Below are 57,671 nucleotides of genomic sequence, written 5' to 3'. Positions count from 1 at the left end.
CTTCTTTCAGCTTCAGTTTTTCCCAGTTCTGCTTTACTTCTTCTTCATCTTTTACTTCTGTATCCCCATAAATGTGGGGATGACGGAAGATCAGCTTTTCATTTAAAGAATTAATGACATCGGCAATATCAAAGCTTTCTTTTTCGGATCCTATTTTGGCGTAAAAAACAAGATGAAGCAAAACATCTCCCAATTCTTTTTTGATTTCCTGTAAGTCTTCCTGCAGAATGGCATCCGAAAGTTCATATGTTTCTTCAAGGGTCAGATGCCGAAGCGATTGCAAGGTCTGCTTCTGATCCCACGGACATTTTTCACGCAGATCATCCATAATATCCAATAATCTTCCGAAAGCCTCTAGTTTTTCTTGTCTGGTATTCATAAATTGAGAATTCAAAGTATTGCAAATTTAGGGTAAATCTTTAAGTTCTTTTGTTCTGAAGAATATTTGTGCAAAATAAAAGCCCTGTCAGAATTTACTGACAGGGCTTTATATTTTAAATCCGGGATAAATTATCCTTTTTTAGTATGTGTGCTTTTCGGAGCTGCTTTAGCTGCAGAAGTAGCTTTTACTTTTGGAGTTGCTGGCTTTTCCGCTTTTGGAGCTGCTTTTTTAGGGGCATCTTTCTCAATGCTTACTTCTTCCTGTGCAGGATCTAATGTCTCAGGTTCTGCTTTTACGAAGCTTTCAGGAGTAACATACCCTGCTTTCTGAAGGATATTATACCACTGAGCCAGTTTCTTGATATCTGAAGCATATACTCTATCGGTATCATAGTTAGGAAGAGAAGCCGTCATGAAATCTTTCAGAACGTCATCAGAAGATTTGTGGGAGATAGCTTCTTTGTAATCGTGATTCTTGGCAATATTTTCAAAAACTTCGAACAAAGGAACTTCTTTATCTAATGTGAACATTGCAATATTATCCAACAAACTTACCTGGCTTGAGTTTCCAATGCTTACTTTTTTCTTGGTAGTAACATCTTCAATGATAAAACCGTTTCTTAGTTGAGAAACTAATTTGAAAAGTCCCGGCTTTCCGGAAATTGAAATTATTTTTTCTAACAGCATAATTTTATTTTTTGTAAATTCTGCAATAGGCACTGGGCTTTTTGCTTTGTATTATTTTTGTTTTTAATCGTTGTTCAAATTACTTTGGAAATCTCATTTTGTAACCGATACTTACATCGCCCTGGGAGATTTTCGTCAGTTTGCCTTTTACCAGTTTTTTCTTCAAAGCACTTAAATGGTCGGTAAACAGCACTCCTTCAATATGATCATACTCATGCTGAATTACGCGGGCTCTAATATCGGAAAAAGTTTCTGTATGTTTCACAAAATTTTCGTCATAATATTCAATAAGGATAGTTCCCTTTCTCTTTACATCTTCTCTTACATCAGGAATTGAAAGGCATCCTTCATTGAATTTCCATTCTTCACCGGATTCTTCAAGGATTCTGGCATTAATGAAAACTTTTTTAAATTCAGCCAGTTCATCTTTGATGTCTTCATAATCTTCATCCTCTGCAAGCGGAGTTACATCAATTACGAACAGGCGAAGGTCCAGCCCGATCTGCGGTGCAGCCAGCCCTATACCGTTTGCACTGTACATCGTTTCGAACATATTATCTATAAGTTCCTGTAAACCTGGATAATCTTTTTCTATATCTTTTCCTACTTTTCTCAAAACAGGATCACCAAAAGCTCTTATCGGTAAAATCATCTTATTCTTTGTTCTAAAAAATTCTGCAATATAATTGTTGCGCTTACTTTATCTATTAATCCTTTTTCCTGTCTCTTTTTCTTGCTTTTCCCGCTCTGGGAAATAAAAAAAGAAGCCATTTTAGAGGTAAATCTTTCATCTAAACGGTGGACTGTGATACCGGGAAATTCTTTGTGAAATTCTTCAATGAATTTTAAGATATCCGTCTCCACTTCGGAAACATTTCCTTTCAAATCTGTCGGAAGGCCTACTACCACATCATCCACTTTATTTTCGGTGAAATATTTTTTTAAAAACTCCATCAAAAAACGTGTTTCAACGGTATCCAGGCTGCTTGCAATAATCTGCATATCATCAGTTACAGCAATACCACAGCGTGCCTTTCCATAGTCTATTGCAAGGATCTGTCCCATAAGTGTGCAAATTTAGTAAAATTTAATGATTTTATTCATCACGCAGCTTTTTTATAAAAATCATGTTTTATTCCATTATTTTTTTTATAATTTTAATCTTCCAAAAAACGAAAATATGAAGAAACTCATCCTCGTAAGACATGCGAAAAGCGACTGGCCGGAAGAAACGGAGGATTTTGACAGACCTTTGGCAGACAAAGGTTTGAAGGATGCTATGAACATGTCCAGATTCATGAAAAGCAATAATATTTCTATTGACCGGTTTGTTTCCAGCCCGGCAGTGCGTGCGCTGAATACGTGTAAAATTTTTAACCAGGCCTATCAGCTTAATGTCTCTACTGAAGATAAACTTTATAATCCCTCGGAAAGAAATTTTGAATCTGTAATCTACGATCTGGATGACAGCGTGAGCTCGGTGGCTCTTTTTTCCCACAACAACGGAATTTCCAATTTTGCCAATTCTATTTCTGAAGATATTTTCCACTTCCCGACATGTGGCGTTGCCGGTTTCGAGATAGACTGTAATTCATGGTCTGAATTTGACGGTGCCAAAAAGAAACTGCTGTTTTTTTATGAGCCGGGGAAAATATAATTCTATCTTTTTTTACCTCTTCCCTCTCTTATTCTTTTTTTCATGTCAAAAAAAGGAGAAAACTTATATTGAAACCATTGCTTCAAATGATGTTAAGCTCCCTAAAGCCCAGCCTGGCAGCTGGAGATATTCCCATGATGAAAAATTTCAAACCTTTGAGGACTTTCAGAGATTGAAGAAAATAAAACCTGTACCGGGAAAAAATGTAATTTATCTTCAGCCTGTCGGAGAATTTGACGAGCTTCAAGAAAAAGAGATTGAACTTACCAAGGAATATTTAAGTAAATATTTCCAGCTGGAAACGAAAGTACTTCCCGTTTTATCCAATACTATTTTCCCAAAAACAGTGAAAAGATTATCCACGGAAGGTCAGGAACAAATTCTGGCAGGCTATGTACTGAACAGCATTCTGATCAAAAGAAAACCAAAAGACGCTGTAGTTTTCATGGGAATCACTGAAAAAGATCTTTTTCCCAAACCTGAATGGAATTATGTTTTTGGTCTGGCCTCTTACGAAGACGGTGTAGGAGTAACTTCCATGTACAGATTCTCAGATGGTTATCTTTCTGATGCTAATTTCAATGAAAGCCTGGAAAGATTAATGAAGATAAGTTCCCATGAGATCGGGCATATGTTCGGGGTCAGCCATTGTCTGAATGCCAACTGTGTGATGAACGGAACAAACAGTCTTTCCGAAACTGATTATCATTTTGCAAGAGCATGTTCACTTTGCCAGCAGAAATTGAATTCAAGCCTGCAGTATAATCCCAAGAAACGGCTTCTGGACCTGAAAAATTTCTTTGAAAAACAACATTTGAACTCTGAATTTGTACGTGCTGAACAGGATTTCAGTCTCCTGAAATAATTTTTTTATAAATTTCGGCTAAAGCCAATTTTAAGGATAAATAATAAAAAAACGGGCTAAAGCCCGTTCCTATTGAATATTTTAAGTCTTACGAATGACAATTCATTTATAACGTCATAAACTGATGTATATCGATTGATTATAAAAACCTTCTCTTAGCAATTTTGATTTTTCCGGGTCTATTTTCTTTTCAAATCCAGATCGTCAAAATCAAAGCTGAAATCTGTAACATCTGAAACAGGCTTCAACTTTGCAGATTCTGCTTTTCCATTTTCATCGTAAGTGAAAATAATAAAGGCATCGGCATCATAGCTTCTATCGTCCCATTTTACAATAAATGAGTTATTGGAATACGGAAGCAGTTCCCCTTTCAGTTTTGGTGAATTCTGGCAGGAAATTCTGTAGGTATTTACCTGCTGAGAAATTTCAACATCTCCAAACCACTGATCGTTATATTTTCCAATAAACTGTTCGGCCTTTGGCTGTAGATTTTTTTCTTTTTTAAAGGTATCAGATTTGGCAAAAGCATCTTTTTTCTGCTTATCAAAATCTGCATTTACTTTGGTCATTCTTTCACCGTATGTTTTCAGCCAGTTTCTGTCCGCTACTCCCAGGTAAGAATCTTTTACCGTATTGGTAATTGTATTGAAAGCTGCTCCGGACTGTTGATTGGTCAATACTACAATTCCTAATTTCATATCCGGAATCAAAGTAAATTGTGTAACGGTTCCAATAAGACCTCCTGTATGCTGGATCTGCCTGTGCCCCTTAACATCGCTTAAGAACCATCCTAATCCGTAGCCGTAAAAACTTGTATCATAAGGATTTTTTAAAGCTACTCTATCCGGAATCTGTAAGCTCCACAGCTGTTGTACATTTTTATCTGAGACCAGTTTTTTACCGTCTTTGGTGGTGAAATTATTTAAAAGAAAGTCTGCCCATGTGGTCATATCTTTAATATTACTCATGATTCCTCCTGCTGCATTACCCGTTTCATTCCAGTCATGAGGTACAGCAATGGCTTTTCCGTCTACAGGGGCGTGAGCATCAATTTTATTTGATACGGCCTTAGCTCTGTTGTAGCTTCCGAAACTGGATGTCATCCCGACAGGTTTCATAATTCTCTGCTCGATAAATTCTGCCCAGCTCAGGCCGGAAATCCTGTGAATAACTTCTCCGGCTACGATAAACATGATGTTATTGTAATCTAATTTGGTTCTGAAAGGGTTTTCGGGCTTCAGATACCTCACATTGTGAACAATATCGTTAACGGTCAGGTTACCTCCTTCCGGGAAAAACATCAGATCACCCTGGCCCAGACCTAATCCGGCTCTGTGGGTTACAAGATCTTTTATGGTTACATTCTGGGATACATACGGATCGTACATCTGAAATTCAGGAATATATTTTGAAACCTTATCATCCCAGTTCAGTTTTCCTTCATCTGCCAGAATAGCGAGTGCAGTACAGGTAAACCCTTTTGAATTGGATGCAATTCCTACCAATGTATTATCGTCCATCGGCTGTTTGGTTGTTAAGGAGCGCTGCCCGAAACCTTTGGAATAAATTACTTTTCCGTCTTTTATAATTCCTACCGACATTCCCGGAACATCAAAGGTCTTTAAAGTATTCTGGATCAGTTCATCCAATTTTTTTTCTTCAACCTGGGCATTAAAAAGCCCAACTGCTGCAAGAAAAAGTAAAAGAGAAAATTTCTGCTTCATTTTTTTAATTTTCTCAAATTTAGCAAATATTAGGAGATACGGCCTTCCTCTATACAACTTTGTGTATTTAGAACGATCTGACGTTTAATAGAAAATAAATCTTTCCTAACTTTGCAGCAAAACCAGATCTTAATGACAAAAATTCTCCTTCTCTCCGACTCTCATTCCTATATAGATGACCGAATTTTAGAATATGCCCGCCAGGCTGATGAAATATGGCATTGCGGAGATTTCGGAAGCATGGAAGTAATTGAAGAACTGGAAAAAATAAGACCTTTAAAAGGGGTTTACGGAAATATAGACAATGCGAAGATCCGGGCTGAATTTCCTGAAATAAACCGTTTTTTCTGTGAAGATCTTGAAGTTTTAATGATTCATATTGGCGGATATCCCGGAAAATATACTCCGCTTACCAATAAAGAAATTTCTAATAAGGCTCCCAAGCTTTTTATTTCAGGGCATTCCCATATTTTAAAGGCTATGTTTGATCAAAAGAACAATCTTCTCCACCTGAATCCCGGGGCCTGTGGAAAACAGGGATGGCACAAGACGAGAACCATGATGCGTTTTGTAGTGGAAGGTGAAGAGGTAAAGGATCTTGAGATCATTGAGCTGGGACCAAAAAATTAATTTTCAACAATAACAAAAGAAGGCGCACAGTACATGAAAATCGGGGACAAAGTTTCTGTAGTAGATGAGGATTTAAGCGGAATTATTACTTCCGTGAACGGTAATATTGTTTTTTTTAAAGATGAATATGGATTTACACATCAATATCCGAAAGAAAAACTGGTTCCGAAAAATGCGGATCTTTACGAAAATATCCGGGTAATAAGAAAAGCGGAACCTAAGAAAGTTATTTCCAAAAAGCATCAGAAAAACCATATGGTTCTGGATCTTCATTTTGATCATTTGGTTAAAAACCCCAGTGATTATGACAGTTTTGAGAGACTTTTCATTCAAAAAGCAAAACTGATTGAGGTTTTGGAATTCTGCCGGAAGCATCATCTGAAAAGATTGGAGATTGTTCACGGAATAGGTGACGGTACGCTGCAGAAAATGGTCATGGATGTTTTAGAAAGCCAGGCAGATATCGATTTTTACAATAAAGAAATACTTCATCACCAATCGGGTGCTGTTATGATAGAATTTCACTAAATTTGCAGCAATTGAAATATGAACGTACTTAATTTACTTTTTACCAAAGACGGATTAATCTACCAGATTGCAAGAAACAAAAGCATTCAGGAGGAAAAGTCTTATTTTGTTACTGAAGAAACTCCGGAAAATCTTATTGAAGAAAAACTGGAAGAAGTTCTTCTGAAACAAAGGTTTGACGAGATCCACGTAATCTCTGCACTGAATCATTTCACCCTGATGCCTGAAGGATTTTCAGAACATGAGGCAGGCTTTGAACTGATTGCATTCAACGCACCGGCGGACAAGGAAAAGGAGGAATTAATGCTTTCTGTTAATAAAAAATTCGGGGTACAGTTTTATTATACGTTCCCTAAAAACTTTTACAGGAAAATAAAAGAACTGGCGGTTCCTGCCCATTTTAATTTTTCGGGAGAGAAGTTTTTGAACTCAATCAACAATAAAAATAATAAGGAGATTCACATCAATCTGTACCACAATCAGTGTGAGTTTTTCGCTATTGATAATAAAAAGGTTATTTTATACAATAACCTGGATGTGAATTCTGAAGTAGATTTCCTTTATTTCGTTATGTTTACACTTAGTAAAATAGGTTTTGGAATCAATGAAACCAATTTCTATGCTTATGGTGAGACCACAGAAAACGAAACCTTTATTTCCGAACTTCAGAAATTTGTTAAAAATATGAGAATTGTTTTTGACAATGTCCCGAATAAGAATTTTATACTTAATTAGGTTGCAGGCAGTAGGTTATAGGAATTAATTCCCTATGCAACAGCCTGCTATCTGCAATCTGCGACCTAACAACTAAAAATATGTTCAGAATAATCTCAGGCAAGTGGAAAGCAAAAAAAATAGCTGCCCCTAAAAACTTTGAAGTAAGACCCACTACGGATTTTGCCAAAGAAGCGCTTTTCAGTATCCTGGAAAATAAATATGATATGCAGTCGATTTCCGTGCTTGATCTTTTTGCAGGTATCGGTTCAATCACTTTTGAATTTGCTTCCAGAGGCTGCCAGGATGTGACTTCTGTTGAGCTGAATCCAAAACATACAAGTTTTATCAATTCCACGGCTTCAGAACTTGATATGTCTCTTCAGATCAATGTTCAGAGAGGTGATGTTTTTGACTGGCTTAAAAAATTCAGGAACAAAAAAAGTTTTGAAATCGTATTTTCCGATGCGCCTTTCGAAATGGAAGAGAAAAAATATTACGAACTCCTGTCTCTTGTTTTGAATAATAAATTCGTTAAACCCAATGGAGTTCTTATTGTAGAGCATCAGAGCAGGATGAAGCTGGAACATCCCAACTTAATAGATACACGAAAATACGGAAATGTGAGTTTCAGTTTTTTCGAAGCCAATAAAGAAGATAATCAGGAAATTTAATTTCTGATTATTTTTTTTACGGAATGTTCCGGTGCAGCAATTCCCCAGTTTGTAATAGCCTCGATTACAGGCAGTAATGTCTTGCCAAAATCCGTCAGCGTATACTCTACCATTAACGGAGGTTTTTCAGTATATACTTTTCTGCTGACAATATGGTCATCTTCAAGCTGCTTCAGCTGCAGGCTTAATGTCCTTTCTGTGATGGTGGGAATTAGTTTTCTCAGCTCGTTATATCTTTTTGCCCCTTTTGTAAGGTGAACCAAAATCACGGCTTTCCATTTTCCTCCAATGAATTTCATAGTAAGACTTGTGCAGCACGGGTATTCTTTGTTATCTATTGTATACATTTTATACTATCCTTTTTTACCGTTATTGCAAATGTATTAAACTTAAATTAGTTTTGCAACTATAAAAAATATAGTATAAATATTATGAGCTTTTTAGAAAAAATGAAATCGAGATATACTGTTAAAAAGTATAATCCTCAAGGAATCATCGGTGAAGAACAAATTCAGCAGTTAAAAGAAATTTTACAGCTCAGCCCATCTTCAATTAACAGCCAGCCCTGGAATTTTGTTTTTGCAAATAACAATTCTGAAGTAAAGGGGCAATTGGCAGAAGCATCCTACTGGAACAAGGAAAAGATTTCAGACAGCAATTGTTTAATTGTATTTCAGGTCTTAAAAAATCCTGATGACTTTGAAAAACAGATTGAAGGTTATCTTCCCGAAGGTAATGTGAATTATTACAAAAATTTCGTAAAACCTAAAGGTAATGGTGAAATAAAATCCTGGCTCGCCCATCAGGTTTATCTTTCATTGGGGGTTTTGCTTTCCGCATGTGCAGAAATGGGAATAGATTCAACTCCTATGGAAGGAATTGAGCCGGAAAAATACGATGCCATTCTAAAAAATGAAAAATATGAAACCTTATTTGCAGTAGCAATTGGTGTAAGGGCTGAAAACGACAGCAATCATCCGAAAATAACTCCAAAGACAAGGTATGAAAGGAAGGATGTAATTTTAGAAGCATAAAAAAAGACTCAGGGATGAGTCTTTTTGTTTATAATACTTTCAATTCTAAATCAATTGTTTTTCCAAAGAATTTTTTAGAGATTTTCTCAAAGTTTTTCGTGAGATCCGAAAGATAGAAATGATAGTTCGGTTTAGGATTATTATCATTCAGAAGGTGGTATTTATCCAGGATAATTTTCAGATGATTGGCTACAATATTCGGGGAATCAATCACACGAACCCTGTTTCCGTAGTACTGCTTGATCTCATCAATGAGTAAAGGATAATGTGTACAGCCCAAAATAAGTGTTTCAATGTTTTTCAGCTTATTATTGCTCAGATAGTTGTAGATGATGGCATGCGTAATCGGATGGTTTTTAAATCCTTCTTCAATGGCAGGAACCAGCAACGGAGTGGCCAGTTCATCAACCTTGATCCATTTATTCTGTTTCCTGATGCTTTTCTTGTACAATCCGGAATTGACGGTTGCTTTTGTGGCAATAACTCCAACATTATTATGGATTTCATACGCTACTTTTTCAGCAACGGGATTAATAACGTCTATTACGGGAACTTTTCCGCCAACAGACTGCATTACTTCGTTCAAAGCATTTGCCGTAGCTGTATTACAGGCTATAACAATGGCTTTACAGTTCTGCTCAAGCAGAAAATTGGTGATCTTGGTAGAATATTCGATAATCGCATCTTTCGACTTTTCGCCATACGGAAGGTGTTTGGTATCTCCAAAATAGATCAGGTCTTCATGGGGAAGAAGCCTTTTTATCTCTTTAGCTACGGTAAGTCCTCCCACCCCGCTATCGAAAATGCCGATAGGCTGGCTTGATGAAAGATGTGAATAATCTTGCTTTTTAGTTTTCAAGTGAACTGAAATTTTATACAAAAATAATGAATAATCGGATACTTAATTAAGATTACCGATTGAAAAATCCTTCGGGTACCTTACTTTATAACTTACCCTGATTTTTTTGGTTTCGGATGGGGAAATTTTAACATTCCAGGTCAGGAATCCTTTTTCCTTATTCAGATCTGCATTATCACTCTGGAGAAGCTCAATCTTTACAGATTCATCCTTACTTAGGGGAATCTGGTCTTTTATATCAATATTGATTGCTTCTTTTTTATTGTTACGGACTACAAGATCATAAGTAATTACTTTTTCCTGATAAGAAGAAAATAATTTCTCACTTGATTTATCGTTGACAATTTCCTTGCGTATGCTGATTTTCTTGTCATCACCCAGCGTAATGCTCATTTTATCTTCTGTCTGGTTAGAATTAATCCTCGTTTCCCCTACATACATGTTTTCAAAAATAACACTGGCAGAACCTGAAATAAGGTTATACTTATTAAAATCTTTAACATCTGCAACCAAATAAGCAGTTGTACTGTATTTCGGGACTGTATAATATTTATAATCAGCAGGAATTTTTATCTGTTTCAGATTAATAAAATGATCTTCATCGTTTGATAGAACATCATAAGGAATATCTGCATCAAAACTTACATTCAATTGGTTTTCAGTAATTTTAATTCCATACGCTCCCGTTACTACAACTTCTTCAATCTCCTGAGTTCGCATTGTATCTTTTTTACCAGAATAATGTGAACTTACTCTTTCTTCATTTTTATAAGAATTCAGGAACCAGGGGTTCATCACCGGAGCTTCATTATTTCTGGAAGATCTGGCATTAATCAGTGAAAGTTTCACTCCCTTCCAGTCAAGTCCCGTATCCTGTCTTACTTTTGCTTTAAAAGTAACATCCAGCGGTTCTGTAAGTTTGCTTCCTTTCACCTCATAGAATGGCTCCCAGGAGACGTTTTCCGTCAGGTAGCCCAAATTCATTTTAGCATTTCCTCCCGCGCTGCTTACTACTTTCAGAACAAGAACACCATCGGAAAATGTTTCTTCTGCTTCTGTATTTGCTTTCAGACGGTTTCTTAGCCTTTCAAGTTTCAGAACAGTGTCAGTATATTTTTTATTAATATCAAGCTGTGCTATACTTATTTCGTTTCTTTTGGTTTTGTAATATTCCGTAAGCTGCATCAGTTGAGCCACGCTGGAAGTATTGCTGCCAACTAAAAGTCCTTGGTTTTTATCTAAAAGTTCCAGTGTTTTTTCATTGGTCTGCCTTTCAATATTAATTTTTGTACTGAGATTCTCTAAAATAACAATACTGTCTTTAATTCTTTTACCGTTTGGATTATTATTCTCAAAATAATTTGAATTGTAACTGTCTCTATATTGTGCAGAAAGAACCGAAATATCTTTATTGTTGGTATTGATCTGTACTGATTTCTCTACAATCTCATCTGAGATATTTGTTACTACAATCTCAGAAGTTCCTGCCGGAACTGCAACATTAACCGAATTCTGAAGTTCTGCAGACGTCCTGTAAACATTTACAGCATACACTTTTGCTTTTGTAAAAATTGGTTTCTGAGAGAAATGTAAAATGCTTAAAAAAAGAAAAATTAATAATAAGCTTTTTTTCATAGTTGTAGTTTTTTTTAAAGTATAATCTCAAATATACATTAATAAACGTTATACTAAAAATAAATCTGAGGCAATTCCATCTGCCATAAACCAATGTTTTTCGGGGATTTTTAAGTGATTGTCTTCAATAATTAAAATACCTTCTTCTATTTTGGGTTTTATTTCATTCCGAAAATGCTCAAGGATTCTATCACTGAACTTATTTTTCAGGCTTTCAAGATCTACTCCCCAAATCGTTCTCAGGCCGATCATAATCATTTCATTGAATTGGTCTTCCCGGGAGAGCAGTTCTTCTTCCTTGGCAAGAATTCCGGTATGAAGCTTTTTGAGATACTGCTGGTTGTTGGCAATATTCCAGCTTCGGACGTCCAATCCGTTATAAGAATGTGCGGAAGGGCCTATTCCCAGATATTCTTTATACTTCCAATAGGCTGAATTATGTCTAGAATAAAAGCCAGGTTTTGCAAAATTGGAAACTTCATAATGTTCAAAACCGTTATCTTTTAGAAAATCTGAAAGATAATAGAATTCTTTGTTTTGCTCTTCTTCTTTCGGACTGCTAATTTTGCCTTTCGCAATCCAGTTTTCCAAAGCTGTCTTGGGTTCAACTGTCAGAGCATAGGAAGAAATATGAGGTACTTCAAGAGCAATTGTTTTATTTAAATTTTCCTTCCAGATTTCCAGACTGGAGGTGGGGGACCCATAAATGAGATCTATACTTAGGTTTTCGAAGCCAAAATCCTGTGCTCTTTTGATGGAGCTTTCTGCTTCTGATGCATTATGGGCACGGTTCATCAGTTTCAGGTCTTCTTCGAAGAAACTTTGTGTCCCGATGGAAAGTCTGTTGACCGGAGATTGTGCCAACTGCTTTAAAAAATTTTTATCCAGATCATCCGGATTGGCTTCCAAAGTAACTTCAATATCATTATCAAAGCTGAAATATTTCAGTATTTCATCAATTATTGAACTGATCTCATCTGCTGAGAGAATAGACGGAGTGCCACCTCCGAAATACAGTGACTGCAGATTTTTGTTCTGCAATTCATTTTTTCTAAGCCGGATTTCAGTTTTCATTGCGCTAATCATCTCATCTTTGAAGTTCAGAGATGTAGAAAAGTGAAAATTGCAGTAGCTGCATTTCTGTTTGCAGAAGGGGATGTGAATATATATCATAAAAAAGAGCCCTGAAAATTTCAGAGCTCAAATTTATTTAAATTAAATCAGATTAATATCTATATCCTCTATGATTAATAAAGTTATCGAAGTTATAACCTAAACTGATCATGAAGCTGTTTCCTCCATACGTCTGGATATCAGACATTCCGATATTATAAGTAGCTCCGATCATGAATTTATTGAATCTTACTTTAATAACCGGTGCAACCTGAAGCTGCTGGCTGTCGAACCTGTTCTGTACCGTTCTGTAGCTTACTCCGGCAGAGAATGAATTGATGTCGTTAAAGAAAGTTGCCATTAAGTTATAGTCGATCATTCTTGTTGAATTGGTATTCAGGTTGATCAATGCTGATGGCGTTATGAAGATATTGTCAGCAAAATGCCAGTCATATCCTAAGTTTAAGAAAAATTTGATTGGTGAAGGCTCAATTCCGTTTACGATAGCCTTATCGTTGCTTAGTGCGATATCGTTTACAGATACTCCTGCAAAGATGTTTCTATAGGTTGCAGCCGCACCGAAGTTGGCATAAGCCATGAAAATATTCCCTTCTTTCCCGATCAATAGTGGATCGTAACCATCTTCAACATTCACTGAAGTATAGTCGAAGTTCATATTGTAAAATGAAACACTGGTACCGAAAGAGAACTGGTCTTTTCTGTCTCCCTCACTACTTAGTGGAATAAAGTATGAAGCTCCCGCTGTAATACCGCCTGCAGAAATAGGTCCATTACTGTCTCTGAAAATAGAGAGCCCTGCTCCTACTCTGTCGAAAATGTTCCCGTTGATTCCTATAGACTGCGTATTTGGAGAATCGCTAAACTTGTCAAATTGTTTGTGGTAATTAGCATTAAGCTGCACGTAATCGGTCTTTCCGTACTGAGCTGGGTTGAACAGGAATTCACCATCCAGAAGATATTGCTGATAATATGGTAGTGATTCTTGTGCTTTGTATGCATTTGACAAAAGAGCTAAACATACGATAGCATATAGTTTTCTCATAACAAATCTTGATTTCAATTCAACAAATATAAAAAAATTCTCAATATATTTTTAGTTTTCTAAATAATTTCTCCATTTTTTTACAGCATCCGCCATATCTTTCGGCATTGGGCTCTCAAAATATAATTCCTTTTTAGTGGTTGGGTGTATAAACCCCAAAGTATGCGCATGGAGCGCATGTCTTGGAAGGATTTCAAACACATTTTTTATAAACTGCTTATACTTAGGCAGATTCACTCCTCTGAGCGGAGTATGGCCTTCATATCTTTCATCATTAAACAGCGTATGACCGATATGCTTAAAGTGGGCCCTTATCTGATGGGTTCTTCCTGTCTCAAGTTTGCACTCTACCCAGGTCATATATTTAAACCGTTCCAAAACTTTATAATGCGTTACTGCATGTTTTCCGTGGCTTCCGTCCTCATAAACGGACATCTGCATCCTGTTTTTGGGATGCCTCCCGATATGCCCTCTGATTGTTCCTTCATCTTCCTTAGGATTTCCCCATACAAAAGCCCAATACAGTCTTTTTGTAGTTCTGTTGAAAAACTGCTTTGCCAAAAAGCTCAGTGCATATTCATTTTTTGCAATCACCAGAAGTCCGGAAGTATCCTTATCGATCCTGTGGACAAGTCCTACCCTGTCCAGATCAGATTTTTGTCCGTTCTTTTCAAAATGGAAAGCCAGCGCATTCACTAAAGTTTTGTCCCAGTTTCCGTGTCCCGGATGAACTACCATTCCCGCTTCTTTATCTACAACGATCAAATCTTCATCTTCGTATATAATATTCACAGGAATATCCTGGGGAATAATCACATTTTCTCTCGGCGGATGGGTAAGAAGCACTGAAATCTGGTCGCCCGGCTTTACACGATAGTTCTGTTTTACAGGCGCTCCGTTTACAATAACATTCCCCGCTCTGCAGGTCTGGGAAATTTTATTCCGGGAAGAGTTTTGCCTGTAGATTAATAAGAATTTATCAATCCTTAACGGCTCCTGTTTTTTATCCACTGTGATATTAAGGTGCTCATACAGTCCTTTATTCTCTTCATCAATATCGATATTTTCGAGACTGTCGGATTCTAATAATTCTTCATCAAAAAAATCTTCGTTATCTTCTGCCATATTTTATCTTTTTACGCAAAAGGCCCCAACATTTTGCAGTTGAAGCCTATATTTTATATCATAAACCGTTATTATTCTACTACTACTTTTTTAGCTTTTGGCTTTTGAGCTGGCTGCTGTGTTGTACTCGCAGGTGTTGCAGGCTTATTTCCTGAACTCTGATTATTTGTTGTTGCAGTTTTAGGTTTTTCTGTTACAGTTCCGGCAGGTTTAGTTCCAGTAGCTGCGTTAGTTGTCTTGGCAGGTTCTGTTTTAGCTGGTTCATGTTTAGGAACTTCTTTTTTTGGTACAGGTGCTGCTGCAGGCGGATCATAGCTTGGTTCCGGGCGGCTGGTAGGAACTTCATCATAATGCACCGGAGGAAGTGAAGTATCTACTTTCATACGGTAAATTGAGTTCAGCTGTTCTACTTTAGCTCTAAGCTCAGCAGGTGTTCTTTTACTTGCCCAAAGGTCAATCTGCATTCCCTGATCTCTTACGTCTCCTGAAGCCGGATCCTGATAATAAATGATATCAGATTCATCTTTGCTTCCATCTTCATGTTCTATAAGACCTACTTCAAACAGGTTTTTTGCGATAACAGCTCTGGCTTCTTTCACCGAAAGCCCTACCACGTTAGGAATTGAAATATTTCTCATAGGTCCGGATCCCACCACAACATCAATTATAGAGAATCTCGGAAGGCGTGATCCCGGATTAACAGCATTACCTTTATACAATACTCTTAAAAGAGCATCTTTCTGAATACTCGGTTCATAGATGGTATCACCAATTTTAAGCCCCACCTGATCCAGTCTCTGGAATGCCAGCCCCGAATATTTATTGATTACGTCAGGAACGGTAATAGGCGCCCATGTTCTTGGATTCACCACAATTCTTACCAATGATCCCGGTTTCACCCGTGAACTGGATAAAGGGTGCATCTTTAAAACCTGGAAAGGCTTATATTTAGGATTATACTCGGCACTGTCTACTTCATATTCCAGCCCGGTATCCTCTAATATTTTTACGGCATCATAGACCGATTTATTAATAACATTGGGTACAGGAATTTCCTGACCATGATTGGTATGATATTCCAACCAACGGAAAGTAACCCACACCAACCCCACAAAAATACCGATGGCGACTACTAAATTCAGTAAAACTTTCCAATTGAAAAGTGATTTAAGCATACTTAAAAATACTTTAATTATAACGGCAAATATAGCTAATAATTTTAAATGTGCTTTTATTTAACACAATTCATTTTCAATTTTAAAATTTCTGAATTTCCCTTATTGCATTACATAAAATGATTAAATTTGCCTTAATTGATACTATAATGGTTATGAGCAAAAAAAGTGTTGCCGTTGTTATGGGAGGCTATTCGGACGAATATGTGGTTTCCTTAAAAAGCGGCCAGTTGATCTACGATTCTCTGGACAGAAATCTATATGATGTATACAAGGTGGTTATCCTTAAAGATGAGTGGTATTTTTTAGGTGAAAACGATAAAAAACATGAAATCAACCGCGGTGATTTTTCAGTGACATTAGATAATAATGAAAAGCTGAAATTTGATGCCTGTTTCAACATTATCCACGGAACTCCGGGTGAAAACGGAATTCTTCAGGCTTACTGGGATGCTATCGGACAGAAATATACAGGCTGTGATTTCTATCAGAGCGCTCTTACTTTCAATAAAAAAGATACACTCGCAGTATTGTCAAAATACGGAATTCCTTCTGCCAAAAGCATTTATTTAAGAAAAGGAGAAGCTATCAATACAGACGAAATCGTTGAAAGCCTGGGTCTTCCGGTTTTCGTTAAGCCCAACCAATCCGGATCATCTCTGGGAATTTCAAAAGTGAAGGATAAATCCGGGTTAATTGCCGCTACAGAAATAGCCTTCAAAGAAGATGATGAAATCCTGATCGAAAGTTTCCTGGACGGAATGGAAGTTTCCGTAGGTGTAATAGATTTCAAAGGAGAAACCATCGTTTTGGGAATCACAGAAATTGTTCCTACCAATGAATTTTTTGATTATGAGGCCAAATATGAAGGAGCTTCAGAAGAAATTACCCCGGCAAGAATTGATGATGCTACCAGAATCAGGGTGGAAGAAATTTCAAAAAGAGCTTACAACTCACTGGGTATGAGTGGTTTTTCAAGAAGTGAATTCATCCTTATGGACGGCATTCCTTATATGCTTGAAATGAATACCAACCCGGGATTCTCCCCTGCCAGCATTCTTCCTCAACAGGCAAGACATTATGGAATATCCATCACGGATCTTTGCGGAAACGAAGTAGAAAAAGCACTTAATAAGTAAGGAATGGCAAAATTATTTTCTGTTTTATTATTAATTCCTTTTTTTGCATTGCCCCAGAACTATACAAAAATGATTGATTTAGGCGTTTCCAAAAGTGGTATGGAACCGAAAAGTATTAATTTTTCAACGGATGCCATTTATCTGAATGAAAAAAAATGCTTTAACTATGTCAAAAAAAACGATGTAGTCATTAATAATGAAACGGCTCCAAACTATTTTGAGATTATTTCTCTGGACAATACAACATTATTTTCCGGAATTATTAAAAAAAATGAAAATGGAAATTTTGAAAGCACCATCACGTTCCATCCCATTAAAAAGCTTTATAAAAATTCAAAAATAATAGGAAGAAATGATTTGATTCTGAATCTTTCTTCCAATCAGGTTCTAAATAATAACTGCAGCCTAAATATCAAAAATTTAGAGCTGTTTTACGAAAAATCAAACGAAAACAACTAGAATATGAAAATTGCTGTTTTCCCCGGATCTTTTGATCCTATTACCTTGGGACATTATGATATTATAGAAAGAGCGGCACCGCTTTTCGACAAACTGATTATCGCAATTGGGCAGAATTCCCAGAAAAAGTACATGTTTCCTCTGGAAAAAAGAATGGAATTCATTCAAAACTCCGTCGCCGAATTCCCCAATGTGGAAGTTGACTATTTTGAAGGATTAACGGTAGATTACTGCTTTGAAAAAAATGCACAGTACATCATCAGAGGATTAAGAAATCCTGCCGATTTTGAATTCGAAAAAGCCATTGCCCATACCAACCGGACTCTGGCCCATAAGAAGCTGGAAACAGTATTCCTGTTAACCTCATCCGGAAAGTCTTTCATCAGCAGCAGCATTGTAAGAGAGATCATCAATCACGGAGGAGAATATGAACTGCTGGTACCAGACTCCGTAAGAGTAGAACGATAAGCAATGAGTAATCGGTAATGAGTAATTTGGGCAATATGGATTACAACCAGGTTTTTCGGGAAAGAACTAAGAACTTTTCCATCCTTATAATTAGGTCATTATCTTCATTACCTTATTCTGATGATATTTCCATCATCAGAAAACAAATCATAAGATCCGCTACATCAGTTGCAGCCAATTACAGAGCTGTTTCAAGAGCAAGATCAGAAAAAGAAAAATTTGCAAAAATCTGTATTGTTGTAGAAGAAATTGATGAAACTCAACTTTGGCTCGAAATCATTGAAGAACTAAATTACCTAAGTTCTGAAAAAATGGTATTTTTAAAATCAGAATGTGAAGAGCTCGTAAAGGTTATGACCAAATATAAATTTAGATTATCCCAACTTTAAATGGCATAATTTTTATTACTCATTGCCCATCACCTATTACTCATAAATTATGCACGAACAGTTCAATTTTGCTATAGAAGTACTCGGAACCGTTTCCTTTGCGATGTCGGGGAGTTTTGCAGCAATGCAGAAACGTCTTGATCCGTTCGGGGTACTTATTATTGCTTTCGTTACTTCTGTAGGCGGAGGAACTGTAAGGGATCTTCTATTGGACATTCCTGTATTCTGGATGCACGATCTGCTAACCTGTGCATTAATTCTGGGAACAAGCATATTTGCGATGATTTTTAAATCTATCGAAAAGAATTTCAAGGTAACCCTGTTTATTTTTGACAGCTTCGGGCTTGGATTATTTACCATTATCGGAGTTCAGAAAGGCCTGAATGCCAATATCCATCCACTGATCTGTGTAGCACTGGGTACGATCACCGGATGTTTCGGAGGAATCATACGGGATATTCTCCTGAACCGGATTCCCCTGATTTTCAGGAAAGAAATTTATGCTACGGCATGTATTGTCGGAGGTTCTGCATTTCTTCTGATGACGAAATTCATTCCGCTTTCCTATACATTTATACAGATCTTTACCATTTTACTGATTGTTGCTATCAGAACCCTGGCTGTAAAATATCAATGGCAGATGCCTAAATTCTACGGCTATGATCAAAATTCCGAGATGTAATAATTTACTTTAATAAAATAAAAAAGCACCTGAATCAGGTGCTTTTTTCGTATCGTATATTTTCTTAGAAGAATTTTCCTCTCTGTCTCATATTCGGATTGTGCATGTGTTTCTGCATGGAAGGCATTTTCAGCTGATCTTTCATCATTTTGATCTGGTCTGTCATCATTCCTGCACTGTCCAGTCTTTTTGCCTCTTCAAGAAGTTTCTGCCCTTCCTGTTTTCTTCCTTTGGAAATGGCTGCTGCTGCAAGGTTCAGTGTGGCCATTGCTCTGTCGTGCTTCATATTCAATCCGTATTCCAAAGCTTTTTTCATTAAAGGCTCCACTTTTGCAGGATGTTCCTGAGCCTGTGTTAACCCCAGCAGATAATGGAAATATCCATACTGGGATTTATGCAGCTGCGACTGGTAATTCGTAATTCCTTTCAGCCATTCCGCTGCTTTTTCCATATTCTGCTTTCTCAACTGCCAGAAGGCAAGAAGGATATATTCATTTTTGAAGAACAGTAAAATAGGCAGTGCCGCAAGAAGGAAAACCACGACTCCCCAGCCCAGGCTTCTTGTGAAAATCATCATATAAAGCCCTGAAAGGATAAGAACTGCTGCAATTACAATTTTTATGTACTTATTCATTGTTCAATTTTAAGAGTGCAAAGATAGAAAATTTAGAGGTCAGAAGCTAGAAATTAGAAGTTAGAATTTCACAACTATTTATTCTCAATCCTCTCAAATGTCTGAAAACAAAAATCGTATTGATTTTTTTCATCTTTTTCATGGCAGGTTTCTTCCGTTTTTTTCCAGATTTTCAAATCAATCTTCGGAAAGAATGTATCTGCCTCAAGATCAGCTTTCACCAGAGTAACTTCAAGTTTATCAACAATTTCCATGGTCTGTTCATAAATATTTCCACCCCCGATAATGAATACATTTTCATCAATTTTTTTAGCAAACTTCACCGCTTCCTTAATGCTTCCTACAATCAGAATTCCTTCTTCAAACCAGTCTTTTTTCCTGGAAATAACAATATTGGTACGGTTAGGCAGTGGTTTTCCTATACTTTCATAGGTTTTTCTTCCCATAATTACCGGATGTCCGGAAGTAATATCTTTAAAGTGTTTCAGGTCTTTAGGAAGATGCCACAGCAGTTTATTTTCAAAACCAATCCCGTTCTTCTCTCCCATTGCCACCACTATTGTTGTCATTCTAATAATTTTTTACAAAATTAGCACATAATTTGTATATTTGGTTAGCACAAAAAAATTTAAAAAAATAAACTATGAAAAATAAAGGCTGCCTAAGTGCAGGAACTATCGGTATTGCTCTGCTTATTATTGTAGGTGTAATATTCTTCTGGGGGAAAAACGGGTATAACAATTTTGTTTCGAAAGAACAGAACGTCAACTCCAAATGGTCTAATATAGAAACTGTTTATCAGAAAAGGGCCAATCTTATTCCTAATCTTGAAAATACGGTTAAATCGTATTCAAAGTTTGAACAGGAAACATTGACAAAAGTTGTTGAAGCACGCTCTAAAGCTACTTCTATCAACATTGACCCAACGAATATGACGGAAGCTGATCTGGCTAAATTCCAGGCTGCACAGGGTGAATTATCCGGAGCGTTAAGCAGGTTAATGGCTGTAGTGGAATCTTATCCGAACCTGAAAGCTGACCAGCAGTATATCAACTTCCAGAGAGAGTATACAGCAATTGAAAACAGCATCAGAACCGAAACGGTTTATTATAACGATGCTGCCAAAGATTATAATACAACGATCAAGACCTTCCCGAATAATATTCTGGCCAATTTTACCAACTTTAAAGAAAAACCTTTCTTCAAAGCTGAAGCCGGTGCTGAAAAAGCTCCAGAAGTATTTAAATAATGAACCGTTTTCTGACAAATCAGCAAATTGATTCCCTTGTGGAAACCATACAGTCGGCAGAACAACATTCTACAGGCGAGATCCGGGTACATATTGACTCGAACACAGAAGCTGAAAACGCACAAACTGCATTTGAAGTTTTCAAGGAACTCTGCATGAATAAAACTGCCGACAGGAATGCTGTGCTTTTCCATGTGAATTTCGAACAGAAATATCTCACCATTATCGGCGATATCGGGATTCACGAGAAAGTACACCAGTCGTATTGGGATCACCTGCACGACTACATCGCTGCTGAATTTGCCAAAGGAAACTATTATAAAGCCTTAAAAAGCGGCATTCTGGAAACCGGCCTTGAATTAAAAAAATATTTTCCTGTTGAAGGAGAAAATCCCAACCAGCTCTCCAATGAAATTACGTTCTCTTAAAATAGTATTTTCATTTATACTTCTCTGCTTTTACACTTTTGTATCTGCACAGTACACTATTCCGCAAAAACCGGCGGTCCTGTACCCTGTGTTTGATCAGGCAGGGCTGCTCACCCAACAGGAAAAAGATGAACTGAACAATAAGCTCATCAAATTTGCGGACTCTACTTCCACAGAAATTGAGGTAATTATTATTCCTTCTACAAAAGGGGAAGACGTTAATTTCCTGGCAACCATGTTCGGTGAACAATGGAAAATCGGAAAAAAAGGAGTTGACAATGGTGTTGTTTTCCTGATTGCTACAGAAGACCATACAATGTCTATCCAACAGGGAAGAGCTGTTGAACAGTATCTCACGGCTTCTGTTTCAGGACAGATTCTTGATTATATTGTTACTCCCAATTTCAGGCAGGGGCAATGGTATGAAGGGATCAATCGTGGTACCTCAGCAATTATGGAGGCTGTTCAGGGAAAATTCAAACCTGTAGAAGATACAGCACCTTCCGGTAATGGAAGTGCGTTTAAAATCCTGATCATTGCTTTTGTTATCTTCATTCTGCTGGCCATTATTTTTGGTAACAGAGGCGGAGGACGTGGCGGCGGCAATAATGATGACGATGATGTGATCATCACCAGAAGAGGACGCAGAAATTATCCCGGTGGATTCTTTCCATTCCCGGGCAGCTTCGGAGGAGGCGGTTTTGGTGGCGGAAGTTCCGGTGGTGGCGGAGGATTTGGCGGTTTCGGTGGTGGAGGCAGCTTTGGAGGCGGTGGTGCTTCCGGAGGATGGTAATAGAATATAACGAACATTCAATATAATCGGGCTGATTGCCCGATTTTTTTATGTAATACATTAAAATTAAGTCGCTTCTTTGCTTTATTTCAATGTTATATTAATTTTATATATTAAAAAATTAATAAAACCTCATAAAATCCGTTTTTTATTCATTATTTTTTCATTATATTTACTGAAAACAGGCTTATGAAGAAGACGCTGGTAGTTTTTGCACATCCTTATTTAGAGCACTCAAACTCAAATGTGGAGCTCATGAATTTCTATGTCCGCCACCAGCATTATACCCTCAGGGATCTTTACGAAGAATATCCCGATTTTCACATTGCCGCCTTCAGGGAAAGAAAAAGATTAAAAAACTACGACCGTTTTATTTTCCAGTTCCCATTAATATGGTTTGGAATACCACCATTGCTAAGATTATGGATTGACGAAGTCTTCGATAGAGACTGGCTGAAGGAAGGGGAAAGCAACCCATTAGAAGGAAAGGAGGTCTATATCCTCATAACAACAGGTGGAAAAGAAAGATCATTTAATAAAAACGGAACTTATCAATATACTGTAGAGGAACTGATCAGTGGACTTATTGTTTCTTTACAGGTTTTTAAAGCTAATATCAAACACATTAAAATCGTTTACGAAGCCAATAAACTAAGCAAAAAAGACATTATTTTACATAAGAAAGAATTTACAGAACTACTCAATCAATAATATATGGAGTCCAGTTTAGCGATGAATACGTTAATTTTCTTAGGTGTGGCCATTATTATGGTTCCGCTGGCCAGAAAATTGGGACTAAGTTCTGTAATCGGGTATATTCTGGGAGGCATCATTATTGGCCCATATGTTCTGAGGCTTACCGGAAAAGATGTTAACGACATTATGCATGCCAGTGAATTTGGGGTGATTATGCTTCTTTTCTTAGTAGGGCTGGAACTTGAACCCAGAAAATTCTGGGAAATGCGGAAGAAGATCGTGGGTCTTGGTCTTACACAGATGCTCCTTTCTATTTCACTTCTCTTCCTGGTTTTCATCATTGCCGGGTGGAGAATTGATAAAGCCATTGCTATTGCGATGTGCTTTGCACTTTCTTCTACTGCCATTGTGCTCCAAACGCTTCAGGAAAAAAATAATTTTAAAACTATGGCCGGAGAAGCTTCCTTCTCTACTCTTCTGTTTCAGGATATTGCCGTGATTCCTATTCTGGCCATTCTTCCGGTCATTGCCAACTATAAAGCAAGCCATCATAATAATGATATACAGATACTGATCCAGAAACTTCCACAATGGCTGCAGGCGGGTACGGTGATTTTAGGGGTAGCCATCCTGATTCTTTTGGGAAGATATGTGTTTGTTCCTTTTTTAAGATACGTTTCAAAGTCAGGCATGACGGAATTGCTTACAGCTTCCTCATTATTTTTAGTGATTGGAGTTTCTGAACTGATGGTAGCTATAGGACTTTCGCCCGCGCTGGGAGCTTTCCTTGCGGGGGTAATGCTTGCTAACAGTGAATTCCGGCATGAGCTGGAAGCGCAGATCAATCCGTTTAAAGGATTATTATTAGCGGTATTTTTTGTAAGCGTAGGCTCTACAATCAATTTTAATATTATTCAGCAGGATCCTCTGTTTATTTTTTCTACTGTTTTTGCAGTATTAGCTGTTAAATTTGTTGTTCTGTATGCTATCGGAAAGTTCTTCAGGATTGATACTCCGCAGAGTTTGTTTTATGCATTTGCCCTTTCCCAGGTTGGAGAGTTTGCATTTGTTTTGATCAACTATGCATCGGATCTTTATCTTCTGAGTCCGGAACTCAACGCGCAGATGATGGCTGTTACGGCAATTACAATGTGTATTACACCTATTCTTCTGATCATCAATGACAAGTTCATTACGCCCAAGTTTATTCAAGAAATCCCTGATTCAGATAATGATTTCAGTATTCTAGACAATACTATAAGCCAGAAAAAGATCATTATTGTTGGTTTCGGACATTTTGGGAGTACGGTAGGACGTCTTTTAAAGGCAAACAAAATTTCGGCAACGGTTCTGGACCGGGATTCTGATCGTGTAAAACTGTTGAGAAGCTATGGTTTTAAAGTATATTACGGAGATGCTACAAGAATTCCCATTTTAAGGGCTGCAGGAATTGAAGACGCAGAAATTCTGGTGCTCTGTCTTGATGATTCAGACGATAATAAATTTATTGCCGACCTGGTAAGAGAGCATTATCCGAAAGTACGGATTTTCGTAAGAGCTAAAAACAGGATTGATGCTTACAATTACCTCAACAACGGTATTGAAAATATTTACCGCGAAACATTAGGAACTGCCGTAGATATGGCTGTAGATGTCCTTCATGAAACCGGAATGAGAAAATATGCGGCAAGGCGCCTGGGACAAAGGTTTATGGCTATAGATAAAGCATCGATCAGAAGGCTGGCTAAGGCGAAAGAAGATGATGAGATACTTCTGTTTACTACAAAAGAAATCCTCCAGCGAGAGGAGGAATTGTTAGCCTATGACAATCTTAATTTTGATAACAGGAATTGGGAAGGATCCTCATCAGTGGATGAAGAAAATGATGAGGAAACTTCACATTAGTTTATTGAATACTTACACTTCCACCGCTGCTTTCCTGCTTGGTTACATTTTTAAGCTCTCCTCTTTTAGAAATATCTACACTTCCTCCGGACGAAGCTTCTGCATTAACTGACCATGCAGCACTGATCTGAACACTTGCACCACTGGAAGCTTCAGCCTTTACGTTATCTGCAACAACTTCTTTTGCAGAAATACTGGCAGCAGATGAAGAAGTGATGTCTGCATTCTTCGTTTTTCCGGAAATATCAATACTGGCTGCAGAAGAAGCATCAACATCAAGATCTACGGCCCATACTTTTCCGCTGAAACTGCTGCTGCTGTCCGCCGAAATATCAAAATCGTTCGCTTCCAGATCCCCGGAAACACTTGAAGCACTCGATATTTCAATACCCATCTTATCCTGTGTAAATTTATCTTTGATACTGATGCTCGCCGCAGAATTGGCAATAAGTTTTGTGAAATCTTTGGTATAGATCCGGGCCTTCACATGATGATTATTCATAACCCTGATCCCACTTTTATAATGGATATGAAGTTTTCCTCCGCTATTGTCCACAAGAATTTCATTGATAATGTTTTCCGGTGCAGAAATGACCACTTTTTCAGTTTCAGATTTAATTATTTCAGCACTTATAGCCTGGGAAACTTCAATTTCATCAAAATCTCCATTAAAGGTTTTCTCTTTTACCGGGCCGCTTTCTTTGTCAATTACTTTATCTGCCCAGTCGCTATGACTGTTATTATTCTCGTTGTTTCTTCTATTATGATTTTCATTGCATGAGGTTATCAGTGCGAAGGCTGAAAATATAAAAAGGGTTGTTGATTTCATGTTTACTGCTTTTATAAATTAAGTTTTAATTATCTTTATACTTTAATAACAACTAATTTATGAAAAATATTTCATCGGTATTGTTAATTTCTGCGCTGGCACTTAACCAATCTTGTACTACAATGAAGAAAACCGATATTCAACAGGAGGCTCCTGTTACCGATCCATCCTTATCTTCGAACCCTTTTATGAAGAAAAGCAAGCTTCAGTATGAGGCTCCGGAATTTGATAAAATTAAAAATGAACATTTCAAACCTGCTTTCGATTTCGGACTTAAACAGCACGATGCTGAGATTTTAAAAATCGCCAACAATCCGGAAGCTCCTACTTTTGAAAACACAATTGTTGCTTTGGAAAAAAGCGGCGAAGTTCTAAAAAGAGCCACTATTGTATTTTCCAATCTTACAAGTGCAAATACAAATCCTACCCTTCAGGCTTTGGATGAGGAATATGCTCCTGTTTTCGCAGCACATTCTGATAAAATGTACCTGAATGAAAATTTATACAAAAGAATCAAGGCCATCAAAGAAGACGGTTTAGATGCTGAAAGTAAAAAACTTGTACAATATTACAAACAGAATTTTGAAATTGCAGGGGCTAATCTTTCTGCTGCAGACAAAGAAAAACTTAAGCAGATCAACCAGGAACTTGCCTCACTTTCTACACAGTATGCCAACAAATTGCTTGAAGCGAGAAAACAGGGAGGTGTATTTTTCTCTGATGCAAAGGAACTGGACGGACTTTCCGCCGATGAAATCGAAGCTGCAGCAACTGATGCTAAAACCGCAGGACAACCGGGAAAATATCTTCTCGCCCTTCAAAATACAACTCAGCAACCTCTTCTTCAGAATTTGAAGAACAGGGCAACAAGAGAAAAACTGTTCAAAGCATCATGGCTGAGAGCTGAAAAAGGTGATGGAAACGATACCCGTGAAACGATTGAAAAATTAGCCAAATTAAGACTTAAAAAAGCTCAGATTCTTGGCAAGAAAAGCTTTGCCGAATGGAAACTTCAGGACCAGATGGCTAAAACGCCTGAAGCAGCAACCAAATTAATGAACCAGATTGCCACTCCTGCTGTAGAAACGGCAAGACGTGAAGCCAAAGATATCCAGGACCTCATCGACCAGCAGAAAGGAGGCTTCAAGGTAGAACCGTGGGACTGGAACTTCTATGCAGAACAGGTAAGAAAAGCCAAATATGACCTTGATGAAAACCAGATCAAACCATATTTTGAGGTGACTACTGTTCTGGAAAAAGGAGTTTTCTATGCCGCTGAAAAATTCTATGGGCTCACTTTCAAAAAGAGAACTGATCTTCCGGTTTATCACCCTGACGTGGTAACTTACGAGGTTTTTGACCACGACGGAAAATCTATTGCCATTTATTATCTGGATTTCTACACAAGAGATTCTAAAAACGGGGGTGCATGGATGAGCAACTTTGTAGAGCAGTCTTATCTTTTAGGAACAAAACCGGTAATCGTAAACTGCTATAATTACCAGAAACCGGCTCCGGGAAAACCTTCTCTGATCAGTTATGATGATGTTTCTACCATGTTCCATGAATTCGGGCATTCTATCCACGGAATGTTTGCAAGCCAAAAGTATCCTTCACTTTCAGGAACAAGCGTTCCGAGAGACTTTGTAGAATTCCCTTCTCAAATCAATGAACACTGGGCATTAGATCCTGTGGTTCTGAAAAATTATGCCATCCACTATGAAACAAAGCAGCCTATCCCTCAAACTTTAGTGGAAAAAATTAAAAAAGCAGCTACTTTCAATCAGGGATATATGACTACAGAACTTGTTTCTGCCGCCGCTCTCGATATGGACTGGCATACAGTGACGAATGAAAGCCAGCTGATCCCTGTCCTGGACTTCGAAAAACAATCATTATCCAATCATGGATTTACTTTAGCAACAGTACCGCCAAGATACCACACCCCTTATTTTGCCCACATCTGGGGCGGAGGATATTCTGCAGGGTATTATGCTTATTTATGGTCTGAAACCCTTGACAATGATGCATGGGAGTGGATCAAAAATAATGGAGGGCTTACAAGAGAAAATGGAGACCGTTTCAGAAAATATATTCTTTCTGTAGGAAATTCCGTAGATCTTAATCAGGCATTCAGAGATTTTACAGGACATGATCCGGATATCAAGCCTTTATTGAGAAACAGAGGTTTTATAAAATAAATTTTACAGGAAGCATTCGAAAGGGTGCTTCTTTTTTATAAGTTTTGGCTAAAGCCGATGAAATGGTTTTGTTTGATCAAATGGGCTAAAGCCCATTTCTATTAAATAAAAACGTAGAAGTTCTAACATAGCCTTTTATGTGTCGGACTAAGATTTCATGGATAAAAATCTTTATTTTTGTGTTCAATAAAAATTTAAAATATGAACTGTCCATGCTGTTCGGGAAAATCTTATGAAGAATGCTGCAAGCCTTACCACACCGGAGAAAAACATGCTCCTTCCGCTGAAGCTTTAATGCGTTCCCGGTTTTCTGCATTTGCGATTCCGAATGGAGAGTATTTAATGGAAACCACATCTCCGGCTAAAAGACAGTTTCATAATAGAAAAGATCTTCAGGAATGGGGTGAAATTAATAGGTGGACAAAACTGGAAATTATAGATAAGCCTTCTGTGAGCAAGATTGAATTTAAAGCCTTCTATACTGATGAGGAAGGTCATCAACACATTCATCATGAATTATCAAAATTCAAAATGATTCAAAACCGCTGGTTTTATGTAAGCGGGGAATTTTTGGAATAAATAAAAAATGTCCGAGAAAATCGGACATTTATATTTTAGTGAGCATCTGTTCCATCAATTCCATGAGCATGGCCATGGGATAATTCCTCTTCCGTTGCCGGACGTGTATTTAAAATTTCCACCTGGAAATCCAAAACTTTTCCAGCCATTGGATGGTTAAGGTCTACGATTACAGCTTCTGCCGTTACCTCTATTACAAATGCCTGGAAATTATTCCCCTGATTATCAGACAAAGGCAAAATGGCTCCAATAGGCGGAGTTCCGGATTCTTTGAACATATCAATTGGTAATTGAGCAATGGCATCAGGCTGTTTTTCACCATAAGCTTCTTCAGGCTGAATTACAAAAGCTGCTTTATCACCTGCTTTCAAACCAAGGATATTTTGTTCAAATTTTGGAATCATCATTCCCACACCATACAAAAATGTAAGTGGATTTTCTGCTGTTGTTTCTTCTACAAGAACTTTACTTCCATCTTCTTCGATGGTATGCAGTATGTACTTTACAGCTACAACATGGTTGTTTTCAATTGTCATATTTTTTATTTTTTTCGTGATTTTCTTCACGATTAACAGCACAAATATACTCTTTTTGATTGTTTAAGAAAGTTCAAAAAGAATAATCTTAAAGCAATATCCTACTTTCCAGGCTTTTTTTCGTCCCGTTTTTTCTGTCTCAGAACAAACAGATACAGGCTTTCCACTTTTGTTCTTGCCCACGGGGTTTTTCGCAGAAATTTCAGGGAGGAACTGATGCTTGGGTTATCTGTAAAACACTTTATATTAATCTGCTCCCCGAGCTTCTCAAAACCTTCATAGTATTCTACCAGCTCTTCAAGAATAGCATCGAGTCTTTTACCGTGTAATGGATCTTTGGACGGTTCCTGCATTGTTATTTTTTTTGTAAAATTAGAATATTATAAGTTGATATGAAAATTTCCTTTTTCAGCTACAATTAGTTCTTTACCGGAAAACAGCACATTCAATTGGCATTATTTTAAAAGATTATTTGTTTGCTTTTAATTACATTTGAACAGCAAAATATTTCTCATTTGAAAAAACTCTGGCCACATATCATTCTTATTCCTTTGTTGCTTACTATTCCTGTAGTTTCTTCACCGGATTTTGACGGGACGCTTTCTGTTTTCAGGGTTTCGCCCTTTCAGCGGGAATTTATCCGTTTTGTTCTGGTCATTATTTTCTTTTATATCAATCTCAATATTTTTCTTCCGAAATTGTATGGCAGAAAAAAATATGGAATCTTTGCTTTCTGCATCATACTGAGTTTTGGAATTATGGTTTTCCTTCCTTATTATTTAACTTCCCAGAATATTTTTATTTCAGAACCTTCTTCAATGAGAATGGGGCCTCCTGAAATGGGAGCTTTGCCGGATAGCAATATGCCTTCTCCGAGAGGTGATATGCCTCCAAATAGAAATCCGGTTCCCCGAAATGACGGTTCCTATTACCAGATGATATTTGCCTCGGCACTTCCCTTTTTGTTTTCTTTTTTGTCTTCGCTTTTCATTTACCGGAATATGGAGAAAAAAGAACTGGAAAGGTCAAAAGCCAGGGCTGAATTATTAAATTTAAAATATCAGCTTCAGCCTCATTTTTTATTCAATATTCTCAATTCTGTGTATTCATTGGCGCTGATGAAATCAGATGATACCCCGAATGGGATTTTAAAGCTTTCCAATGTGATGCGGTATGTAGTTCAGGAAAGCAGTAAAGATTTCGTTGAGCTGAACAGGGAAATAGAATATTTAAAAGATTATATAGCCCTGCAGTTGATCAGAACAGACAACAGTCTTGATTTTACTTATGCGGAAGAAGGAAATACGGAAAATCTTCAGATTGCTCCTTTTATTTTGGTTAATTTTATTGAAAATGCCTTTAAATATGGTTTTAATGCAGAAGAAAATTCGAAAATATCTATTAAAATTACAGTAAAGGAAAAGACTTTAGATTTTCATATCTTTAATCATATTGTCAGCCGGAATACTGCCGGAGACAACAGCTTGAAGATTGGAATGAAGAATACGGTTGAGCATCTTAAACAGGTATATCCTGAAAAACATAGCCTGGATATCCGTAATGACGGGAAAAGTTTTGATGTTAATTTAAAAATTGATTTAAGCTGAATATGATAAGAGCCATTGCTTTGGACGACGAAATTCTTGCCCTGAAGATCATCGAGAATTATGCAGAAAAAATTGAAAATCTTTCTCTGGAAAAGATCTTCAATATACAGAGTGATGCCCAAAAGTACCTTAATAAGTTCCCTGTTGACCTCATCTTTCTGGATATTGAAATGCCGGCAAAAAACGGAATGGACTTTTATAAAAACATTTCCCAGCATACCAAAGTTATTTTTACAACCGCCTATTCAGAATATGCCGTAGATGCCTTCAGCATTAATGCTGTAGATTATCTGTTGAAACCTTTTTCTTTTGAAAGATTTAAAACGGCTGTTGAAAAAGTAAAAGTAAACGCAGCAACTGATGATGTAGCCTATCTTTCTATCCGTGCGGATTACAAACTCCACAAAATCAATTTCAATGATATTGTTCTGATTGAAGGTCTGGATGACTATATCCAGATTCATTTGAAAGATCTTCCCAAAATCACAGCCCGCTCTTCAATGAAAAATATTATGGAGAAACTTTCCGAGAAGGATTTCATCAGGGTCCACCGTTCCTATATTGTACCTGTCAGCAGTATAAAAACCGTTGTGAACCGTAATATTCATATCGGTGATTTTGTTATTCCCATCGGTGATACTTATAAGGATATGGTGATGGCTATCGTCAATAAATGACTCTTTCTCCCAGGCTCAGCCCTTCATTTTCCGTTAGAAATATTCTTAACGTTTCTTAAAAACAGGGCATTAACCGACACATTTCACCCGTTTACCTCATAAATTTCAGTGACGTTTATTTTCAAAATACATTTGGATTAAGAAATTAAAGATTTATATCTATTGTCTTCTGATTATTAACCCTAAAAGCACGTATTATGAAAACAATCAACAGAAAAGACTTTTTGAAAAGCCTGGGTTTAGCAGGAGTAACGGCAGTTGCAGCACCTATTTTAATCCATTGTTCAAGTGATGATGATGTGATTACCTCATCCACCACGGATTCTTCAGGTTCTTCTACAGGTTGCTCTGTAACCAATTCTGAAACCGAGGGACCTTTTCCTACCAAAACACCTTCAAGTCTTGTACAGAGTAATATTGTAAGCGATAGAACCGGTGTTCCTTTTACCATTACCCTTACCATTCAAAATGTTAACGCGGCCTGTGCCAATCTTCAGGGAGTATTGGTTGACATCTGGCATTGTGACAAGGAGGGCAACTATTCCGAATATGGTGGAACGGGAATGCAAACGACCAATTATACGTCTGTACACTTTTTAAGAGGAAGACAAACCACAGATTCCAACGGGCAGGTGAATTTCACTTCTATTTTTCCGGGTTGGTACAATGGAAGAGCCACTCATATCCATGTACATATTTACAGTGCTTCCGGACAGTCACTTCTGGTTACCCAAATTGCTTTTCCTGAGGGAAGTGGCAGCGCAGTAGCCCTGGTAGCAGAAAGCGCAGGCTACAAAAGCCTGACCGGATATACCTATAATGCGAATGATAACGTGTTCAGTGACGGAACCTCCAACGAAATGTCCAGTATTTCGGGAAGTGTAAGCGGAGGTTTCGCCCTGACCCATACCATAAAGGTTTCAGCCTGAGAACCATTAATTATTATCATTCCGCACACGCACAGATCACGGAAGATTCCATATATATGAAGTGTTATATCAAAAGCAGATATCTGTGCTGTGCGGACTATTAATCCTGAAATAAATTGTCATGTTAGTTCAAAGTCCTTCAAGAATTTTTAAATCCGACCTGTCTGTATGGAAAAGAGAAAGATCATGTTTTACCCATACCATAAACATGGCCAATGAAACTGCGTTAAGAAAGGTATCCGAAATTGTACTGGATGAAAATGGAGACGGCCAATTTTACTATCAAAAGAACAGCAGCATCCTGGTAATGGTTCTCTATGGCGAAACTCTGATCAGTGGCTTTACAGAACCTTTTACAGCAGGCCAGATTCTTACGCGGCTGACTAACGAAAATGGAACACTGAGTTTTAAAAACAATCTCAGGGATGAAAAAACCGACATACTGATTCTTGAATTAAAAAATAACAGTGCTGAAAATTCTTTCTCTGTAGAAGATCTGGAATTCAATGAGCGAAATGCTTTGCTTCAGATCTCGGAAAATCTTGGGTATCCCAATTTTGCAGGTCTTTATAATGGGAGAAAAGAGCAGGAATATATTCTTCAGAAAAAAGAAAGAGCTATATTCGGAATGGTGATTAACGGGGCTTTTGAATTTCAAAACAGGTTAATGGAAAACAGAGACGCTATCTTTCTTCAAGAGGTTGAAATCCTGGAATTTGAAGCCTTAAGTGAAAATGCACTTCTGATTCTTCTGGAAGTTTGATATAACTATTATTGAATAAATGTCAGATACTTTTTTCATATCATTTTGTATTCAGGGCAGATATTGAAAACTGCCCTTTTTATTAAAAATTCAGGAACATGAAAGCTAAAATAAAACTTGCCTTCCGTATTGTGATAGACCGGAATTCTTCAATTCCCTGGGATCAGTACGTCTTTGAAGACACCTATTTTGAATATAAGATCCAGCATCAGGTTTTTGATGATCAGGAAAATCCTGTAAAAAACTACTGGGAACTTTTAGCTAAAAATCCACATGCGGAAAAAATTCCTTTTCTGCTGAGTTCTGCTGCGGCCAATTATGTTTCCCAACTTCACGGTGTCATCAGAAGTTTACCTGATGTTCTGGGAAATACATTTTTTCCTTTTGAAAATTTCAAGCTGGATCTGGTGAGTTCTCATACGGAAGATCCTTCAAAGCATAAGATTGGACTTACCTTTTACACTCCTGAACTTTTTCTGATTGATATTATTGACGGCAGATATCTTTTGAGCCGTGGAACCACAGAAGGAAACAGCTTTGAAACTTTCATGCTTGCATTTCATCCACAAGTGGCAATAACTTATTACAGCCCTTTGTAAGTTTAATATAAAAACCCTCCGCTGAGCAATTCAACAGAGGGCTTATTTTATAGACTTTGAATGACCGGTTTTACTTTTTCACCGAACAATTCAATAGATTTCATCATGACATTATGAGCCGGATCACCAACATCCATATGCCCGACAAATCTTGTGATCCCAAAAATCTCTTTCATATAGGCAATCTTGTCTGCAACTTCTGCCGGGCTTCCGATGAATAAAGCACCTTCCCTGCTTCTTCCGCCATCATACTGCATTTTGGTGTAAGGAGCCCAGCCCCTTGAAGCCCCTATCCTGTCCATCTGGGATTTGTAATTATTGAAATATCCGTCTGCAACAGCCTGATCATCACTTACAAATGTGTGAGAATGAATAGCAATCTGCATTTCAGCTACATTATGCCCTGCTTTCTGATATTCCTGTTTGTAAAATTCTACCAGATCTTTAAACTGTACGGGCATTCCGCCAATGATGGCTACCACTAAAGGCATTCCCAGTTTTGCTGCACTTAAAACAGATTGCGGTGTTCCTCCTACAGCTCTCCAGATTGACAGTTTTCCGTCATTTTTTGCTCTTGGATAAACAGTCTGATCCTTCATAGGTGCACGAAGTTTTCCCGACCAGGTTACGTTTTCCTCAGAATTGATCTTTAAAAGCAGTTCCAGTTTTTCATCGAAAAGTTCTTCGTAGTCATTTAATGAATAACCGTAAAGTGGAAACGATTCTATAAAGCTTCCCCTTCCGACGAATATTTCTGCTCTTCCGTCCGAGATCAGGTCTAACGTTGAAAAGTCTTCATATACTTTTACAGGTTCTGAAGAACTTAAAACCGTTACCCCGCTTGCCAGCTTTATATTCCTGGTGATGCTTGCCGCAGCGGCCAACACTATTTCCGGTGATGAAACCGCATAATCCGGACGGTGATGCTCTCCCATTGCAAAAACATCAATTCCTACCTCATCCATTAATTTTACCTGATCCAGTATTTCGCGGATCTTAACTCCCGCATCTCTATATTTTCCGGTTGCCTGATCAAAAGCCAGATCACCAAACATTCCTATTCCTAATTCCATATTTTTAAATTTTAGATGAACAAAATTACGGATCAGAAAAACCAAAAACATTGATGAATGTTAAGAATGAAACAACGACTCTTTCTTTTACTTTTTAACCAGGACAGGAATGCAAAATTGATGTTATAAGTTTTTCAAAGACCATGCTATGACATTAGCCATGAAGATTCCTACGCCCGAATTGTTACCGTTTGAAGAAACAGGATCACATTTCAGAGGTTTTCTTCCTCTTGTTCCGCCTACTGAAGAGGCTGTCATACATGCCGGACCGCTGTTATTGGTTCCTCCAAAAAAAGGAGCTCCATCAGCAAATACGAAAACATTTTTATTTTTTATTTTGAATGCACCTACTTTTGAAGTGGCCTGAGGCAATCCTCCCACCAAACCATCGGCAGCTATAATCTGCACATTGGCACTGGTACTTAATTTAGCATAGGAAAATGAATTAGATGAAGCAGCATGATCCACAAACCTGTGCAGCCCTGCCTGCAATGTTCCGAATGGACCGGTTATAAAAGAAGCGTTAAGCGGATCAGTAGTTATATAAAAGCATGGTGCAGCTGCATTGGAATCTCCATTAGAACCTACACTGGCAACAATATCGGAAGCTGTGAGGGTAATATCACCGATAAGCTGGGTAAGCAGCGAGAGTTTTCCTGCCTGTGTAAATCCTTCGGTAAAAAAATAAAGATGCTTCCCCGGAGTATTGGCAAAGGTTACCAGAGCTGTTATTTCGGCAGCGCTCAGATCAAGACCTGGACGATAAGAAACTCCTATAATATTATAGTCCTGGAAATTAAGACTTGCAAAATCTGTATAGGGTCTTTTTTCCGGAACCAATGAAGAGCCGTCCGTCTGAATGGTAGACGAGGGAAAAGGCCCGAAATTATCAAAGGAATTAAAGAAATCTGTAAATACGGGTGTGGCAAAGGTAAATGTGGCATCCTGTTCGTAGGATAATAATTTCACACCGGAAAGTGGCGGGATATCGGTGTCTTCTTCACATAAAGAGACCCATTTGGTTAAATTCCAGAATTCGTAGCATTTATTGTCTGTATTATAAATCCATAATCCACCTACAGCAGGATCTGTACCAGGTGATATGGCATCTCTCTGTGCTGTTGTTAGCCTGGGAAACAATACTCCTGTATTGTTATTTTTAGACAGTATATCCAATACGGATTTTGGATTAGGAACATTAGTATTAATGCCTACCTGAGCATATGTTGTAATACCAAAAAAGATTGATAATACTACAGAGAATAAATACTTTTTCATATTATTTACATTTCAATGTTATTATCAATAAAAATACATAATTATTAAACATAAATAACACATAATATAAAAATATTAATAGATTATAACTATTCATAACAGGAATTATCAATATATTTTACAATAACAAAGGTCCAGCTTAAGCTGGACCTTTGTTATTATTTTTTAAGATACTGATCAAAATAATCCGTTACCTTCTGCATCAGGTGAACCCTGTCTTTCCCGATTACATTATGCGGATGTCCCGGATATATAAAATAATCCAGCTGTACTCCATTGTCTACAGCAGATTTAATGAATTTGACGGAATGCTGCCATACCACCACGTCGTCCTGTGCACCGTGGATCATCAGTAACTTTCCTTTTAAGTTCTGAACTTTATCCAGAAGACTCGCTGTGGCATATCCCTGAGGATTTTCCTGCGGTGTATCCATATATCTTTCACCATACATAATCTCATACATCTTCCAGTCGATTACCGGACCTCCCGCTACTCCTACTTTAAATACATCCGGCTTACGAAGCATAAAGCTTGTAGTCATGAATCCGCCAAAGCTCCATCCATGAATCCCCATTCTTTCAGCATCTACATAAGGAAGGGATTTTAAATAATCCACACCTTTCATCTGGTCGTTCATCTCGGTAGTTCCCAGGTTTCTGAAAACAGCCTGCTCAAATTTCAGTCCGCGGTTGGCAGAACCTCTTCCATCCATTGTAAAAATAATGTATCCATTCTGAGCCATATATTCGTACCAAAGATTTCCTGAGGCAGGGAAAGTATTAGTCACTAGTTGCAAGTGCGGACCATTGTAGAGGTAAACGATAACCGGATATTTTTTACCTGCATCAAAGTCTGTCGGAAGGATGATTTTTCCATAAAGCGGAGTTCCGTCATCAGCTTTTAATTCAACATTCTTAATTTCAGGTCTCTGGTAATTCTTCAGTGTATTGTCAGCTGTAAGAATGTTGGTTGATTTTGCCGTTCCGGTATTGATAATATTAACAGATCTAGGTGTTCCGGCATTGCTGTAGGTATCATACAGATAATTTCCGTCACTGCTCAGGATTCCTGTGTGTACACCGGCTGCATCATCCATGCGTTGTATTTTGAAGCTTGCCCAGTTGATCTTATATAAATGTTTTTCAAGAGGCGTTTCTTTTGTAGAGGTGAAATAGATTTCTTTTTTCTTTTCATTAAAGCCTAAAATATCCGTTACCAGCCAGTCTCCTTTGGTAATCTGGGCAACCAGCCCTTTTTCAAGGCTGTAGTGAAACAGGTGATTATATCCTGTTCTCTGACTCTGCCAGATAAAATCCGTATTGGAATTCGGGAAAAAAGTAAGCGGATGCTGAGGCTCCACATATTTATCGCTGGTTTCTTCAAATAAAGTTTTTACCAGGTTTCCTGTAGCTGCATCGTACTGGTTCATCTTTAAGTGGTTCTGTCCACGATTCAGGACTCCCACAAAAATATACTTTGAATCCGGGCTCCAGGTAATAGCCGTTAGATACTGATCTTTTTCACCTTCAATTGTAAGGAATGTGGTCGATTGATTTTTAATATTATACACTCCCAATGTTACTTCATGGGATTTCTGGCCCGCCATCGGGTATTTGATGTTATGGTTTGCTGCAGGTGTCACAGACCAATCAATCACAGGATAATCTGCCACCATTGTTTGGTCCATCCTGTAGAATGCTACGGCTTCTGAATTGGGAGCCGGGAAAATTCCGGTATCAATTCCGAATTCATTTCTGTGGACCGCTGAACCTCCGTTGATGATATTTTCATCAGAATCATTAGTTACAGCAATTGTTTTTCCGTTTTTATTGACATATAAATTATTCTTTACCGTAAAAGCAAAAGTCTGGTTATCTCCGAACATTTTCACGTTGGAAGCATTTCCATCCACCGAAGCAGCTGTTTTTACCTTCCAGTCGTTTCCTGATTTTTCAATCCAGAACATTTTATCATTTGCATTGAAATAGCCGTTTGAATTACCCGTGAATTTGATCTGAGGCACAGCTTTTAATTTAGCATCAGAAAAAGATCTGTTCAGCTGGGTTAAAGACACTAAGGTATCCTGCTTATTCGTTTTAAGATCGGTGATCAGATATCCGCCTTTTACAGCCTGGATATATGATTTACCATCTGCAGCCCATGAAAACTGGGATATATTTTTCACGGCAAGATTGGTTCTCAGTCCGTTTACTGCCTCCGCCATTGTAAATTTCTGGGTCTGTGCTATGGCGGAACCACCCAGAACCAGCATCAATAAAGAAAATCTATATAATTTCATTGTATAAAATTGAATTCTTCAAAAATAAGAAATAAAAATCATCCGTTAATAAATGTTAAAATAAAACATTCATAAAATAGGATTAATGTATTGATAAAAATAAATTCTTAACTTAATAGTAGTTTTCCGGAAGAAGAAACAGTTGAAATTACGATTTCAAGAGGTGAATTGCAAATCAAAATTGAACGATTCACATTAAAACAGGAGTTATTTCATTTCTTAACCTAAATCAATGATTTGTATATGCTCTCTGCTATAAATTTGCAGTATCAATAACAAACAAAAAATACAATACAATGGCAACACAATGGAACCTAGACCCAACGCATAGTGAAATTACCTTCAAAGTAAAACATATGATGATTTCTAATGTAAAAGGAAGCTTCAGAACTTTCAATGCTGAAATTGAGGCTGAAGATGACAGCTTTGCCAACGCTAAGACTACAGCTACCATCCAGACAGATTCTGTATTCACAAATAATACAGACAGAGATAACCATTTAAAATCTGCCGAGTTTTTCAATGCAGAACAATACCCTACTATTTCTTTTGAGTCTCAGGCTCTAAATGATAAAGTAACAGGAAATCTTACGGTAAACGGTATCACTAAGCCTATCACTCTGGACGTAGACTTCGGAGGAATCAATGTGGATCCGTGGGGAAATACAAAGGCAGGTTTTTCTTTTGAAGGAAAAATCAACAGAAAGGATTTCGGACTTAACTGGAACGCAGCTCTTGAAGCAGGTGGTGTAATGGTAAGTGACGAAGTAAGAATAGCCGGGGAATTACAGTTTGTAAAACAGGCATAACACAAATGAATCCGGAAAATATCCCGGATATCCATACAAAATTAAAACATACAAAAGGTTCAGGGATTTTCTAAAAGCCTTGAGCCTTTTTCAATCATTATCTATTTATGAACCTCAACGATCTGCAAAACATCAGTGAAAATTTCGGGAATACCCAAAGAATGCCGGTTTTATTTCTCGGACATGGCTCACCGATGAACGCTATTGAAGAAAACCAGTTTGTACAGGGCTTCAGAAAAGCAGCTCAGGAAATTCCCACTCCTAATGCTATCCTGTGTGTTTCTGCACACTGGTATACCCGGGGAACTTTTGTAACCGCAATGGATATGCCGAGAACGATCCATGATTTCGGAGGTTTTCCCAAAGCTTTATTTGATGTGCAATATCCGGCCCCCGGAAGTCCTGAATTAGCCAGAGAAACGGCTGAGCTTTTGGTGCCAATTTTGGTGGAAGAAGATCATAACTGGGGACTTGACCACGGTGCATGGTCCGTAATCAAGCATATGTATCCGGATGCTGACATCCCTGTGATCCAGCTAAGCATAGATTACACCAAACCTCCGCAATATCATTTCGATCTTGCCAAAAGATTGAATAAACTCCGCGAAAAGGGAATCCTCATCATCGGAAGCGGAAATATTGTTCATAATCTCCGGCTGATTGACTGGAAAAACATTGATACGGTTGGTGCCGGCTGGGACTGGGCTGTAGAAGCAAGGGAGAAAACCAATAACTGGCTCCTTGACGGAAATTTTCAAAATATTATAGATTATCAGAAACAGGGAACATTCCTGCAATACGCAGTTCCTACACCGGATCATTATCTTCCTCTGATTTATACACTGGGATTAAAAGATCAGAGTGAAAATCTTTCTTTATTTAATGATGAACTGATTGGAGGATCTTTAAGCATGACGAGTGTAAGGATAGGATAACCCGTGTTTTATTAAAGAAAGTCTGAAACCGGAAGAGGAAAGTTTTTATCTTCAACAACTCCCCTTTTCCGGCTTCAGACAAATATATCCTACTGTACAGCTTTCAGAACATTGATGTTTCCGTAGCCGTAGCTTGAATTCACAGTTGGATAATAGGTCGCGGACTGTCTCATTTTATTCAGTACCTGCTCTCTTGTCCATGAAGGATTTTTAGCCCAGACAAGGGCAGCAATACCGGCGGTAGCAGCGGTAGCTACTGATGAACCTCCTACATAATCAGCCTGGTTGTTATAGTAACTTAAAACCGGAACCGTATTTCCGTTGGCTCTTTCCATCTGGAAGGTAAAATCGATCTGGCTTCCTGAATGGCAGACATCACATTTCTGATTGGAAGTTCCTTCTTTAACTCCGGTTACAGCCTGAGTTTCGGACATACTTGCCGGGAAAATAACACCTACGAAATTGGTGAAGCTGGTAGAAGTTCCTCCTGCGCAGAAAATCAGTTTTCCTTTAGAATATGCATATTTCACTCCGTCTTCAATCTTTCCTACTGAAAAGATGTGTCCCATTGACATAGAAATAATCTTTACACCGGTATTATTGGCAAGGTCAGTAAATGCTGTTTTTACTCCGTTTTGCTCACTGGAAGTTTCCAATACCACGTTGGAAGCTGCCCGATAAGTTATTAAGTTGGCGTTGTAAGCAACTCCTACAGGAAGCCCTGCATTATTTTTCGGGGCTGCCATTACGGAAGCCATTTTGGTTCCGTGTCCGCACTGATCAGCCGGCCCGTCTGTAGTGGAACCGTTGACGTATGATCCAAACTTACTGATTGTTCTTCCCGATGATGCTCCGGTATTAAAACTGCTTCCCAATAAGGTTTGCTCCGGTGAAACTCCCGTATCAATCAGCCCTATGGTAACTCCGGCACCTGTGCTGTAGCTCCATGCACTTGGAATATTGTGCTGGGTGAATGCCCATGGAATTTTGGCATTTGGTGTAGTGGTGGTGTAGTCTGCTGCATTTAAAGCAGTGGATTCAAATCCGCAGCCCGATGAAGAACCGCTTGATTTTGCATTGGGATTAGTACTATTTTCTATTTCAAAATAATGGTAATCTCCCGGCTCCACATAACGGATGGTTTTCATTTTTCTTAGTGCTGTTATAGTCTCCTCCTTTTCTATGAGAACATCCACCTGATTGAGATACTGATCTGAAGAAATTAAAAATCTAGTTTGTTCAACTCCTTCCTGCTTTTGGATAGCATCCAGGATTTCAGCCTCCATCATTTTATTGTTTACCGAAAGACTTCTGTCAAAATCATCCTTAGAAGACCCGAAACCGATAGATACCATTCTGTTCCCCCTGAAAACAGCACTCCAGAGAAGATGGTCTGAGGCATTTTTCCAGTTAAAAGTTCCGGTATTCTTAATGGTACTGTTAATTTCCGCATTGATCTGCTTTCCTGTTAAAGGATCTTTCTGAACAGCTTCAATTCCCGGATTCTCATTTTGAAATTCATCCCTGCTGCACGAATTCAAAACAAAGAACAGTGCCAGAAGGTAAAATACACTTTTTTTCATAGTTTTAATTTTATGGTTTGAAACCACAATATACCACTTTAAGGTGATTTAAAAGCTTATGAAAAATGAATTTAGTATTACCTGAATATTAATAGTAACATCTACCAGTTGAAAAGGTTACCATCTTTTCTCATAACAAACACTTTTATCGATACCTATATATTGCCCGTAATTAGGAATTCTGTAATAACCGCTTTTTTCATAGACAGAAAGTGCCTCGTTCTGTTCAAGTGAGCTTTCCAAAACAGCTTTAGAGTATCCCGCTTGCCGGGCCCAGGATTCCAGCTCCTGAACAATGGCCGTGGCCAGGCCTCTTTTCCTGAAATCCGGATTGGTAAACATTCTTTTGATTTCTACGGTATCTTCAGAGAACTTTTTGAATGCTCCGCAGGCCGCGGGAATTTCATCAATATAGATCACAATACAGTTTTTGATATTGTCAATTTTATTAAACTGGTCATAGAATGAATGATCGTCGCCATTCCGGATGGCAAGATCGGCATCAAGAAGTTTGACTAAATTCTGAAAATCCGTATTGGAAGAATCCGTTCTTTTTATGGTCATTATTGATTGATTTAAAGATTTAATACAATTTAAATATCTAAAAATTAGATTACAATATAAAAGCTTCCCCTGTGAGAGGAAGCTTGGAATTTATTTATTTTCAATTCTTTCAGGCATAGGTGGTGGCGGTTCCTGATAGCCAGCCTTTTTATCAAGTTTTTCTTTTATCTGAGTGGCTATTTCACGTCCCATTTTCCCTCCGGCTTCCATACTTTCTCTCATAAGAGCGGGCATAACTGTCAGAGTTTTTTGACCTATCGGAGATTTATAGAATTTTATAAGTTCATCAATATCTGATTCTGTATAATATTTAGCATAGATTGGAATGTAAATATCGGTCATTTTATTAGATGAAACTTCCGCAGTGAATTCTTTCCAGAATTCATCCGGAACATTGGGATGGTTTTCCTTAATCTGCTCAATAAACTGCTGCATTGCTGTGATTGCCATTTTATCAGCTCCGGTTATTCTGATAAATTCCCGGATCTTTGTGTCTGATGCCTGGGAAAAAGCAAATGTTCCCATAAATACGCTTAAAACGGTAACTAATTTTTTCATCTCAATTGATTATGGATGCACATTAAATTCTCTATTATTGATCAATTCTGCAATTGCAAGCATATCTTTTCCTATCAGCCTGTCATCTTCCAGCTTTTTAACTTTAGAACGAATAACAGCAAAGTTTTCTTCAACAATCTTTGAACATTTGAAAGGTCTTCTGAATTCTAATCCCTGTGCTGCAAACATCAGTTCCACAGATAAAATATTCACCAGATTTCCTAAAACCTGATTGAATTTTCTCCCGGAGATACTTCCCATTGAAACATGGTCTTCCTGGCCTAAACTTGTGGGGATAGAATCTGCCGATGCCGGGAAACACAGTGTTTTATTTTCAGTAACCAAAGCTGCTGAAGTATATTGAGGGATCATGAATCCTGAATTCAGTCCGGAGCTTTCTGTAAGTAATCTTGGCAGTCCATATTTCCCTTCTAACAAGAGGTAACTTCTTCTGTCTGAAATATTTCCCAGTTCAGCAGCTGCCAGTGTAGCATAATCCAAAGGAAGAGCCATCAGCTGTCCGTGGAAGTTTCCTCCGGAAATAGATTCTTCAGCGCTTAAAACAATTGGGTTATCTGTTACAGAATTCAGCTCTGTTTCAGCCATTATTTTAAGGTGTTCAAAAGCATTTCTGCTGGCACCGTGTACCTGTGGCACACATCGCATGGAATAAGGGTCCTGAACTCTTTCACATTCTTCATGAGCCTTCATATTTTCGGAACCTTTCAGAAATTTAACCATTCTGGCTGCTACTTTTTTACTTCCCTCAAAAGGTCTGATCTCATGTAGCTCTTTTTTGAAGGGACTTGCAGAACCTCTGTAGGCTTCAAGACTCATTGCAGCAGTAAGATCTGCCAAATCTAACAGATACTCGAATTTTTCTAATCCTTTGATGGCATGAGCCAGGATAAACTGGGTTCCGTTAATTAATCCTAAGCCTTCTTTCGGACCTAAAGCCAATGGTTCAAGGCCGTGTCTGTCCAGAACTTCCATCGTTTCAAAAATCTGGTCTCCTTCCCAGACCTGTCCCAATCCAAGCAATGGAAGCACAAGATGGGCAAGCGGGGCAAGATCTCCTGATGCACCTACGGAACCTTGTTCAGGAACTACGGGGATAATATCTTTTTCAAGCATCAGAATCAGTCTTTCAATTACTTCCAGGGAAACTCCCGAAAATCCTTTGGATAATGCATGAACTTTAGCAATGATCATGATCTTGGAAAATTCCTTGTCAATAGGCTTTCCTACTCCTACTGCATGGGAAATAATAAGGTTATATTGCAGCTGGGCAGTTTCGTCAGCTGATATTTTGGTATCACAAAGAGGTCCGAAACCAGTATTGATCCCATAGACACATCTATCGGACTCTACTATTTTCTGAACATTTTTCTGAGATTTAAGGATCTGTTCTTTGGCAGCTTTATTAAGTTTAGCTTTACCTGGTTTTTTACAGATTTCCAGAACATCATGGAAAGTGAAAACATCTACACCGTATATCATTTCTAAAAATTTCCTTAAAATTACACATTTAACAATAATTGTAAAAACTATATTTTGTGGTTTTATATTTTTCTGATAATAAGTAAATTAATTTACTATTTTTGCTGCAAAAGTTAAAAACAATTATCAATAACTTATGAAACTGAAAATTCTACTACTAATATTATGTCTGGCAGGTACTGCGACTTTCGCCCAGAAAGTAAAATATTCTAAGGAAGAGATCAAAAAAATGGAAACATATCTCTTTAATGAAGGTTTTAATACTCCATCCCCAAAAAAGACATCAACGATTATTTTAAAAGACGGAACATCACATAAAGGTTTCTGCAGTAAGATCGAAACTAAAAAAGGACAGATCTATGAAGTTTCCGTGAAAGACAGCATCACGAAAAAAAACGAGGTCTTTAACGCTGAACAAATCAGTGAAATGTATGTATATCCTACCAATGCGGAAAAAATTGCAAAAGTTGGAAAATATTTTGGAAATATCAGAAACTTCGGAACCAAAAAACTGACAAAGAATACAACGGGTGAAAGGATACACTTTGTAAACCAGACCGTTTCCCTGAAAAATAAAAAAGATGACAAAGAATTCCTGATGCAGCTCATCAATCCTGAGTTCAGTGATATTATTTCTGTATACCACGATCCGAGGGCTAAAGAAACAACAGGTTTTTCTGTAATGGGTTCTCCACAGCTTGGTGGCGGGGTTATTAAATCTTATTATGTAAAAAAAGGTGACAAGGTATTATGGCTTCATAAAGATGATTTTGAAGACAATTATGACTTCCTGTTTGGTGACAATGCAGAATTCATGAAAAAATATCCTAAAAATTCTGTTGAATGGGACTATTTCAGTTTCCTTGTCAATGAATATACTTCAATGAATAACGGATAAAAATATTTAATCATATTATTAAGCTGCAGAAAATTCTGCAGCTTTTTTTGTTCTTTTAAATCCGGGAAGGATTCCGTAATTTTGTTATATGAATCCTTCCTTAGAATTACAGCTCAAAACTTTACCATCAGAACCTGGCGTTTATCGTTATTATGATAAGAACGATCAATTGCTGTATGTAGGAAAGGCCAAACATTTAAAGAAAAGGGTTCTCTCCTACTTCAACAAAAATCTTCCGGGTTACCGTATTAAAATAATGGTAAGCAAGATCGTCCGCCTGGAAACAACCATTGTAAACAGTGAGTATGATGCACTTTTACTGGAAAATAACCTGATCAAGGAACACCGCCCTTTTTACAATGTTTTGCTGAAGGATGACAAAACGTATCCATGGATCTGTATTAAAAATGAAAGCTTTCCACGGATCTTTCTGACCAGAAATGTAATCAAGGATGGCTCTGAATATTACGGACCTTATGCCAAGGTTCGTCCGGCAAAGATTTTACTGGATACTATTAAGCATATTTATAAGCTCAGAACCTGTAATCTTAATCTTTCTCCGGAAAAAATAGTGGAAGGAAAATATAAGGTATGTCTGGAGTTTCATATTAAAAACTGTGAAGGCCCTTGTGAAGATCTGGAAAGTAAAGAGGATTATGATGAAAAGATTGATGCTATCCGGGGAATTATCAAGGGAGATTTCCGTAAAGCAAAGGAATATCTGGTGAATCAGATGATGAAAATGGCTTCGAACCTTAAGTTTGAAGACGCACAGGTTATCAAGGAAAGACTGGATATTCTGGAAGATTACCAGGCCAAAAACACGGTGGTAAACCCCAATATTGATGATGTTGATGTTTTCGGAATGACGAGCGATGAAACTGCGGCTTATGTGAATTTCTTCAAAATCAGAAACGGAAATATCATCCAGAGTTTCACAACGGAGATCAAAAAAATACTGGAGGAAACGGATGAAGATATTATGGAGGAAGCCTTGATTGAGATCCGTCAAAAATTCAGTTCCGATTCTAAAGAAGTATTATTGCCATTTCATCTTTCAGTAGAAATTCCGAATGTAAAGCTGATTGTTCCAAAAGTGGGTGACAAAAAAAGAATTGTGGAGCTTTCTGAGAAAAACGCGAAAGAATACCGTTTGGAAAAGCTAAAACAGGTACAGATTGTAGATCCTGAAAGGCATACAAACAGAATTATGGCCGAAATGCAGAAACTCCTCCGGATGCCTGTGGAACCGCGACATATTGAAGGTTTTGATAACTCCAATATCCAGGGGACAAATCCTGTTTCCGCATGTGTAGTCTTTAAAGACGGCAAACCAAGCAAAGCTGATTACAGGATTTTCCATCCAAAAACGGTAGAAGGCCCCAATGACTTTGCTACCATGGAGGAAGTGATCTACCGCCGTTATAAAAGAATGCTGGATGAAGGGGAAGATCTTCCGCAACTGATCCTGATAGACGGAGGGAAAGGACAGCTTTCTTCTGCCATAAAAAGCTTAAAGTTATTGGGACTTTACGGCAAGATTACGGTTGTAGGAATTGCGAAAAGGCTTGAGGAAATTTTCTTTCCTGAAGATTCTATTCCTTTATATTTAGATAAAAAATCCGAAACATTGAAGATTCTTCAGAGAGTAAGAGATGAAGCCCACCGTTTCGGGGTAAAGCACCACAGAACGAGAAGGAAAAACTCTACGATAAAATCTGAGCTGGAAGAAATTCCGGGTGTGGGAGAAAAAACGATTGAACTTTTACTTTCCAAACTGAAATCTGTAAAAAGGATCAAAGAATCAAGCCTGGAAACTTTGGAAGAGATTCTTGGGAAAAGTAAGGCGTCCGTTATATATGAATACTTCAACAGTAATTAATATCACACAAAACAAATAAAAAGGCTCTTAGAAAGAGCCTTTTGTGTAGTTATTTTTTTATGATCTTACCTAGATGTTCTCCTTTTTCGGTTTTTATTCTGACAAAATAAATTCCTGAAGAAAGATCTGATACATTAATCCTATCATTAATGCTCGCTATATTCTTTATCAATTTTCCGGAAGCATCAAAGATCTTCACTGTTTCAATTCTATAATTTCCTTTACTCTTTACTGAAAAATAATCTGTAACAGGATTAGGGTAGATCTGAATATCTGCATTGGTATTTTTATCATCTTTACGAATATCATCAGTGGCTAAATATACCGGCAGGGTATCCGTAATTTCATACATTTCGCTACCATGATTTTTTGTTGCGATGGAAAGGTATAATTTTTCCCCATCCGTTGCTATTTTTTCTATATTTTCGTTAGGCATCAGCTGATTGTCATCATTGGTTACAAAAATATCCATGGGCATTGTATTCGAGGTCGTACCATTTGTTTTCCATACCTTCTGGGAATCTCCGTTCAGGAAATACAGGTAATTATTGATACAGAGCATCTCTTTTGCAGAAGATAAGCTGGAAACTAAACTGAAAGTACCACTAGCAGTACCATCCGTTCTCCAAAGTTGAGCACCATTGTTATTGGTAAAAAACAGCAGATTTCCACATTTTTTAAATTTAGTTTCCCCAAAAAAGTTTCCGCTTAGAATCTCGGTAGTTCCTACAACAGTACCATCTGTTGAATAAAGACCTGATGGATATCCTGTAGTATTATAAAACAATTTACCATTTAAAACCTCTGTTTCCCTGGAAATATTTCCCGAGCCATAAGGTACTGCATGCGACTTCAACAAGACCGCAGATGCCTGATCTCCATCTGAAGCCCACAGCTCATTTTGCCCATAGCTTGAATTGTTTTCCTGTCTTTTTGTAAAGAAAAGCTTGTTATTGAAACTCTTTAATACTTTAATATCTCCATCTGTTCCGTCCTGATAGCTAAATTCAATAGCTTTTGAAGTTCCTGCAGATGTACCATCGGATTTCCAGATTCCCAGCTTGCCATTTTCTTTGGCTACAAAATAGGCAGAGCCGTTCAAAACTGCGGTTTGGGAATCCGTATTGTACATACTTCCCATATTATCTGCTGAAATATCTTTTACCAGAACCGCTGTATCTGTATCGTTGTCTATTTTCCATAATTCTGTTCCTATTACATTATTATAGCCGGAAAATAAAAGGGTATTGTCATTTAGGTTGACATAGAAGGAAGTATCGTAAGTAACCGTCCCCGGTGGTGTGGATAATCCTTCTGAATATATCTCTGTACCAGCCGTTCTGTACATGCCACTCCTTGGATTTGGAGTCCCGTTTTTAGTATAAAGATAGTTTCCTATTTTAAAGAAAGTATCTTTATTATCAGAAAACATTCCCATAAATGAAGTGTTTCCAAAAGTGGAAAGTCTTTCAAGCTGTTGTGTGTTTTTATTTCTTTTGTAAAGTTGATTGTTATACTGGCGGTCTGCAGCAATAAAAATGAGTTCATTGTCCAGAACTTCGAAAGAATGTGGTGCAGAACTTTCAAATCTGCTGATATCAGTGGCTAAAGAAGAAGTTTGAGAAACCGGATTTATTGAGAATAGTTCTGTTCCATTCTTTGGATTATATCCTGTGAGATAAATTTTAGAATTCAGATCAATAAAGCTATTATTATAAGGCATTCCAATATCTGTAATTTCAAATGTTTGAGATGGATTTCCGTTCGTTATCCAATACCTGTTGCCATAGTTTGGTTTTGTAAGGATTAAATGCATACCATCTGAACTTTTTCCGTACAATTCAGTTTCAGGTGGAGTATTGAATAAAACAGTTCCTACTTCGGTACCGTCTGTTTCCCAAATATAGTCACCATAAGCCGGACTTACTCCATTGGCATTGCTATCGAAATATATTTTATTATTAAGCCTTATAAATTTACTGTTCGCCATGGAACTTGTATTTCCCGGCATTATATTTTTAAGTATTTTGGTTCCTGCAGCCGTTCCGTCTGAAATCCAGGGTTCCATTCCTCCAGCATCAGGATCAAATCCTTCAAATACAAAATAATTATCTGCAGAAGCTCCATTCAAACGGGGTGTCCGTACGGGTTTTACTGAAACAGTTCCGGCTTCAGTTCCATCACTGGCATACAGTTCATACCCGGTTCCCAGATTGGCAATAAAGTAAAATTTATTATTTAGGGGTAGTATATTAAAATCCCCAGAAATACTTCCGCCCGCATTAGGTGCAATATCTTTCAGTAGAACAGTTCCGGCTACAGTTCCATCCGATTTCCAGATTTCTTTTCCAGAAACACCGTCATCGGCACCTATAATTAATTCGTTATTAAATGAATACATTTTTACATCTCCGGAATACACAAAGGTTTTCACTTTCAGCAATACCTTTGAAACCGTGTCATACGACCACAGCTCATTTTGTACGTAATAGAAAATTTTATTTCCGGCAACAACAAGGTTACCGATAGAATAGTTTGAATTGAGATCTTTTTCTTTCATCGTTCCGGCAACGGTTCCATCTGTTACCCAAAGCTGATAACTGGAAAAGGTCTCCTGAGCCAGAAAATATATTTTGCCGTTTACATTTACAAAAGATGGAGAACCGGACAGACCACTATTGTAACCCGGGAAAATATCTTTAAGTAATGCAGATTTTTGAGTTACAGAATTAAAGCACCAGAGTTCTCTTCCTTCATCACTGAATCTTGTGGCTGGAAAAATAATCAGATCATTCAGCTTAATCAAATTGCCGGGATCACTGGAAGAACCGAAATTTATTTCATGCAGCTTGGCATTGAAAATATTTTGTGCATTGGAATATATTGACAAAGTTGCCAATATGGAAATATAAATTTTTTTCATAGGTAATAAAATTGACCCTTAACTCATTCTTTCGTTTGAATTAAGGATCATATATTGTTATTCAAATGTATCTTATTTTGCTGAGAATACTTCTTTAGTAAAGTCCCCGTTAGATTGTGGCATATCAATCACGATATTTCCATTTTCAAAATACCCGATGGTATAACTCCCGTCCGCAAGCTTTACCCTAAAGATGTCTTTTTTAGAAGAAGTTTTGAAAACAGCAAATGGTACTGAGCTTCCACTGTCTGCCAGAATAAACTGATTGTTATCAACCTGTATTTTCTGCAGGCTCAGTTTGCCATTTGTATATTTTCCTGATTTATTTTCTGAAACTGGTGCAGATGAAGCTTCCTCACTTTTCTTAACCACCTGTTCTTGTGGACTTTCAGCTTTTGTAATCTGAAGAGTGGACAGAGGATTTGAAACAGGAACTGCAATAACTGCCTGTTTCAATGCATCCTGAAATCCTTCCTTAAAGTCTTTGATATTAGAGGAACCTTTTGAGGAAAATAAAGTTTTCTCATTACAGTCTTTAATTTCTATCATTACTCTATTCTTCAAAAAGTTGCTGTTATCTAATACATTAGCATTTAAAACATAACAGGGATTTTCTCTTGCATCTGCAGGCCAATCTTTTATTCCCTGCAAAACTATGTATTTCTTGTTTGACAGGCCTTTTATCGTTGCTGCTTCAAGTCCGTAAGAATCTTTATCAAAGTCTTTAAATCTTTCCGGAACAGAAATATATTTATAATCTGAAACCTTCTGTCCAAAAACAGTAGTTAGTGCCAGCATTAATGTGAGTATTGAAATCTTTTTCATTGCTTTTAAATTACATCTCAAAGTTAATCATTTCTGAAAGCTCCCATATCCAATTTAAGAGAGAAAAAGTTAGAGTAGAAATTGGAACCTCCAATTCCTGAATTCGTGATTGCATAATCCAGTGTCAATCCTCTGTATCTGATTCCAAGACCGGCGCTCGGCTGGAAAGAAACTTTTCTTTTCAGGTCTTCAATATCTGTAATAGACTGGAACCTGTTTACCCCAAGTCTTACAAAGATCATTTTCTGATACCCAAGTTCAGCACCGGCATAAGGAGTTATACTTGCAAAATCTGTTGATATTAAAGCTGCAGTTTTGGCAAAGTCAACATTGATTCCGGCTTCCGGTAATACATAAACGCTGCTGTTGATATTGAATATTTTACTTGCCCCCACATTCAGTTTAGGCATGGTAAGCTCCATTTTATCTTTTGGTGCCGGGTTAAATTCTTCACCGTTCACTACCGTTGAAAGTTCTCCCTGATTGATGCTCCAAAAGTTGACAGTAGTAGTTGCATCACGCAACATACCTCCGAATTTCCATCCGTTGTCCGCTTTATAAATAGCCCCGATATCAAAACCGAAACCATAGCCGCTGGCAAATTTCCCTACATTTCTGTAAACAATTTTAGCATTTACCCCTACATCCAGCTTTGTATTTCCTGCCGGATTAAAGGCATAAGAAAGGATAGCAGCATAGTCGGACTGGGAAAATTTTGTAATTTTATCATAATCGATATTACCTTCAGAATCAATCATCTGTGTAGTGTTCAGGATATTGTCTACCCCGAGCCTTACAATAGAAACTCCAAATACGCCCTGTTCCAATACTTTTGCATAAGCCAGATAATCATATTTCGCAATAGATTCAAAATATTCTGCGTGCATTGCTGCTCCTTGCCAGTCTTTTTCGATAGCCATCAAACCTGCCGGGTTCCACATGGGTGAATATACATCATCCTGGTTGGAAATTACAGCTCCCCCCATCGCCAGTCCTCTTGCTCCGGCCCCGATATTTAAAAATTCATTAGAGTATTTTCTTATGATCTGAGATTGGGACAACCCAAACAGCAGTGAAAATGCAAATAAAAAATATTTCTTCATCATATAAATTTGATGCTTAGTTAAAGTTTTTTTGTTTTCTGGCTTTCATTAATCCGTTTACAATAATAGCCAATATCATAACGCCTGAAGCTACATAAAATATAGGACTCATTTCTTCTGATTCTCCAAAGATAAAAAAAGCTAGTATAATTCCGTAGACAGGTTCTAAATTAACTGTTAAAATTAGAGTAAAAGGCGAAATATATTTCATCAGCTTCACCGATTCCAGCATTGGGAAAGCCGTAAAAACACTTGCCAACAAGCATATTAACGCCAGATCTCTGTAGTTTATTTCATGTATCTGAAAAATCTGCCCCGTAAACATATAAATTATCGCCAGAAAAATCCATCCGCTGAAAATTTCATAGAATATAATATTTCCCGAGCTTGTTTTGCCAAACATTTTACCGTTAAAAACAGAAAAAACAGTTCCGAATACGGCACAGAGAATTCCATATATGATCCCTTCTTTAAAATGAAATTCAGTCTTAAAAATTAATAGTATACAAGCAACTATTACCACTCCCATTACCACTTCAGAGATATCAATTTCCCGTTTAAAAATAACCGGTTCCAGTATGGAAGCAAATAAAGTGGAAAGGGACAGGCAGCTTAATGCTATTGAAACATTGGATACTTTAATAGAATAAAAAAAACAATACCAATGGAGCGCCATAGCACAGCCTATTCCGGCAAGCTGAAAGAATATTTTTCTTGATACTTTAATACTCTCTTTCTTGTAAATCCTGATAAATACAAATAAAAATACAGCAGCAAACAGCATCCGGTAAAATACCAGAATCTGGGCATTGGCATGAATGAGTTTTCCCAAAATAGCAGTGAACCCCCACAAAAAAACAATCAAATGCAGCCTGAAAAGTGCTAATTTTTGCATATTCTAACTTCTGTAAATTTTTAACAGGCAAATTTACAAATAGCTTTTAGAAATATTGATAAAAAGATAAATTTGGCAGAAAAAAAGCAGAAAATGTAAAATAAAGTTCATTCATCATAATTCTCACATAAAAAACCCTGAAAATTTGTTCAACGTTCAGGGCCTTCAAATAATAAACTATTAAAAAAATAAACTAGGAACTAGAGTATTTATCAAGGAATATTATCCCTTTTACTCTGAAGTAAAGTTAGAAAAAATATCAGTAATTTAAAAATATTTTTTTGTTAAAAATTTCACAATTTTCTGAGAACCAATATATTAAACGCTTGTTTTACTTCAAATGGAATTCATTATAAAAATAGTATCTTTAGCCGTAAAAAATTGAAAATTTTATGGACCTTGAATTTAACAAACGGGAAGATCAGAATAGATTAAAATTATCTGAAATCAATCAATTGCTCGCTGAAATAAAAAAAGGAGGCGGAGAAAAGAGGCTTCAAAAGCTTCGCGATGAAGGAAAAATGACAGCCAGAGAAAGAATTGAATATCTTCTTGATAAAGGTTCAGATTCCATTGAAATAGGTGCGTTTGCCGGCTATGAAATGTATGAAGAGCATGGCGGATGCCCCAGCGGAGGCGTTGTAGTTGTAATGGGTTATGTTTCCGGCAGGCAATGTATTGTTGTTGCCAATGATGCTTCTGTAAAAGCGGGCGCCTGGTTTCCTATTACCGGAAAGAAAAACCTGAGAGCTCAGGAGATTGCCATGGAAAATAAGCTCCCGATTATCTATTTGGTAGATTCCGCCGGTGTTTACCTTCCTATGCAGGATGAGATTTTCCCTGATAAAGAAATGTTCGGAAGAATTTTCAGAAATAATGCTAAAATGAGTGCTGCAGGAATTATCCAGATTTCTGCAGTAATGGGCAGTTGTGTTGCAGGTGGAGCATATCTTCCAATCATGAGCGACGAAGCGATGATCGTGGAAGGAACAGGCTCTATTTTCCTTGCAGGAAGCTATTTGGTGAAGGCTGCTATTGGAGAAAGTATTGATAACGAAACTTTGGGAGGAGCTACTACACATTGCTCAATTTCAGGAGTTACAGATTATAAAGCTAAAGATGATAAAGATGCTCTGAACAGGATCAAAAATATCATGAAATCTCTCGGATCTACTGAAAAAGCGGGTTTCGACAGAATTGAAAGCGTTCAGCCAAAAGAGAAACCTGAAAATATTTTCGGGATTATGCCTGTTTCAAGAGCTGAACAATATGATACTTATGAGATCATTAAATGCCTGGTTGATAATTCTGAATACGAAGAATATAAGCCTGATTACGGAAAGAGCATCATTTGTGCAACAGCAAGAATCGATGGCTGGTCTGTAGGAATTGTAGCCAACCAAAGAAAGCTTGTAAAGAGCGGAAAAGGTGAAATGCAGTTTGGTGGAGTTATCTATTCAGATTCTGCAGATAAATCAACCAGATTTATTGCCAACTGTAACCAGAGAAAAATTCCTTTGATATTCCTTCAGGACGTTACAGGATTCATGGTAGGTTCAAAATCTGAACACGGTGGAATTATTAAAGATGGTGCTAAAATGGTAAATGCAGTTTCAAATTCTGTAGTTCCTAAATTCACGATTATTACAGGAAATTCCTACGGAGCCGGAAATTATGCCATGTGCGGTAAAGCTTATGATCCAAGATTAATTGTAGCATGGCCATGGGCAGATCTTGCTGTAATGGGTGGAGCTCAGGCTGCAAAAGTTTTAGTGCAGATTCAGGAATCTACATTGAAAAAACAAGGCAAAGAGATCTCTGAAGAAGAGCATAATGAAATTTTAAATACTATTACAAAAAGATATCAAAAGCAGACAGAGGCTACTTATGCTGCTGCAAGACTTTGGACAGATGCCATCATCAATCCTACAGATACCAGAAAATGGATTTCTATGGGAATTGAAGCGGCAAATCATTCTCCGATTACCGAGAAATTTAATCTGGGAGTTATTCAGGTTTGATGCTGCCGGATTATCATTAAAATAATAAAAAAGATGTGGATTCGTTTTCCACATCTTTTTTTATTTTATTTCCGAAATTTTTTTTTAAAATGCTTAAATAATGACTGCGGTCTTAGCTTCGATTACGACTATTATTTGAGTTCATTTTATAGTTTCGGCTGCGGCGGCAAAGCCGCAGCCGAAACTATAAAAAAATAAGTACTGAAAGAGAAAAAGCCTCTTAAATATAAAATATTTAATTAAGAAAAGAACACTCCTGTTCTGAACCTCTCTTTATTCAGTTTTTTATTAACTGCCAATCCCCAAAGAATAAATTCCTTCAAAAATAAAATATCTTCCGGCTGCGTATCCGGTTGATATTTTTCAATGATCTGATCTAGCGGATCAATCCTGTTAAGAGATTTCGCATAGTTTTCATCTGAAGATTCATCTGTAATTTCCAGGAAGCCATCATCTTCCAAAAACCAATCTGTAATCTGGCTGAATGGTCCGTCAATATTTTTTTTCTCCAACTTTTCCACTTTCGGGAAATAGGATGTGAATAAAGTTCTGATCGCATTGTCAATTAGCAATTGAGCAACCGCTTCTGCTCCTTCCTGTTCGCCTTCATACACCAACTCCACTTTCCCTGTAATCGCAGGAATGATACCCACAAAATCACTTAGTCTTACAGAAGTTGTTTCGTCACCTGTTAGCAAAGACCTGCGTTCTGCTGTACTCAATAAATTTTCAAAAGCAGTGATACTCATACGTGCGCTCACTCCACTTTTTGAATCTACATATTCGCTTTCACGGGCTTCAAAGCCAATCTGCTCCAAAAGATCTTTCGCCAAAGCGGGAACATATACTCCATTTTTCTGACGGCTGTCTGAATTGGATTCATAATTGGTGATTTCTCTTGCAATAGTAATACTTTCAGGATAATGCGTTAGAATCTGAGATCCGATACGGTCTTTCAAAGGTGTTACGATACTTCCTCTGTTCGTATAATCTTCAGGATTCGCTGTGAAAACAAACTGAATATCCAAAGGCATTCTTACCTTAAATCCGCGAATCTGCACATCACCTTCCTGCAAAATATTAAACAAAGAAACCTGAATTCTCGCCTGAAGATCCGGCAATTCATTAATTACGAAGATACAACGGTTCGCACGCGGAATCATCCCAAAATGAATCACACGGTCGTCTGCATAAGAGAGTTTAAGATTGGCTGCTTTAATAGGATCTACATCACCGATCAGATCGGCAACGGTAACATCCGGAGTCGCCAGTTTTTCGAAAAATCTTTCATCGCGGTGAAGCCATTCTATCGGAGTATTATCACCTTCTTTTTCAATTAATTCTTTAGCGAAACGGGAAATCGGATTCAATGGATCGTCATTAATTTCACTTCCTGCAATAAAAGGAATCCATTCATCCAACAAAGACGTCATCATTCTTGCCAGCCTGGTTTTTGCCTGCCCTCTCAATCCTAATAAATTAATATTATGTCGGCTGAGAATAGCATGCTCCAATTGAGGAATAACTGTATTTTCGTAACCGAAAATCCCCTCAAATACAGACTCTTTATTCCGAATTTTAGTTTTTAAATTATCTCTTAATTCGTCTTTAATATTTTTTGATGTATATCCTGATGCTCTTAGGGAGCCTAATGTTTTTATAGTTGGCTTTTCAGTCATTTTATTTAAAATCTGATTTATAAATTTCTTGAAATATATTTTTATGAATAATGAATTTTTTAACGAATTCTTTTCTTACGATTGGTCTCATAATCTTCAAAAATCATGTGACCTAAACCGTTAAGTCCGGTATAAAAAGCTTTTCCTTGATTGGCTTCTGTAAATTCACTCACAAAACGCTGTAAATATGGATCCTGAGCAATCATGAAAGTAGTAATAGGAATATGTAATCTTCTGGCCTGAGACGCCATATTGTAGCACTTCTGAACCACATACTCATCCAAACCGTAAGAATTCATATAATAGGTACCATCCGCCTGACGAACACAACTAGGTTTTCCGTCGGTAATCATAAAAATCTGTTTATTGGTATTTCTTTTTCTGCGTAAAATATCCATCGCCAGTTGAAGACCGGCAACCGTATTCGTATGATAAGGCCCCACCTGCAAATAAGGAAGTTCCTGAATTTTAACGGGCCATGCATCATCACCAAAAACGATAATATCCAAAGTATCTTTCGGATAACGTGTAGTAATCAGTTCTGCAAGTGCCATTGCTACTTTTTTGGCCGGAGTGATTCGGTCTTCACCATACAAAATCATACTGTGACTAATATCTATCATCAAAACCGTACTCATCTGAGATTGATGAATACTGTCTTCCACAATCAGATCATCTTCAGTAAGATGAAAATCACCGATTCCATTATTGATTTGGGCATTTTTAAGACTTTCCGTAATAGAAATTTTTTCTACCGGATCGCCAAAATTATAATTACGGAATTCTCCTGTTGTATCTTCTCCCGTTCCGCTTTTATTAGTTTTATGATTCCCATTTCCACTTTTTCCAAGGTTCCCGAATATTTGATTAAGTGCCTGTTTGCGAATATTCTGTTCCATTTTTGCACTCAGGCGAATCCCATTTCCACCATTATGATCAACTTCTTCACGGATATATCCTTTCTTTTTAAGGTCTTCAATAAAATCATCGATAGTGTATTCCGGAGTAGTAAGTTGGTATTCTTCATCCAACATTCGAAGCCAGTCGATCGCTTCATCAAAATCTCCCGAGGTATGGGTTAACAAATCTGTAAAAATTTCCAACAGCCGATCAAATACAGATAACTCCGGTGCTTTGTAATTTCCAAATCTGAACCCTCTCACAATATGCTCTTTCATACAATAAAGTTACAACATATATAGTAAGGTCTTTAAGAGATTTAATCTATTTTAATTTTTTATGAATAGAAATAATCTTGATTTATTTTCAGAAGTGAAGTAAGGCTTATATGGATTATGAATGAATATGGATTAGTCTCCAAACAAAAAAAAGTCTCATACAACAGTGTTGTATGAGACTTTTAATAAAAACTGGCGGCGACCTACTCTCCCGCTTTCGCAGTACCATCGGAGCTGGTGG

Annotated in this window: 59 protein-coding genes (1 of these 59 running past the window's edge); 29 read left to right on the top strand and 30 right to left on the bottom strand. The window is 37.5% G+C overall.

The features are described 5' to 3' along the window. The 4 genes from mazG to ruvX form a co-directional block, all read right to left on the bottom strand. A protein-coding gene (gene mazG / locus HNP36_RS16395; RefSeq protein WP_184166936.1) for a nucleoside triphosphate pyrophosphohydrolase crosses the window boundary here: on the bottom strand, positions 1-379 show its 5' portion. The gene continues 389 nt to the left of window position 1, outside the view; 379 of the gene's 768 nt are visible here — the first part of the coding sequence; its start codon is at positions 377-379; the stop codon falls past the left edge of the window. 131 nt (positions 380-510) lie between these two features. Further along, on the bottom strand, positions 511-1,068 hold the full coding sequence (locus tag HNP36_RS16390) for a DUF5606 domain-containing protein (RefSeq protein WP_184166934.1): 558 nt from the start codon (positions 1,066-1,068) through the stop codon (positions 511-513). Positions 1,069-1,147: 79 nt separating this feature from the next. After that, positions 1,148-1,720 (bottom strand): peptide deformylase, encoded by a 573-nt coding sequence (def, locus tag HNP36_RS16385; RefSeq protein ID WP_184166932.1) that lies wholly within the window; start codon positions 1,718-1,720, stop codon positions 1,148-1,150. Then, positions 1,717-2,133 carry a Holliday junction resolvase RuvX gene (gene ruvX / locus HNP36_RS16380; RefSeq protein WP_184166930.1) on the bottom strand — a complete coding sequence of 139 codons (417 nt, stop codon included), beginning with the start codon at positions 2,131-2,133 and terminating at the stop codon, positions 1,717-1,719. Before ruvX ends, def begins: the two co-directional genes overlap by 4 nt. 115 nt (positions 2,134-2,248) lie before the next feature. On the opposite strand from ruvX, the gene HNP36_RS16375 reads away from it, so the two are divergent. Together HNP36_RS16375 and HNP36_RS16370 are read left to right on the top strand one after the other, a co-directional pair. Continuing rightward, on the top strand, positions 2,249-2,725 hold the full coding sequence (locus tag HNP36_RS16375) for a SixA phosphatase family protein (protein WP_184166928.1): 477 nt from the start codon (positions 2,249-2,251) through the stop codon (positions 2,723-2,725). Continuing rightward, entirely contained in the window at positions 2,706-3,590 is an 885-nt protein-coding gene (locus HNP36_RS16370) for an archaemetzincin (RefSeq protein WP_184166926.1), read from the top strand. Before HNP36_RS16375 ends, HNP36_RS16370 begins: the two co-directional genes overlap by 20 nt. A 179-nt stretch (positions 3,591-3,769) precedes the next feature. Here HNP36_RS16370 and HNP36_RS16365 read toward each other — a convergent pair whose 3' ends face one another. Further along, positions 3,770-5,314, bottom strand: coding sequence for a serine hydrolase (locus HNP36_RS16365; RefSeq protein ID WP_184166923.1), 1,545 nt, complete (start codon positions 5,312-5,314; stop codon positions 3,770-3,772). Positions 5,315-5,446: 132 nt separating this feature from the next. Between HNP36_RS16365 and HNP36_RS16360 the strand changes: the two genes are divergently transcribed. The 4 genes from HNP36_RS16360 (at position 5,447) to HNP36_RS16345 (ending at position 7,860) form a co-directional block, all read left to right on the top strand. Further along, positions 5,447-5,944 (top strand): metallophosphoesterase family protein, encoded by a 498-nt coding sequence (locus tag HNP36_RS16360; RefSeq protein ID WP_184166920.1) that lies wholly within the window; start codon positions 5,447-5,449, stop codon positions 5,942-5,944. 33 nt (positions 5,945-5,977) lie between these two features. Next, the gene (locus tag HNP36_RS16355; protein ID WP_184166917.1) at positions 5,978-6,472 is read left to right on the top strand and encodes a Smr/MutS family protein; all 495 of its coding nucleotides are present in this window, start codon (positions 5,978-5,980) and stop codon (positions 6,470-6,472) included. Positions 6,473-6,490: 18 nt separating this feature from the next. Continuing rightward, positions 6,491-7,207 (top strand): DUF3822 family protein, encoded by a 717-nt coding sequence (locus HNP36_RS16350; protein ID WP_184166915.1) that lies wholly within the window; start codon positions 6,491-6,493, stop codon positions 7,205-7,207. Between the two features lie 80 nt (positions 7,208-7,287). Then, on the top strand, positions 7,288-7,860 hold the full coding sequence (locus HNP36_RS16345; RefSeq protein WP_184166913.1) for an RsmD family RNA methyltransferase: 573 nt from the start codon (positions 7,288-7,290) through the stop codon (positions 7,858-7,860). Here the strand turns inward: HNP36_RS16345 and HNP36_RS16340 are convergent. After that, the gene (locus tag HNP36_RS16340; RefSeq protein ID WP_184166911.1) at positions 7,857-8,207 is read right to left on the bottom strand and encodes a winged helix-turn-helix transcriptional regulator; all 351 of its coding nucleotides are present in this window, start codon (positions 8,205-8,207) and stop codon (positions 7,857-7,859) included. The genes HNP36_RS16345 and HNP36_RS16340 overlap by 4 nt on opposite strands. Before the next feature lie 102 nt (positions 8,208-8,309). Between HNP36_RS16340 and HNP36_RS16335 the strand changes: the two genes are divergently transcribed. After that, positions 8,310-8,894 carry an NAD(P)H-dependent oxidoreductase gene (locus tag HNP36_RS16335; protein WP_317168979.1) on the top strand — a complete coding sequence of 195 codons (585 nt, stop codon included), beginning with the start codon at positions 8,310-8,312 and terminating at the stop codon, positions 8,892-8,894. A 28-nt stretch (positions 8,895-8,922) separates the two neighbouring features. On the opposite strand, the gene murI is transcribed toward HNP36_RS16335, so the two are convergent. The 6 genes from murI to HNP36_RS16305 all read right to left on the bottom strand — a co-directional run bounded on the left by murI (position 8,923) and on the right by HNP36_RS16305 (position 15,864). Beyond that, positions 8,923-9,753: a glutamate racemase gene (gene murI / locus HNP36_RS16330; RefSeq protein WP_184166907.1), complete on the bottom strand. Its 831-nt coding sequence runs from the start codon at positions 9,751-9,753 to the stop codon at positions 8,923-8,925. Between the two features lie 42 nt (positions 9,754-9,795). Then, positions 9,796-11,388 carry a DUF4139 domain-containing protein gene (locus HNP36_RS16325; protein ID WP_184166905.1) on the bottom strand — a complete coding sequence of 531 codons (1,593 nt, stop codon included), beginning with the start codon at positions 11,386-11,388 and terminating at the stop codon, positions 9,796-9,798. A gap of 48 nt (positions 11,389-11,436) precedes the next feature. Continuing rightward, positions 11,437-12,561, bottom strand: coding sequence for a radical SAM family heme chaperone HemW (gene hemW, locus HNP36_RS16320; protein WP_184166902.1), 1,125 nt, complete (start codon positions 12,559-12,561; stop codon positions 11,437-11,439). 52 nt (positions 12,562-12,613) lie between these two features. Then, on the bottom strand, positions 12,614-13,564 hold the full coding sequence (locus HNP36_RS16315) for a PorP/SprF family type IX secretion system membrane protein (RefSeq protein WP_184166894.1): 951 nt from the start codon (positions 13,562-13,564) through the stop codon (positions 12,614-12,616). Positions 13,565-13,615: 51 nt separating this feature from the next. Then, a complete protein-coding gene (locus tag HNP36_RS16310; RefSeq protein ID WP_184166891.1) occupies positions 13,616-14,689 on the bottom strand; it encodes an RluA family pseudouridine synthase in 1,074 nt (357 codons plus the stop codon). Between the two features lie 71 nt (positions 14,690-14,760). Then, positions 14,761-15,864 (bottom strand): PASTA domain-containing protein, encoded by a 1,104-nt coding sequence (locus HNP36_RS16305; protein WP_184166888.1) that lies wholly within the window; start codon positions 15,862-15,864, stop codon positions 14,761-14,763. Positions 15,865-16,019: 155 nt separating this feature from the next. Between HNP36_RS16305 and HNP36_RS16300 the strand changes: the two genes are divergently transcribed. The 5 genes from HNP36_RS16300 to HNP36_RS16280 are packed head-to-tail and all read left to right on the top strand — an operon-like array spanning position 16,020 to position 19,001. Further along, complete coding sequence (locus tag HNP36_RS16300; RefSeq protein ID WP_184166885.1) at positions 16,020-17,003, top strand: D-alanine--D-alanine ligase; 984 nt, start codon at positions 16,020-16,022, stop codon at positions 17,001-17,003. A 3-nt stretch (positions 17,004-17,006) separates the two neighbouring features. Continuing rightward, on the top strand, positions 17,007-17,462 hold the full coding sequence (locus HNP36_RS16295) for a hypothetical protein (protein ID WP_184166882.1): 456 nt from the start codon (positions 17,007-17,009) through the stop codon (positions 17,460-17,462). 3 nt (positions 17,463-17,465) lie between these two features. Beyond that, complete coding sequence (gene coaD, locus HNP36_RS16290) at positions 17,466-17,930, top strand: pantetheine-phosphate adenylyltransferase (RefSeq protein ID WP_027373487.1); 465 nt, start codon at positions 17,466-17,468, stop codon at positions 17,928-17,930. 35 nt (positions 17,931-17,965) lie between these two features. Then, on the top strand, positions 17,966-18,319 hold the full coding sequence (locus HNP36_RS16285) for a four helix bundle protein (protein WP_184166879.1): 354 nt from the start codon (positions 17,966-17,968) through the stop codon (positions 18,317-18,319). Positions 18,320-18,368: 49 nt separating this feature from the next. Then, positions 18,369-19,001: a trimeric intracellular cation channel family protein gene (locus HNP36_RS16280; RefSeq protein WP_184166876.1), complete on the top strand. Its 633-nt coding sequence runs from the start codon at positions 18,369-18,371 to the stop codon at positions 18,999-19,001. A gap of 64 nt (positions 19,002-19,065) precedes the next feature. On the opposite strand, the gene HNP36_RS16275 is transcribed toward HNP36_RS16280, so the two are convergent. Together HNP36_RS16275 and HNP36_RS16270 are read right to left on the bottom strand one after the other, a co-directional pair. Beyond that, entirely contained in the window at positions 19,066-19,635 is a 570-nt protein-coding gene (locus HNP36_RS16275) for a DUF2892 domain-containing protein (protein WP_184166873.1), read from the bottom strand. 74 nt (positions 19,636-19,709) lie between these two features. After that, on the bottom strand, positions 19,710-20,204 hold the full coding sequence (locus HNP36_RS16270; protein ID WP_184166870.1) for a dihydrofolate reductase: 495 nt from the start codon (positions 20,202-20,204) through the stop codon (positions 19,710-19,712). 74 nt (positions 20,205-20,278) lie between these two features. Between HNP36_RS16270 and HNP36_RS16265 the strand changes: the two genes are divergently transcribed. The 5 genes from HNP36_RS16265 to HNP36_RS16245 all read left to right on the top strand — a co-directional run bounded on the left by HNP36_RS16265 (position 20,279) and on the right by HNP36_RS16245 (position 24,706). Beyond that, a complete protein-coding gene (locus HNP36_RS16265) occupies positions 20,279-20,884 on the top strand; it encodes a LemA family protein (RefSeq protein ID WP_048508801.1) in 606 nt (201 codons plus the stop codon). Next, entirely contained in the window at positions 20,884-21,312 is a 429-nt protein-coding gene (locus HNP36_RS16260) for a TPM domain-containing protein (protein WP_184166866.1), read from the top strand. The genes HNP36_RS16265 and HNP36_RS16260 overlap by 1 nt, the downstream gene beginning before the upstream one ends. Then, the gene (locus HNP36_RS16255) at positions 21,293-22,105 is read left to right on the top strand and encodes a TPM domain-containing protein (protein ID WP_184166862.1); all 813 of its coding nucleotides are present in this window, start codon (positions 21,293-21,295) and stop codon (positions 22,103-22,105) included. The genes HNP36_RS16260 and HNP36_RS16255 overlap by 20 nt, the downstream gene beginning before the upstream one ends. Before the next feature lie 189 nt (positions 22,106-22,294). Next, positions 22,295-22,816: an NAD(P)H-dependent oxidoreductase gene (locus tag HNP36_RS16250; RefSeq protein WP_184166859.1), complete on the top strand. Its 522-nt coding sequence runs from the start codon at positions 22,295-22,297 to the stop codon at positions 22,814-22,816. 3 nt (positions 22,817-22,819) lie between these two features. Beyond that, a complete protein-coding gene (locus HNP36_RS16245; protein WP_184166856.1) occupies positions 22,820-24,706 on the top strand; it encodes a monovalent cation:proton antiporter-2 (CPA2) family protein in 1,887 nt (628 codons plus the stop codon). Position 24,707: 1 nt separating this feature from the next. Here HNP36_RS16245 and HNP36_RS16240 read toward each other — a convergent pair whose 3' ends face one another. Further along, positions 24,708-25,535: a head GIN domain-containing protein gene (locus HNP36_RS16240; protein WP_184166853.1), complete on the bottom strand. Its 828-nt coding sequence runs from the start codon at positions 25,533-25,535 to the stop codon at positions 24,708-24,710. A gap of 59 nt (positions 25,536-25,594) precedes the next feature. Here HNP36_RS16240 and HNP36_RS16235 point away from each other — a divergent pair, with 59 nt between their 5' ends. Together HNP36_RS16235 and HNP36_RS16230 are read left to right on the top strand one after the other, a co-directional pair. Next, positions 25,595-27,736, top strand: coding sequence for a M3 family metallopeptidase (locus HNP36_RS16235; RefSeq protein ID WP_184166850.1), 2,142 nt, complete (start codon positions 25,595-25,597; stop codon positions 27,734-27,736). 201 nt (positions 27,737-27,937) lie between these two features. Then, on the top strand, positions 27,938-28,315 hold the full coding sequence (locus HNP36_RS16230) for a YchJ family protein (protein ID WP_184166847.1): 378 nt from the start codon (positions 27,938-27,940) through the stop codon (positions 28,313-28,315). Positions 28,316-28,350: 35 nt separating this feature from the next. Here HNP36_RS16230 and HNP36_RS16225 read toward each other — a convergent pair whose 3' ends face one another. Together HNP36_RS16225 and HNP36_RS16220 are read right to left on the bottom strand one after the other, a co-directional pair. Continuing rightward, complete coding sequence (locus tag HNP36_RS16225) at positions 28,351-28,851, bottom strand: peptidylprolyl isomerase (protein WP_184166844.1); 501 nt, start codon at positions 28,849-28,851, stop codon at positions 28,351-28,353. Between the two features lie 101 nt (positions 28,852-28,952). Next, a complete protein-coding gene (locus HNP36_RS16220) occupies positions 28,953-29,204 on the bottom strand; it encodes a VF530 family DNA-binding protein (protein WP_184166841.1) in 252 nt (83 codons plus the stop codon). A 162-nt stretch (positions 29,205-29,366) separates the two neighbouring features. Between HNP36_RS16220 and HNP36_RS16215 the strand changes: the two genes are divergently transcribed. The 5 genes from HNP36_RS16215 to HNP36_RS16195 all read left to right on the top strand — a co-directional run bounded on the left by HNP36_RS16215 (position 29,367) and on the right by HNP36_RS16195 (position 33,426). Then, on the top strand, positions 29,367-30,458 hold the full coding sequence (locus tag HNP36_RS16215; protein ID WP_184166838.1) for a sensor histidine kinase: 1,092 nt from the start codon (positions 29,367-29,369) through the stop codon (positions 30,456-30,458). A 2-nt stretch (positions 30,459-30,460) separates the two neighbouring features. Continuing rightward, positions 30,461-31,135: a LytR/AlgR family response regulator transcription factor gene (locus tag HNP36_RS16210; RefSeq protein WP_184166835.1), complete on the top strand. Its 675-nt coding sequence runs from the start codon at positions 30,461-30,463 to the stop codon at positions 31,133-31,135. 197 nt (positions 31,136-31,332) lie between these two features. After that, positions 31,333-32,064 (top strand): intradiol ring-cleavage dioxygenase, encoded by a 732-nt coding sequence (locus tag HNP36_RS16205; protein WP_194304157.1) that lies wholly within the window; start codon positions 31,333-31,335, stop codon positions 32,062-32,064. Between the two features lie 121 nt (positions 32,065-32,185). Continuing rightward, positions 32,186-32,827, top strand: a complete 642-nt coding sequence (locus tag HNP36_RS16200) for a hypothetical protein (RefSeq protein WP_184166832.1) — start codon at positions 32,186-32,188, stop codon at positions 32,825-32,827. 98 nt (positions 32,828-32,925) lie between these two features. Continuing rightward, a complete protein-coding gene (locus HNP36_RS16195; RefSeq protein ID WP_184166830.1) occupies positions 32,926-33,426 on the top strand; it encodes a hypothetical protein in 501 nt (166 codons plus the stop codon). Between the two features lie 47 nt (positions 33,427-33,473). Here HNP36_RS16195 and HNP36_RS16190 read toward each other — a convergent pair whose 3' ends face one another. The 3 genes from HNP36_RS16190 to HNP36_RS16180 all read right to left on the bottom strand — a co-directional run bounded on the left by HNP36_RS16190 (position 33,474) and on the right by HNP36_RS16180 (position 38,077). Further along, positions 33,474-34,499, bottom strand: a complete 1,026-nt coding sequence (locus HNP36_RS16190; RefSeq protein WP_184166827.1) for an LLM class flavin-dependent oxidoreductase — start codon at positions 34,497-34,499, stop codon at positions 33,474-33,476. 123 nt (positions 34,500-34,622) lie between these two features. Next, positions 34,623-35,777: a hypothetical protein gene (locus HNP36_RS16185; RefSeq protein ID WP_184166824.1), complete on the bottom strand. Its 1,155-nt coding sequence runs from the start codon at positions 35,775-35,777 to the stop codon at positions 34,623-34,625. A 158-nt stretch (positions 35,778-35,935) separates the two neighbouring features. Beyond that, the gene (locus tag HNP36_RS16180; RefSeq protein WP_184166821.1) at positions 35,936-38,077 is read right to left on the bottom strand and encodes a S9 family peptidase; all 2,142 of its coding nucleotides are present in this window, start codon (positions 38,075-38,077) and stop codon (positions 35,936-35,938) included. A 296-nt stretch (positions 38,078-38,373) separates the two neighbouring features. Here HNP36_RS16180 and HNP36_RS16175 point away from each other — a divergent pair, with 296 nt between their 5' ends. Then, complete coding sequence (locus HNP36_RS16175; RefSeq protein WP_184166818.1) at positions 38,374-38,886, top strand: YceI family protein; 513 nt, start codon at positions 38,374-38,376, stop codon at positions 38,884-38,886. A gap of 107 nt (positions 38,887-38,993) precedes the next feature. Further along, positions 38,994-39,821, top strand: coding sequence for a 4,5-DOPA dioxygenase extradiol (gene ygiD, locus HNP36_RS16170; RefSeq protein ID WP_184166815.1), 828 nt, complete (start codon positions 38,994-38,996; stop codon positions 39,819-39,821). An 89-nt stretch (positions 39,822-39,910) separates the two neighbouring features. On the opposite strand, the gene HNP36_RS16165 is transcribed toward ygiD, so the two are convergent. The 4 genes from HNP36_RS16165 to hutH all read right to left on the bottom strand — a co-directional run bounded on the left by HNP36_RS16165 (position 39,911) and on the right by hutH (position 44,026). Beyond that, positions 39,911-41,404, bottom strand: a complete 1,494-nt coding sequence (locus tag HNP36_RS16165; protein WP_184166812.1) for a S8 family peptidase — start codon at positions 41,402-41,404, stop codon at positions 39,911-39,913. A 117-nt stretch (positions 41,405-41,521) separates the two neighbouring features. Next, complete coding sequence (locus HNP36_RS16160) at positions 41,522-41,968, bottom strand: GNAT family N-acetyltransferase (protein WP_184166809.1); 447 nt, start codon at positions 41,966-41,968, stop codon at positions 41,522-41,524. Between the two features lie 90 nt (positions 41,969-42,058). Then, positions 42,059-42,526, bottom strand: a complete 468-nt coding sequence (locus tag HNP36_RS16155; RefSeq protein ID WP_184166806.1) for a DUF2059 domain-containing protein — start codon at positions 42,524-42,526, stop codon at positions 42,059-42,061. Positions 42,527-42,535: 9 nt separating this feature from the next. Further along, positions 42,536-44,026: a histidine ammonia-lyase gene (gene hutH, locus HNP36_RS16150; RefSeq protein WP_184166802.1), complete on the bottom strand. Its 1,491-nt coding sequence runs from the start codon at positions 44,024-44,026 to the stop codon at positions 42,536-42,538. Positions 44,027-44,162: 136 nt separating this feature from the next. On the opposite strand from hutH, the gene HNP36_RS16145 reads away from it, so the two are divergent. Next, positions 44,163-44,924 carry a hypothetical protein gene (locus tag HNP36_RS16145; protein ID WP_184166799.1) on the top strand — a complete coding sequence of 254 codons (762 nt, stop codon included), beginning with the start codon at positions 44,163-44,165 and terminating at the stop codon, positions 44,922-44,924. Between the two features lie 88 nt (positions 44,925-45,012). Further along, the gene (uvrC, locus tag HNP36_RS16140; RefSeq protein ID WP_184166796.1) at positions 45,013-46,806 is read left to right on the top strand and encodes an excinuclease ABC subunit UvrC; all 1,794 of its coding nucleotides are present in this window, start codon (positions 45,013-45,015) and stop codon (positions 46,804-46,806) included. A gap of 49 nt (positions 46,807-46,855) precedes the next feature. On the opposite strand, the gene HNP36_RS16135 is transcribed toward uvrC, so the two are convergent. The 4 genes from HNP36_RS16135 to HNP36_RS16120 form a co-directional block, all read right to left on the bottom strand. After that, positions 46,856-49,729, bottom strand: coding sequence for a T9SS type A sorting domain-containing protein (locus HNP36_RS16135; protein ID WP_184166793.1), 2,874 nt, complete (start codon positions 49,727-49,729; stop codon positions 46,856-46,858). Between the two features lie 72 nt (positions 49,730-49,801). Beyond that, positions 49,802-50,554 (bottom strand): hypothetical protein, encoded by a 753-nt coding sequence (locus HNP36_RS16130; protein WP_184166790.1) that lies wholly within the window; start codon positions 50,552-50,554, stop codon positions 49,802-49,804. A gap of 23 nt (positions 50,555-50,577) precedes the next feature. Further along, on the bottom strand, positions 50,578-51,660 hold the full coding sequence (locus HNP36_RS16125; protein ID WP_184166786.1) for a PorV/PorQ family protein: 1,083 nt from the start codon (positions 51,658-51,660) through the stop codon (positions 50,578-50,580). Positions 51,661-51,673: 13 nt separating this feature from the next. Continuing rightward, on the bottom strand, positions 51,674-52,552 hold the full coding sequence (locus HNP36_RS16120; RefSeq protein WP_184166783.1) for a DMT family transporter: 879 nt from the start codon (positions 52,550-52,552) through the stop codon (positions 51,674-51,676). A gap of 392 nt (positions 52,553-52,944) precedes the next feature. Here HNP36_RS16120 and HNP36_RS16115 point away from each other — a divergent pair, with 392 nt between their 5' ends. Further along, positions 52,945-54,573, top strand: coding sequence for an acyl-CoA carboxylase subunit beta (locus HNP36_RS16115; protein ID WP_184166780.1), 1,629 nt, complete (start codon positions 52,945-52,947; stop codon positions 54,571-54,573). Between the two features lie 239 nt (positions 54,574-54,812). Here HNP36_RS16115 and HNP36_RS16110 read toward each other — a convergent pair whose 3' ends face one another. After that, positions 54,813-56,252 carry an AAA family ATPase gene (locus tag HNP36_RS16110; protein ID WP_184166777.1) on the bottom strand — a complete coding sequence of 480 codons (1,440 nt, stop codon included), beginning with the start codon at positions 56,250-56,252 and terminating at the stop codon, positions 54,813-54,815. Positions 56,253-56,311: 59 nt separating this feature from the next. Beyond that, on the bottom strand, positions 56,312-57,430 hold the full coding sequence (locus tag HNP36_RS16105; protein ID WP_184166774.1) for a vWA domain-containing protein: 1,119 nt from the start codon (positions 57,428-57,430) through the stop codon (positions 56,312-56,314). Positions 57,431-57,671: the final 241 nt, after the last annotated feature.

Source organism: Chryseobacterium shigense, assembly GCF_014207845.1.
Classification (GTDB): Bacteria; Bacteroidota; Bacteroidia; order Flavobacteriales; family Weeksellaceae; genus Chryseobacterium; species Chryseobacterium shigense_A.
Note: the sequence above shows the minus strand (reverse complement) of the source record. Positions and strands in the feature narration are given on the sequence as shown.

Coding starts and splice junctions, on each gene's coding strand:
- HNP36_RS16355 (WP_184166917.1), top strand. CDS start 5,978: ATGAAAATCGGGGACAAAGTTTCTGTAGTAGATGAGGATTTAAGCGGA.
- HNP36_RS16275 (WP_184166873.1), bottom strand. CDS start 19,635: ATGAATAAGTACATAAAAATTGTAATTGCAGCAGTTCTTATCCTTTCA.
- HNP36_RS16105 (WP_184166774.1), bottom strand. CDS start 57,430: ATGAAAGAGCATATTGTGAGAGGGTTCAGATTTGGAAATTACAAAGCA.
- HNP36_RS16130 (WP_184166790.1), bottom strand. CDS start 50,554: ATGAAAAAGATTTCAATACTCACATTAATGCTGGCACTAACTACTGTT.
- HNP36_RS16155 (WP_184166806.1), bottom strand. CDS start 42,526: ATGAAAAAATTAGTTACCGTTTTAAGCGTATTTATGGGAACATTTGCT.
- HNP36_RS16125 (WP_184166786.1), bottom strand. CDS start 51,660: ATGATGAAGAAATATTTTTTATTTGCATTTTCACTGCTGTTTGGGTTG.
- HNP36_RS16270 (WP_184166870.1), bottom strand. CDS start 20,204: ATGACAACAATAGTGGTGGCAATGGGAGAGAAGAACGGGATTGGTTTT.
- HNP36_RS16210 (WP_184166835.1), top strand. CDS start 30,461: ATGATAAGAGCCATTGCTTTGGACGACGAAATTCTTGCCCTGAAGATC.
- HNP36_RS16200 (WP_184166832.1), top strand. CDS start 32,186: ATGTTAGTTCAAAGTCCTTCAAGAATTTTTAAATCCGACCTGTCTGTA.
- HNP36_RS16390 (WP_184166934.1), bottom strand. CDS start 1,068: ATGCTGTTAGAAAAAATAATTTCAATTTCCGGAAAGCCGGGACTTTTC.
- HNP36_RS16145 (WP_184166799.1), top strand. CDS start 44,163: ATGAAACTGAAAATTCTACTACTAATATTATGTCTGGCAGGTACTGCG.
- ygiD (WP_184166815.1), top strand. CDS start 38,994: ATGAACCTCAACGATCTGCAAAACATCAGTGAAAATTTCGGGAATACC.
- HNP36_RS16245 (WP_184166856.1), top strand. CDS start 22,820: ATGGAGTCCAGTTTAGCGATGAATACGTTAATTTTCTTAGGTGTGGCC.
- HNP36_RS16220 (WP_184166841.1), bottom strand. CDS start 29,204: ATGCAGGAACCGTCCAAAGATCCATTACACGGTAAAAGACTCGATGCT.
- HNP36_RS16175 (WP_184166818.1), top strand. CDS start 38,374: ATGGCAACACAATGGAACCTAGACCCAACGCATAGTGAAATTACCTTC.
- HNP36_RS16190 (WP_184166827.1), bottom strand. CDS start 34,499: ATGGAATTAGGAATAGGAATGTTTGGTGATCTGGCTTTTGATCAGGCA.
- HNP36_RS16280 (WP_184166876.1), top strand. CDS start 18,369: ATGCACGAACAGTTCAATTTTGCTATAGAAGTACTCGGAACCGTTTCC.
- HNP36_RS16240 (WP_184166853.1), bottom strand. CDS start 25,535: ATGAAATCAACAACCCTTTTTATATTTTCAGCCTTCGCACTGATAACC.
- HNP36_RS16260 (WP_184166866.1), top strand. CDS start 20,884: ATGAACCGTTTTCTGACAAATCAGCAAATTGATTCCCTTGTGGAAACC.
- HNP36_RS16310 (WP_184166891.1), bottom strand. CDS start 14,689: ATGGCAGAAGATAACGAAGATTTTTTTGATGAAGAATTATTAGAATCC.
- HNP36_RS16135 (WP_184166793.1), bottom strand. CDS start 49,729: ATGAAAAAAATTTATATTTCCATATTGGCAACTTTGTCAATATATTCC.
- HNP36_RS16295 (WP_184166882.1), top strand. CDS start 17,007: ATGGCAAAATTATTTTCTGTTTTATTATTAATTCCTTTTTTTGCATTG.
- HNP36_RS16230 (WP_184166847.1), top strand. CDS start 27,938: ATGAACTGTCCATGCTGTTCGGGAAAATCTTATGAAGAATGCTGCAAG.
- HNP36_RS16365 (WP_184166923.1), bottom strand. CDS start 5,314: ATGAAGCAGAAATTTTCTCTTTTACTTTTTCTTGCAGCAGTTGGGCTT.
- HNP36_RS16315 (WP_184166894.1), bottom strand. CDS start 13,564: ATGAGAAAACTATATGCTATCGTATGTTTAGCTCTTTTGTCAAATGCA.
- HNP36_RS16110 (WP_184166777.1), bottom strand. CDS start 56,252: ATGACTGAAAAGCCAACTATAAAAACATTAGGCTCCCTAAGAGCATCA.
- HNP36_RS16195 (WP_184166830.1), top strand. CDS start 32,926: ATGAAAGCTAAAATAAAACTTGCCTTCCGTATTGTGATAGACCGGAAT.
- def (WP_184166932.1), bottom strand. CDS start 1,720: ATGATTTTACCGATAAGAGCTTTTGGTGATCCTGTTTTGAGAAAAGTA.
- HNP36_RS16375 (WP_184166928.1), top strand. CDS start 2,249: ATGAAGAAACTCATCCTCGTAAGACATGCGAAAAGCGACTGGCCGGAA.
- coaD (WP_027373487.1), top strand. CDS start 17,466: ATGAAAATTGCTGTTTTCCCCGGATCTTTTGATCCTATTACCTTGGGA.
- HNP36_RS16205 (WP_194304157.1), top strand. CDS start 31,333: ATGAAAACAATCAACAGAAAAGACTTTTTGAAAAGCCTGGGTTTAGCA.
- HNP36_RS16180 (WP_184166821.1), bottom strand. CDS start 38,077: ATGAAATTATATAGATTTTCTTTATTGATGCTGGTTCTGGGTGGTTCC.
- HNP36_RS16255 (WP_184166862.1), top strand. CDS start 21,293: ATGAAATTACGTTCTCTTAAAATAGTATTTTCATTTATACTTCTCTGC.
- HNP36_RS16225 (WP_184166844.1), bottom strand. CDS start 28,851: ATGACAATTGAAAACAACCATGTTGTAGCTGTAAAGTACATACTGCAT.
- HNP36_RS16350 (WP_184166915.1), top strand. CDS start 6,491: ATGAACGTACTTAATTTACTTTTTACCAAAGACGGATTAATCTACCAG.
- HNP36_RS16340 (WP_184166911.1), bottom strand. CDS start 8,207: ATGTATACAATAGATAACAAAGAATACCCGTGCTGCACAAGTCTTACT.
- HNP36_RS16165 (WP_184166812.1), bottom strand. CDS start 41,404: ATGAAAAAAAGTGTATTTTACCTTCTGGCACTGTTCTTTGTTTTGAAT.
- HNP36_RS16345 (WP_184166913.1), top strand. CDS start 7,288: ATGTTCAGAATAATCTCAGGCAAGTGGAAAGCAAAAAAAATAGCTGCC.
- HNP36_RS16360 (WP_184166920.1), top strand. CDS start 5,447: ATGACAAAAATTCTCCTTCTCTCCGACTCTCATTCCTATATAGATGAC.
- hemW (WP_184166902.1), bottom strand. CDS start 12,561: ATGATATATATTCACATCCCCTTCTGCAAACAGAAATGCAGCTACTGC.
- HNP36_RS16250 (WP_184166859.1), top strand. CDS start 22,295: ATGAAGAAGACGCTGGTAGTTTTTGCACATCCTTATTTAGAGCACTCA.
- HNP36_RS16335 (WP_317168979.1), top strand. CDS start 8,310: ATGAAATCGAGATATACTGTTAAAAAGTATAATCCTCAAGGAATCATC.
- HNP36_RS16120 (WP_184166783.1), bottom strand. CDS start 52,552: ATGCAAAAATTAGCACTTTTCAGGCTGCATTTGATTGTTTTTTTGTGG.
- HNP36_RS16115 (WP_184166780.1), top strand. CDS start 52,945: ATGGACCTTGAATTTAACAAACGGGAAGATCAGAATAGATTAAAATTA.
- HNP36_RS16305 (WP_184166888.1), bottom strand. CDS start 15,864: ATGCTTAAATCACTTTTCAATTGGAAAGTTTTACTGAATTTAGTAGTC.
- uvrC (WP_184166796.1), top strand. CDS start 45,013: ATGAATCCTTCCTTAGAATTACAGCTCAAAACTTTACCATCAGAACCT.
- HNP36_RS16185 (WP_184166824.1), bottom strand. CDS start 35,777: ATGAAAAAGTATTTATTCTCTGTAGTATTATCAATCTTTTTTGGTATT.
- ruvX (WP_184166930.1), bottom strand. CDS start 2,133: ATGGGACAGATCCTTGCAATAGACTATGGAAAGGCACGCTGTGGTATT.
- HNP36_RS16370 (WP_184166926.1), top strand. CDS start 2,706: ATGAGCCGGGGAAAATATAATTCTATCTTTTTTTACCTCTTCCCTCTC.
- HNP36_RS16300 (WP_184166885.1), top strand. CDS start 16,020: ATGAGCAAAAAAAGTGTTGCCGTTGTTATGGGAGGCTATTCGGACGAA.
- HNP36_RS16235 (WP_184166850.1), top strand. CDS start 25,595: ATGAAAAATATTTCATCGGTATTGTTAATTTCTGCGCTGGCACTTAAC.
- HNP36_RS16285 (WP_184166879.1), top strand. CDS start 17,966: ATGGATTACAACCAGGTTTTTCGGGAAAGAACTAAGAACTTTTCCATC.
- HNP36_RS16160 (WP_184166809.1), bottom strand. CDS start 41,968: ATGACCATAAAAAGAACGGATTCTTCCAATACGGATTTTCAGAATTTA.
- hutH (WP_184166802.1), bottom strand. CDS start 44,026: ATGATATACGGTGTAGATGTTTTCACTTTCCATGATGTTCTGGAAATC.
- HNP36_RS16265 (WP_048508801.1), top strand. CDS start 20,279: ATGAAAAATAAAGGCTGCCTAAGTGCAGGAACTATCGGTATTGCTCTG.
- HNP36_RS16325 (WP_184166905.1), bottom strand. CDS start 11,388: ATGAAAAAAAGCTTATTATTAATTTTTCTTTTTTTAAGCATTTTACAT.